We start from the raw sequence: 55,492 nt of genomic DNA, 5'->3' as shown, positions 1-55,492 counted from the left end.
GGCGGCGCGGGGGGGGGGGGGGCGGGGGGCGGGGGGCGGGGGTCGCGCTCGATCCTCCCCGCCCCCCTCCCCGCGGGGGGCGGGGGGGGCCCCCGCCGGCCCCCCCCGGGCCGCTTCGTCCTGCGGTCGGCGGGTCAGAACTGCACGTCGGTGCAGGAGTAGAAGGCGTTCCCGGTGTCGGCGATCGTCCACACCGCGACGACCACCTGGTGCCCGGTGCGCCCGCCCGGGAGGGTCGCGGTGTGGCTGAGCGTGCTCGGCACCTGCACCCCGCCGTACGGGACGACCAGGAAGGGCGTCAGGTCGAGGCTGTCCCGGGTGATCGGCCGGGAGGCGTCGTAGCCCGGCCTGGTCAGGTAGTACCTGAAGTCGGTGGTGGCGTGCCTGGCGGTGAACCGCCAGGTGAAGGTGAGCTGCTGGCCCGCCGTCACCGGCGTGGTCGGCCAGGCACCGCCGTGCGGGTCGTCCAGCTCGGCGAAGCGGGCGTTGCCGCCGGCGCAGATGGTGCCGTCGGACGGCCCGGCGGCCGGGAAGCCCTTCGGGCCCTCGACGCTCTGCGGCTCCCACTGGATGTCGCCGCAGTCCCACGGGACGGCGCCGGCGTCCGCGTCGCAGAGCGCGGCCCGGCTGGGCGGCGTGGTGACGTAGCCGTGGGACTGGGCCGGGACGGCCAGGGTGAGCGGGATCGCGAGCGCGGCGACGGCCGCCCCGACCAGATGACGTGTGCGCATGGTGCTCCTCCGTGGGGGTGGATGGAGAGTGCGCCGGGGCGCAGACGCGCGCGCGTGGGGTGCGACGGCCCGGGGCATGGGGGATCCCTTGGCATGCCTGCGCCGGCCCGGTGCCCTCACGGTAGGAGCCGGCGCCAACACGCGTCAATGGTCTGAACCACTTTGGACGTGATGGCGACTCGGCCGCCGGACCTCAACTCTCCCTCACCGCTGGCCCGTTGAACGCCGAAGGCCCCACCCCCGGCGAACCGGGTGCGGGGCCCTGAGACCTTGGACTTACTTCTTGCCCTGGGTCTGGCCTGTCGATTTTTCAGCCCTGATCAACGAGCTCTGACCTGCGGCTGAGCCGTCGACGGTTGTCATCGTTGGCCACCCTTGATCGACGCCGGACGGCCCACAGACGGCCCAGGCCGAAGCACGTCAGTCCTGTTCCGGTGACGCCTCGTCAGCGCCCTTCCGGCCGCGCCGCCGCCACGCTGCCTGCACAGCTCGCGCAGCATGGGCGACCGCCGCCGCTGCAGCCCCAGCGCAGAGGTTGACGAAGACGTCGTTGAGGAAGTTGTTCACGGATATGTGGGCGCGCCCACGGGGCCGGATCGCGCGCCACGCTCCTTCAGCGACACAGAGATCCGAGTCGACGCCTTAGCGCCTAGCCGCCCCGACCCTAAGCGGCAGCCAACCGCTGGGAGCGCTTAGCGCCCCCAGCGGTCCGGCTGGCCGCCTGCTCTTTACTGAAGGTTCTTCGAGCTACGAACTCCCACCCAGATCGCCTTCGACTCAGGTGAGCCCTGGCCTCATCGGCAGCCTTGTGACGGGAGGTGCTTACTAGCGCGCGGACGACGATGGAACGTCGGCAGAAGGGCTCAATGACGTCGCAGCCTGGGGCCCGGACAAGGACGAGCAGTTCCAACGTCGCGAAACGTAGGCCGCACGACAAACACATCCGGTTCCGTCGGGCGGATCGACGTTCGATGTCGACAGCGCAGGTGAGGCCAGCGCAAGACGGACAGCGCATGCAACCCCTCCTGTTCGCTGTTCTTCCATCAGCTCAAGCGTATAGAGCGGAGCTTGATCCCGCAGGCTCTGCGGCAAGGAAGGCAACCGCAGCATCATCGCTGGCTTTGAAGCGCGGCCAGCGAACGCCATGAGGATCCGCTGCCTCGACCTGTCGCACCTTCGAGATCAGCCCGTGCGCACCTTGGCTCCTCAGAAGGTCGAACACCTCAGCCCACGACGCCTCGCCGTATTCAGTGACCAGCCGGGACGCCCCGTCCGACATGACGACCGCCGACCGAACGCCCGCCAAGGGCACCCCACCAGTCACGGCATGGTGCGCCGCGTCGGCGGTAGACGCAGCCACCCAGTAGCCATCCGAAGTGTTCCGGGTGAGTCGCTGGGCCTCGACCATCCGGCGGACGGCCTCAGCGTGCTCGGGCGTCCCGGTGGCGAACCGTTCCGTCTCGGCGCGCAGTTCGGGCACCACGGTGTCCACCCGCAGGTCCGTGACCACGTGGTAGTCGTCGGCCCGCTCGAAAACGATGGGCGAGTCGGCGAGAACCAGGTAGTCGAAGCGGTCGACTCCGGCCCGCAGGATCGACACCGTTGCTGATGGCGTCCCGGGGTTGCCGAGATCGCACCCGGGGTGGAGCTCGGCGACCTGGTCGAGGGCCTGCGCCAACCCGTCAACCAGCGGCCGGCCGGGCTCCGCCAGCGCGGCCACCAGGTGGCCGCCCAACTGGGCGACGTACCACGGGACGCCATGCCGACAGCCGGTGTCGAGTCCGGCCGTGCTCAGCCCGTCTAGGACGACGGCGAGCGTGGGCGTGGCCGCCACCCAGTCTTCGTTCGGGTTCGCGCTGCCCGGAGCGGTGGCGATGGAGACGCGCATCTGTCAGCCCTCGTGTCGGTAGATCGGGGTCACCCTGCTGCTCTCCAGAACTTCCAGGGTCTGCGGGTCGTAACGGCAGGAGATGAGAGTGGAGAAACGCTTCGCCCGCACCTCGCGGTAGAGCTCGCCGAGGTGGTTCTCCAGGTAGTGCACGACGCCGTTCGCGCCGATCGCGTGGATGCCCGCGATGTACAGGAAGGTCCCCTTGCCGTCGAGGCGGGGAAGTCGAGCGAGGTAGCCGACGTCCCCGGCCGTGCCGTCCACGTCGAGCGGTGAGCGGTACTCGGTCTCGGTGTGCAGGTCCACCAGGTGCCAGGCCGAGTCCTTGCGAAACCGCAGGTTGTCGTCGCCTTCGAGCACCTGGGCCACGATCGGGGACAGCCGAGGCCCGCAGATGACGACCAGGTGCTCGCGGTTCAGGTTCACGATGCCGGACGGCGGGATCACCTCGGAGTCCGAGTCGAGCTTGAGGCCCGCGAACAGCTTGCGCAGGTGCTCGTAGTTGCTCAGGTCTTCCCTGGTCACGACCTCGCTTGGGTTCTCGTCTAGGGACTTCCCCGCCTCGTACTTGCCGCCGAGCGCCACGGTCATCGGGCCGAGCCCGAAGAACGCCCGCTCCGGCGCGGGGCCGGCCGACGCGAGCTGACCGACACGCCCACGGCTCACGCCGAGCAGAGCAGCGATTTCGGTCTGCGACATGCCCGACGTCGACGCCTCTTCGATGGCCTCCCGGCGGACGCGGGACAGCTCGACCACTCGGTTCTGGTAGTCCGCCATCAGGGCAATCGCCGCTTTGGCCCGTTCGATCGGGACAGCCACGTTGGCCACCCGCTCAAGCTCCTCGTGCATCGTGATCCCTTCACTGCCTAGGGGGGCGAAGCAAGCCTACCGCTAGAGGGGGTTGACGCACAGATGGCGACTGCCTACCTTGGGTATCGCGAGAGAGCGAGAGCCCCCCTAAGCAACACAGGGAAACGGGCTTAGCACGTCTCTGACCTGCCCAAACATGCAGCGAAGCGGCGCCCCAACCGCCAAGTCAGTACGCCGCTTCGTGCCCCGGTGAAGGGAGTTCCATCATGCACGCTTCGCTCGCCACTCAGCCGTCCCTGACCGTCGACGCGGTGGAGGAGAACATCTCGCTGTTCGGCGAGGCGGACCCGGGCGAGACCGAGCCGCGCCTGTCGGTGCGGGTGTCGCTGTCGCTGCGGTTCTTCGACCTGGTGGGCCTGCTGTCCTTCCACCCGGAGATGATGCTCACCGCCTCCGACCTGCTGAAGTCCGAGGAGTTGGCGGAGGCCCTGCGGTTCGCGATCGTCAGCTCCGACGCCCACCAGATCGAGGAGTACTCGGAGCTGGCCCGCACCGCGCTGTCGCACTCGCGTCGGCCGTTCTACGCCTACACCAAGCTGGTGGCCGAGGCCGTGACCCGCACGTTCGGCGTCACCGCCCCGCAGCCGCCCGCCGCCCCGGCGGTGAACACCCGACTGTTCGCCGCCGCCTGACACCTCCCGGGGTGAGTGCTCACCGACGCTCACGGGCGCTCACGACCCGCTCACCCCGCCCGACCGGCGGCACCCGTTTCAGCCCCGGTCGGCCGACTTTCAGGGGCACCCGCGAGGCGGTGAACACCCGACTGTTCACCGCCGCTCACGGGACCGTTCCCAGCGTTCCCGCCGACCGTTCCCCGCGCTCACGGGAAGCGCTTCCCGCCCTATACCCCCAAGCATCGGTCGCCTACTGACCAGCGGGAACGACCCGACCGACAGCCGACCCGTTCACCGGTGAACCTCCCGGCCGTTTACCGGTGAACACCCCGAACTCCAACCCGACTCCCGACCCATGAGGAGTAGCTGTGACCAGCCACAACGGGACCGACTCCCGCGCCCCCGAACCGCCGACACCCCGACCTGAAACGGCGGCCAGCGCCGCTGAAACGGGCACCCGTGGACCTGAAACCGGCGCAGCCGTGAGCGGTGAACGCCCCGTCGTGAGCACCGTCCAGTCGGGTGTTCACCGGCCCGTTCACCCCGCCGTTGAAACGGCCGCCCGCGTGGTTGAAACCGTGCCCGGCGGACCTGAAACGGGTCCGTCCGTGAGCGGTGAACGCGGCGCCGTGAGCGCCCGTGAGCGTCGGCACGCATTCGACCCGACCCCATTCCCGGCCCGCTACCCGACTGAGGAGACCCGCATGAACACCTTGCCGCCGACCATCGACCCGGTCCCGCTCGCGGACCCGACGGACTACCTGACGGTGCCGCAGGTGGCCTTCGCCCTGCGGCTGTCGCAGGAGACCGTCTGGCGCATGGCCCGTAGCGGGCGACTGGACGCCTACCGGGTCGGCAACGGCCGGGGCCAGGTCCGCATCTCCCACGAGGCCTTCCGCGCCTACCTGGCCGCCACCGGACTGCCCGCCGCCCTGTCCGCCGTCGCCGCCGGCGCCCCGTCCAGCAGCCGGGAACGGTGCCCCTGGACCAAGCCGCGCAACTGACCGGCCCCACCGCCGCCCGGGAGTGGCCGTCGTGTCCAGCAACCTGGACGCCCGGCGGGGCGGACAAGCAAGAAGAGCACCGGGCTCCCCCGGCGCGGGGTGCTCCTCTTGCTGTTCGGCGGAGCCGCTTAAAGGTCGAGCCGCGAAGCGGCTCCTTCATCGCTCTCTGAGGCGAGCGACTACTGCAAGAACAGCCCCTTCTTTTTCCTAAGTAGGAAGAGTCTGCGTCACCGCGTCACCCAGGACCGAAAAACGGCCCCTGACCTGCGACAACAGCGGTGACGCAGACGGAATCTTCTGCGTCATCCTGCGTACACCTGCGTCACCCGCAGGCCCAGCCTGCGTCACCCCCGGCCCCGCGCCGCAAGACACCGCCCCAACTACAACAGCCCCTCCTTTTCCTAAGTAGGAAGACGCTGCGACATGTGCGTCATGCGAGCCGGAAAACGGCCCCCGACCTGCGGCAATGACCATGACGCAGACGGCTGCTCCTGCGTCATCCTGCGTACACGTGCGTCATGCCATGACGCAGCCCATGACGCACCGATGACGCAGCCCCCGGGCACTGCGTCATGCAAAGTCCCAGGTCACAGGCCCGCATGACGCTGATGTCGCAATGACGCAGAAATCCGAGCCTCGGACAACACGCGCCCCGGGGAGCCGCCGTGCGTCAGCCGGTGACGCAGCCGGTGACGCAGGCCACGGCTACCGCGTCACCCAAAGCCCCAGGTCAGGGGCTCGGATGTCGCAGGTGACGCGATGACGCAGAAATCCGCACCTAGGACAACACGCCCGCCCCGAGAAGCCCCGAACCCTCCCCACCGCGCCCTGGCCGGGTCCTGGATCGGGCGCCAGACCTAGCGTCGGCCCTCGCTAGACCTAGCGACACCGCTAGCGAGCAAACCGGCCCCCGACCAGCCACCTAGCGGCCGAGGGCACCCCGCCGCGACACCCCGAAAACCGCTCCCAGCGCTCCCCCGGCACCCCTGCCGGTCGCTAGCGCTAGGTCCGCGCCTGGCACCACCCCGGCCGCCGCCAGCCGCTCTGACACCCCCTGACGCCTGACACCCCCTGACACCCAAACCCCTAGGCAGACGCGGGTGTCAGGGGCCCTGACACCTGGCCTGACACCCCGCACCTGCCCACAGGAGAGGCCCATGACCAACCGCCGCGCACCGGCCGACACCCCGCCCGCAGTCGTGCCGCTACCCGCCCGCTTCCTCACCCCCGAAGACGTTGCCGCGATGTTTGGCGTCCCGCTGGAGACCGTCTACCAGTGGCGCCGCAAGCGCACCGGGCCGCCCGCCTTCCGCGTCGGTCGGCACCTCCGTTACCACCCCGACGCCGTTGCCCAGTGGGTCACCGACCAGACCCAGCAAGCCGCCTGAACCACCAGGGAGGCGCCAGGGAGGCAGGGAGAACTCCCTAACAGCCTCCCTGGCCACCAACCCCGCCCCCACCAGCACGAACAGCGCCACAGGGAGGCAGGGAGGCGCCCCAACCCCTCGGCCGACGGCCCCGAATCCGCCTTCCGGTGCCGCCGACAGCCTCCCTCCCTGCCACACCACGCCTCGCACCCCAACCACCAAGGAGCGGCCTCATGGCCGGACACATCCAAGACCGCTGGTACAAGACCGAGCCCGGCCCCGACGGCAAACCCCGCCGCGTCCGCACCGACCGCTACGGGACCGGCAAGCGCTACCGGGCCCGGTACGTGGCCCCGGACGGTACCGAGAAGAGCAAGAGTTTCCCCGACCGGCAGAAGCGGCAGGCGGAGGAGTGGCTGGCCCGGATCGAGGCCGACATGTCGCGCGGCCAGTACCTCGACCCCGCGACGGCGAAGACCACGTTCCAGGAGTTCGCCGAGCACTGGCTGAGGAGCCAGACCAGCGACCCCAACACGCAGGCCTCGATGCAGTCGCAGCTGCGGCGGCACGCCTTCCCGCGGATCGGGGCCCGGCCGCTCACGTCGTTCCAGCCGAGCCACATCCGGGAGTTCGTCGCCGAGCTGGAGACCTCTGGCATGTCCGGCTCGTACGCCCGGGTCATCTTCTCCAACGTCCGGGCCGTCCTGAGCGCGGCCGTGGACGACGGCATCCTCCTCCGGAACCCGTGCGCCGCGCAGACCGTGCGCCCGCCGGTCGTCGGAACCCGGAGGGTCGTCCCGTGGGAGCCGGATCGGGTCTTCGCCGTCCGGGAGGCCATGACCGAGCGGTACCGGGCGACGGTCGACGTTGGCGCCGGCTGCGGGCTGCGGCAGGGCGAGATCCTGGGCCTGGCCGTGGACGCGCTGGACTTCGACGCCAGCACGATGCACGTCACCCAGCAGCTCAAGCTGAGCCGGAGCAAGCCGGTCTTCGCGCCGCCGAAGGGCGGGACACTGCGGAGCGTGCCGCTCCCCCGGCCGGTGGCCGACGCGCTCAAGGCGCACATGGAGCGGTTCCCGCCGGTCGAGATCACGCTGCCGTGGATGAGGGTGGGCGGGCCGCCGGTCACGAAGCGCCTGGTCTTCACCAGCACGTCCGACTGGATCGTCTGGCGCGGCATGCTCAACGAGGACTACTGGAAGCCCGCGCTAGCCGCCGCCGGGGTCATCCCGAAGCCCGCCAAGGGTGAGTCCTACGCGTCCGCCCGGGAGCACGGCATGCACGCGCTCCGGCACTTCTTCGCGTCGATCCTGCTGGACGCGGGGGAGAGCATCAAGGCCGTCAGCGAGTACCTGGGCCACGCCGACCCGGGGCTGACGCTGCGGGTCTACGCCCACCTGATGCCGGACAGCCGGCACAGGGCCCGGAAGGCCATGGAAGGGGTCTTCGGGGCCCAAGATCACTAGGGCCCGTCTTCAAACCCCCGCCTGCGGGCCGACGCTCCCCCAGCCTTCGGCCGGGAGGTACCCCCAGGGCACGCACCTCGCCGCGTTGTCGTCGGTCGCCAATGCGCTGCATTGGGCTCCCTCCTCCGCCTTGCGATGCACGCACCCCAACGCCGCCCCGCCCGCCCTCCGGACGAACGACGGGGGTTTGAAGACGGGCCCTAAGGCTGACGGCCCACAGACGGCCCGGGAACGCCGATGGCCCCTCACCAGCGCCAAACGCGCAGGTGGGGGCCATATGGCTGTTGGGCCTACTTCTTGCCCTGGTTCTTGACGGCCTCGATGGCCGCCGCGGCGGCGTCCGCGTCGAGGTAGCGGCCGCCCTTGGCGACCGGCTTGAAGTCGGCGTCGAGCTCGTAGACCAGCGGGATGCCGGTCGGGATGTTCAGGCCGGCGATGTCCGCGTCGGAGATGCCGTCGAGGTGCTTGACCAGCGCGCGCAGGCTGTTGCCGTGGGCGGTGACCAGGACGGTCTTGCCGGCGGCCAGGTCCGGGACGATGGCGTCGTACCAGTACGGGAGCATCCGCTCGACGACGTCCTTCAGGCACTCGGTGCGCGGACGCAGCTCGCTCGGGATCTCGGCGTAGCGGGCGTCACCGGCCTGCGAGTACTCGGCGTCGTCGGCCAGCACCGGCGGCGGGGTGTCGTAGGAGCGGCGCCAGAGCTGGAACTGCTCCTCGCCGAACTCGGCCAGGGTCTGGGCCTTGTCCTTGCCCTGGAGCGCGCCGTAGTGCCGCTCGTTCAGACGCCAGCTGCGGCTGACCGGGATCCAGTGGCGGTCGGCCTTGTCCAGGGCGATCTGCGAGGTGCGGATGGCGCGGCGCAGCAGCGAGGTGTGCACCACGTCGGGGAACAGGCCCTCGGCGGCCAGGAGCTCGCCACCGCGGGCGGCCTCCTTCTCGCCCTTCTCGTTGAGGTCGACGTCGACCCAACCGGTGAACAGGTTCTTCTGGTTCCACTGGCTCTCGCCGTGACGGAGCAGGATGAGTCGGTACGTCGTGTCAGCCATGGCCCCCAGCTTAGTGGAGGGCCGGAAAACCCCTGGTGGGGACCTTGGAGGGCTGGATAACGTGTGCGACGGCCATCTGCCACTTACCCACGTCGGCTGACCGGGCCTGCCCGGGCCGCTCAGCGGACACCTGCCCCCGGGAGCCCCCACATGCTCGTCGCCCTGGCCGCCGATCCCCGGATCCGAAGACTGGTGCGCGAGACGGTAGGCGGGTTGCCACGGCAGTTCTGGTGGCTCTGGGTGAGCACGTTGGTGAACAAGCTCGGCGCCTTCGTGATCACTTTCCTCTCCTTGTACCTGACCACCGAACGGGGGTACTCGGCCTCCTACGCGGGCCTGGTGGCCTCGCTGTTCGGCCTCGGCTCGACCGTCGCGGCGGTCGGCGCGGGGGTGCTGGCCGACCGGATCGGGCGCCGCCCCACGCTGGTCGCCGCCCAGCTCGGCACCGCACTGTCCACCGCCGTGCTCGGCTTCGTCGACGGACAGGTGGCGATCGCCGTGGTGGCCTTCCTGGTCGGCCTGTGCAACAACGCCACCCGGCCGGCCACCTCGGCGATCATCGCCGACCTCGTACCGGCCGAGGACCGGGTCCGGGCGTACTCGCTGAACTTCTGGGCGATCAACATCGGCTTCGGCCTCTCCGCCGCGGTGGCCGGGGTGATCGCGACCCAGGGCTACCTCACCCTTTTCCTGCTGGACGCGCTCTCCACGCTGGTCTGCGCGGTGGTGATCTTCATCCGCATCCCGGAGACCAAGCCGGCGCAGCCGCCCGTGAACGCGAGGACCGGCGAGGAACCCACGATCGGCCTCGGTGCGGTGTTCCGCGACGGCCGGTTCATGGCGGTGGTCGGACTCAACCTGCTGCTCGCCCTGGTGTTCCAGCAGAGCAGCACCACCCTGCCCGTCGACATGGGCGCCTCGGGCATCACCGCCACCGAGTATGGGATGGTCATCGGCCTGAACGGGCTGCTCATCGTGGTGCTGCAGATCCCGCTGACCCGCTGGATGGAGGGCCGCTCCCGGACCGGGCTGCTGATCGCCAGCTGCCTGCTCGCCGGATGGGGCTTCGGACTGGCGGCGCTCGCCGGGTCCTCGGCCTGGCTGTTCGCGCTCTCCGTGGCGGTCTGGACGGTCGGCGAGATCCTCAACGCGCCGACCACGATGGGCCTGGTCGCCGAACTGTCACCGACCCATGGACGCGGTCGCTACCAGGGCGTCTACTCGCTCTCATGGTCACTCGCCATGTTCCTCGGCCCCGGGGTCGGCGGCGTGGTGCTGCAGCACGCCGGCACCGGGGTGCTGTGGGGCGCATGCGGGGTCTGCGGCACGGTGGCGGCACTCGGACACGCGGTGCTGGCCCGGCGCACCCGGACGACGGCCGGCGCGGACGCAGCGAGCGGGGTGACGACGGCGCCGGAGTCCGAGAAGGCTCCGGCGGGCGCCTGAGCGCCCGGGTCAGTCGGCGGTCCGGCCACCGTCGGCGCCCGGGGCGGCCAGGTGGGCGAAGGCGGCCAGGTTGCGGGTGGACTCCCCGCGCTTGGTGCGCCACTCCCACTCGCGCCGGATCGCCGAGGCGAAGCCCAGCTCCAGCAGGGTGTTGAAGGGCTCGTCGGCGTTTTCCAGCACCGTGCCGAGCAGCCGGTCGACGGCGTCCGGGCTGAGCGCCTCCAGCGGCAGGCGGCCGGCCAGGTAGACGTCGCCGAGCGCGTCGATCGCGTACGCGACTCCGCAAAGGCGGGTGTTGCGCTCCAGCAGCCAGCGGTAGACGGCCTCGTGGTTCTCGTCCGGGCGGCGGATCACGAAGGCGTTCACCGACAGAGTGTGGTCGCCGACCCGCAGGGCGCAGGCGGTGTTCAGCTTGCGGGTGCCCGGGAGGGTCGCCACCAGGGTGTACGGGTCGGCGGCGGCCGGCTCCCAGGCCACCCCGGAGTCGTCCAGGGCGGTGCGCAGGAGGGTCAGGGCCTCGTCCTTGGTGCGGGTTGCCATGGGGGTGACGTTACTCGGCGGTACGGGGACGGCGCAGCCCGGTGCGGACCACGGGAGCTCAGCGGCGCAGGGCCCCGGCCAGTCGGCCGGCCGGGCGGGCCAGGCTGCCGGCGTACACCTCGGCGGTGGTCGCCGCGGCCGCGTCCCAGCCGAAGGCGCCCGCGTGCCGGGCCGCCGCCGCGCCGCGCCGGGCCACCAGCGCCGGGTCGGTGACGTACGGCTCCAGCGCGTGCGACCACTCCAGCGGGTCGTGGCCGTGCACCAGGGTCCCGGACTCGCCGTCCCGCACCGCGACCGGCAGGCCGCCGACCGCGGCCGCCACCACCGGGGTGCCGCAGGCCTGGGCCTCCAGCGCCACCAGGCCGAAGGACTCACTGTACGAGGGCATCACCAGGGCCGTCGCCGCGCGGTACCAGTCCGCCAGCCGGGTCTGGCCGACCGGCGGGTGGAAGCGCACCACGTCGCCGATGCCCAGCTGGGCGGCCAGTTTGTGCAGGCTCTCCGGCCGGGCCAAGCCGGTGCCGGACGGCCCGCCGACCACCGGCACCACCAGCCGCTCGCGCAGCTCCGGGCGGCGCTCCAGCAGGGCGGCGACCGCCCGCAGCAGCACGTCCGGCGCCTTCAGCGGCTGGATCCGCCCGGCGAACAGCAGCACCGCGGCGTCCTGCGGCAGGCCCAGCCGGGCCCGGGCGTCGGCCGCGGTCCGCGGGCCGCCGGGGCGGAAGACGTCCAGGTTGACCCCGGGGTGGACGACGGCCAGCTGGTCCGGCCGGGCGGCGTAGTGCAGCGCCAGCTCGGCCGCCTCCTCGGTGGTGTTGGCGATCAGCCGGTCGGCCGCCTCGACCACCTGGGTCTCGCCGATCACCCGGGCCGCGGGCTCGGGCGTGTCGCCCTCCGCCAGCGCGGCGTTCTTCACCTTCGCCATGGTGTGCATGGTGTGCACCAGCGGCACCCCCCAGCGCTGGGCGGCCAGCCAGCCGACCTGCCCGGAGAGCCAGTAGTGCGAGTGCACCAGGTCGTAGTGGCCGGGGCGGTGGCCCGCCTCCGTCCGCAGCACCCCGTGGGTGAAGGCGCACAGCTGGGCCGGCAGGTCCTCCTTGACCAGGCCCTCGTAGGGCCCGGCGGTCACGTGTCGGACCAGCACGCCCGGCGCCAGCTCGACCGTCGGCGCGTCGTCCGAGCAGATCGCCCGGGTGAACACCTCGACCTCGATGTTGAGCTCGGCCAGGCGCTTGGCCAGCTCGACGATGTAGACGTTCATCCCGCCCGCGTCCCCGGTGCCGGGCTGGTGCAGCGGCGAGGTGTGCACGCTGAGCATGGCTATCCGGCGCGGCCGGCGGCGGCCCGGGACGAGCGACTGGAGCCGGCCGCGTGCGGGCGCGGCCGACTGGGCACGACGTACCGAACGGACGGGGTGCTGGATCACCTGGCTGAAGCCTCCTCGTGTGCGGCCCGTCTCGGCGGGTCCGCGTGAACGGGCCGCCGCATGTCCGGTGTGCGCTGCCCCGTCCGGGCACACATCACCACCAGTGTGCCAACCACTCGGCGGTCGCCCGGCATTCCCGGCCCCGGCGATCGGTCGGCCGGTCCGGCATCCGCCCAGGTCAGGGCGGGGACCGACCGGTGCCACCGGCGCCGACTACCCTTCTGGACATGGCTGCCTCCTTCGACCCCGCGACCGCCGCGCCCGCCCGCGGACGGACCGGACGGCCGGTGGGTACGGTCACCCGGGGCACCACCAACACCAACCGGCTGCGCCGGATGGACCGCTGGATCGCCCACACCCTGGGCCGGGCGCTGCGCGCCGCCGAGCGGCCGCCGGTCGCGGTCGACCTCGGCTACGGCGCGGCGCCGTGGACGGCCGTGGAGCTGGCCGGACGGCTGCGCACGGTGCGACCGGACGTCCGGGTGGTCGGGATCGAGATCGAGCCGGAGCGGGTCGCGGCCGCACTGCCGTACGCCGAACCGCCGCTGCTCACCTTCCGGCGCGGCGGCTTCGAGGTGCCGCTGGACGGTGGCGGATCGGCCCAGCTGATCCGGGCGGCCAACGTGCTGCGGCAGTACGAGGAGTCGGCGGTGGCCGCGGTGTGGGAGCGCCTGTGCTCCCGGCTCGCCCCGGACGGGCTGCTGGTCGAGGGCACCTGCGACGAGGTCGGACGGCGGCACGTCTGGGTCGCGCTCGGGCCGGAGGGGCCCCGGACGGTCACCTTCGCGACCCGGCTGGGCGGCCTCGGCCAGCCCTCCGACCTGGCCGAACGGCTGCCGAAGGCGCTGATCCACCACAACGTGCCCGGGCGGCCGGTGCACGCCTTCCTGACCGACTTCGACCGCGCCTGGGCGGCGGCCGCGCCGTACGGGGCGTTCGGGGCGCGGCAGCGCTGGGTGGCGGCGTGCACGGCGCTGGCGGGCAGCTGGCCGCTGGTGGACGCGCGGGGGCGGTGGCGGCAGGGCGAGGTCACGCTGCCCTGGACGACGCTCGCGCCGTAGCGGGGCCCGGCCACCGGGCCACCGGGCCACCCGGGAAAGGCCGCCGGTGAACCGGGGCGCTGGTGAGCGACACGACGCATTCACTCGAACGAGTTATCGAATATCTCTGGCGTGTTGACGCCTCGTCACGCCACGATGGAAGCCACCGGGCGGCGCCACCACACGCCGCTCGGTAGCCGCCCTGCCCAGCCACGCCCAGACGCCCAGCACGCCCAGCGAAGACAACAGACACACAGCAGTCGGTCGTCAGTCCTCCGGCCCCAGCAGCTCCCTCCGGGCCCGTTCGAACACCTGGTACATCTCCGCCCCGAACAGCACGAACCGCACCTCCGCCAGCTCCGCGCCCGCCCGCGCGTCACCGCCGTCCAGCACCCCGGCGACGGTGCCGAGCGCGATCCGGGCCGCGTCCGCCGGCGGCCAGCCGTAGATCCCGGCCGACACGGCCGGGAAGGCCACCGTGCGCACGCCCAACTCGGCCGCCGCGCGCAGCGACTCGCGATAGCAGGAGGCCAGCAGCCCAGCCCGCTCCTCGTACTCCTCCGCCAGGTACACCGGCCCGACGGTGTGCACCACCCACCGGGCCGGCAGCCGCCCGGCCGTGGTCGCCACCGCCCGCCCGACGGGCAGCCCCCCGCCCCAGTGCGAGGCCCGCAGCCGGCGGCACTCCTCCAGGATCTGCGGCCCGCCCCTGCGGTGGATCGCGCCGTCCACCCCGCCCCCGCCCAGCAGGGACGAGTTGGCGGCGTTCACCACCGCGTCCACCCGCTGTTCCGTGATGTCACCCTCGACCAGGGTGATCCGCGTCACCACCACCAGCCCCCTTCCCCGGGCCCGCCCGGCAGCCGCCGGGCCCGGCTCCGAGCCGTCGTCCGAATCCGATCACCGCACCGCCACCGGCGTGGCAATAACCACAACGGCGCCGGTCGGCCAGAGAAATCCCCGGAGATCACGTTATGGTCGCGAGAAGTTCCCCGACGCACGGTGCCAGGCGGGCACTGCGGACGGACGCCGGCCGTTACGCAGTCGGGGAAAGGGAGGAACCACCGATGCCCGCAACGGGAGACGGGCGGGCACCTGGTGCCGCGGACCTGCCGGGCGCCCATGACGGCGCCCCCGTCGGCCATGCCCGTAACCGCCCGACGACCGGCCCGGCCACGGCCACTCCCCCGATACCCCATCCCCGCTCGCAGCCGGTCACGACCGCGCACGGCACCCGCCACCCCTCGCACGCCGCCGGGGCGGGAAACGTTCCGGCAGCCGGTGACGGGCCCGCCGACGGCAGCGCGCCGCTGCGGCTGCTGGTCATCGAGGACGACGCCTCGGACGCCCAGCTGATCAAGGCCGCCGTCGCCGACAGCGGCACCTCGATCGAGATCCACTGGGCCCGCGGCCTCGCACAGGCCACCCAGCTGCTCTCCCAGGCCTCCCCCGCCAACCGGCGCGGACGCTCCCGCGGCGGCGAGTTCGGCTGCGTGCTGCTCGACCTGGCCTCCCCGGCCGCCCTGCCGCACCCCGGACGGGGGCACCTCCCAGCCGCCCAGGCCGGGGGAGCCTCGGACGGCCTGGAGGGCCTGCACGAACTGCTCCGCCGCGCCCCGCACATCCCCGTGGTGGTGCTCACCGACGCCGCCGGGGCCGAACTCGGCGCGGCCGCCGTGGCCGCGGGCGCCCAGGACTTCCTGCTCAAGCACGAGACGGACGGCCCGCTGCTGGCCCGCGCACTGCGCTACGCCGTCGAACGCAAGCGCGCCGACGAGTCCCAGCGCCGCCTGGTCGAGGCCGAGCTGCGCGGCCAGGAGAACGCCCGACTGCAGCGCCACCTGCTGCCCACCCCGCTGCTGGACGGCGCCGGGCTCTCCTTCACCCGGCGCTACCGCCCCGGCCGCCGTCGCGCCCTGCTCGGCGGCGACTTCTACGACGCCGTGCGCACCGACGACGGCACCGTCCACGTCGTGATCGGTGACGTCTGCGGCCACGGCCCGGACGAGGCCGCGCTCGGCGTCGCACTCCGGATAGCGTGGCGCACCCTGGTCTTCGCCGGCCTCACCGGCGAGACCCTGCTCACCACCCTCCAGCACGTGCTGGAGCACGAACGGCGCAGCGACGAGATCTTCGCGACGCTCTGCATGCTCGTCATCGAGCCCGGTGCCGCCGTCGGCGACCTCGACCCGCCCGGCACCGGCGAGCGGGCCCGGCTCTACCTCGCCGGGCACCCGGCACCGTTGCTGCTCGGACGCGACCACCCGCCGGTCACCCTGCCCTCCGAACTCGCGGGGCCCGCGCTCGGCCTGTTGCCGTGCCACGACGGACAGGCCGCCTGGCCCGCCCACGAGGTCGAACTCCAGCCCGGCTGGCGGCTGTTGCTGTACACCGACGGGCTGATCGAGGGCCGGGTCGGGGCCGGGTCGCGCCGCCTCGGCCAGGACGGGCTGGCCGACCTGGTCGCCGACCACCAGTCCGCCGGACTCACCCGGGGCCGGCTGATCGACAGCGCGATCGCCGAGGTCGAGGAGCTGAACGGCGGCGCGCTGACCGACGACGTCGCGGTGCTGCTGCTGGAGCGCAACCCGGTGCAACTGTTCCTCGGCTGAGCCTTGTTGCGGCTGGGCCGAGTCGCCGGAACGCCGCAGCCCGAGCGGGTGAACTCCCCGCCCGGGCTGCGGCGTTGTCCGTCCGACCGACCTACCAGGGGCCGTACGGGCCGGTGTTGCTCCGGCCGCCCCGGCCGCTGCCGCCGGTCAGGGCCCGGATCGCGGGGCGGACGTCCACCACGTAGACGATCGAGGCGACCAGGCCGGCCAGGGTGCCGATGCTGCCGAGGAAGTTCGCCCCGAACAGCAGGTCCCAGCCGAAGCTGATGCCGAGCACGGCCAGCCAGAACCCCTTGGTCTTCTTGTCCGCCGCCCGGTAGGCGTCCTCCCGGCGGGTGGCCGCGTCGACCAGCGCGAAGAACTTGTAGCCCAGGATGGCGACGGCCATCCACCAGAACGGGTTCAGGTAGGAAAAGGCCAGGATCTGGAACACTCCGGTCATCGCGATCTCCTACGTCTCTCGGCTTGCTGCGCCCCGGCCGCCGCCCATCCTGGCACGGCGGCCGCCCGCACGGTGTGAACGTCCCGCCGTCACCGGATGTGCCCGGGCCGGCGGGGACCGGTCACTCCGAGGCGTCGGCGGTGCCCTTCCGGGCCTTGGCGGACTTCTTCGGCGCGGGGGCCTCGGCATCGTCCACCAGCTCGGCCCGGACGGGCTCGTCCGTGGGCTCCACGGCCTCCGGACTCCCGCCCTGGGGGCGGGCCTTGTCCACGACGACCTTGCCGCGCTCGGCCAGCTCGTCGTAGGTCTCCTTGGCCCGGACGGCCAGTTCGAGCGCGCGGGCCACCTGCTGGAGGGCGAAGTCCTGGGCCCGCTCCTGGAGGACCTTGAGGTCCGTGGGGAAGGCGGTGACGGCCTCGGTGACCATGGCCGGTGCCCCGGCCAGCAGCCCCTGCGCCTCGTGCAGCCTGGCGGTCGCCTTCTCCTGTGCGCCCTGGCGGTCCGCCGCCAGCGCTTCGACCCGGCCCGGCACCTCGCGCAGCTTCTCGTACGCGAGGTCCCCGGCACCGGCCAGGGCGTACAGCGGGGTCGGGTCGGTGAGGGTCTTCTTGATCTCGTCGGTGATCGGCATGGTTACCGGTCCTCCCGGGGGGTGTGCTGGGTGGCCGCGCCGTCGGTCATCGGGGTGGAGGCCGAAGCGGCGTTCTCCTTGAGGAAGGCGTCGTAGACCGCGAGCAGCGCCTGCTTCTGCTGCTCGTTGATCAGCGGATCGGCCAGGATCGAGGCCCGGAGCTCCAGGCCCTCACCCCGCCGCTCCTCCAGGATCCCGGCCTGGACGTACAGCGTCTCCGCCGAGATCCGCAGCGCCTTCGCGATCTGCTGCAGGATCTCCGCGCTCGGCTTGCGCAACCCTCGCTCGATCTGGCTGAGGTAGGGGTTGGACACGCCGGCGGCCTCCGCCAACTGGCGTAGCGAGTACTGGGCGTTGCGGCGTTGCTCGCGGATGTACTCGCCGAGTGAGCCGACGTTCAGGGAGGCCATGGGGATAGCTTGCCGCAGGGTGCTTGCTGTTGCAAGCAGGGTGCTAGCGGGGGCAAGCGGGTGTTGTTGGGGGGTGGGCTTTCGGGAGGGTGGGTGGCCGGGGCGCGTCCCTCTCGCCGGGGAGGGGGGTGGGGGGTGCTTGCGGGACGTGGGTGGGTGAGGGTGCTTGAGGGGGGTGGGAGGTGGGGGCGCGCCCGCGAAGGGGTGTCTGGGTCAGGTGAGGTGGGTGAGGAGGAGGGAGGTGAGCTGTTCGGGGGTGCGGAGGGGGAGGTAGTGGTCGGCGGCTGGGAGGAGGTGGTGGTGGGCGCCCGGGATGGTGGTGGCGAGGTGGTGGGCGATGGTGGCGATCTCGGGGTGGTCGTGGGTGCCGTGGATGACCAGGGTGGGGGCGGTGACGCGGGCGAGTTGGGATTCGGCGTTTCGGGGTGGGGCGCCGGTGAGGTGGTACTCGCTGGTGATTCGGCGGGCGGCGTTGTCGGTCACCATGGTTTCGATCAGTTCTCCGCCGGGGGCGGTGCGGCCCAGGGCGGCCCAGACCGAGAGCTCCAGGGCGGCCAGGGCCGCTGCGTCGCCGCGGTGGCGGGCCTCGGTGTAGGCGGTGGTGCCGGGGGACGGCGGCCAGTCGTGGCCGCTGACCGAGGCGCCGATCAGGGCGAGGGCGGCGACCCGTTCCGGGTGGGCGAGGGTGAGGTCGAGGGCGGTCTCGCCGCCCATGCTGAGGCCGACCAGGGCGGGGCGGGCCAGGTCGAAGTGGTCCAGGACGGCGCGGAGGTCCTCCAGGTCGTCGAAGGGCCGCTGGGGTGTCGTGGAGCGGCCCAGGCCCCGGGCGTCGTAGCGGATCACCTCGTGGTGGCGGGCCAGGGCCGGGGCGACCGCGTCCCAGAGCCGGGAGTCCATGCCGGAGCCGTGCAGCAGCACCACCGGGGTGCCGGCGCCGCGGCGTTCGGCCCAGAGCCGGCCGCCGCCGGGGGCCGGGACTTCGTGTTCGGTCCTCATGCGAAGGATCCTCGCAGACGGCCCGGAGCTCGCGGATGGTGGTGGCGACCGCCTCGGCGCGGGCGGGCATGGCCGGCCGTTCCGGGGTGATGGGGTCCGGGAGTCCGACGTGCCCCAGGTGTGCCCCGGTCAGCTGCGCTCCGCCGTCCGGCGGTCGGGCGGCCTTGCGATGACTTCAGGGCGTGTCGTGCGGGTCTTCGCCGGAGGCGCCCTGAGGGAGGCGGACCGGCATCAGGACGGAGAAGGTGCCGGTGCGGCCGGGGGTGCGGATGGCGAGGGGGGCGATGGGGCCGCCGAGTTCGAGGAGGAGTTGTTCGGGGTGGCCGGCGCGCAGGGCGTCGAGGAGGAAGTCGCGGTTGACGGCCACCTGGAAGTCGTCGGGGGTGAGGTGGTCGGCGACGGTGAGGCGGCCGTCCTCGGAGAGGGTCAGGACGGTGACCTGGCAGTCGGCGCCGTGGGGGCCGGAGGGGACGGTGCGGGTGGCGCCGGTTTCGATGGCGGTGCGCAGTTCGGCGGCGGGGAGGGTGATCCGGTGCTGGGGGGCGAGGCGGGTCAGGGTGCGGTGGTCGGGGTAGTCGAGGTCGACCGGGGTGCCCTCGATGCGGTGGTCGGGGGTTTCGGCGCGGAAGGTGCCGGGGCCCAGGGTGAGGGTGATCTCGGTCGGGCCGGTGGGCAGGAGCGCGCGCAGGGCGTCCACCAGGGGGGTCGGGACGGTGGTGCCGGCGGTCGGCTGCTGGGGCGCGCCGAGGGCGGGCAGCTCGGCGAGGGCCAGCCGGTAGCGGTCGGTGGCGACCAGGCGCAGCACCGGGCCGTCGGGTTCGAAGAGCACTCCGGCGAGGGAGGGCAGGTCCGGATCGTCGCAGACCGCGAAGCGGACCGCGTCCAGGGCGGCGGCCAGGGCGTCGGCGCGGGCGGTGAGGTGCAGGTCGGCGGGGGTGGTGGTCATCGGGTGCTCCCTCTGCTCGATCATCGTGCGGATCAGGGAGAGCTCGCGGCGGGCGTCGGACAGGCCGTCCTCCAGGCGGCGGAGGTGGGCGTCGAGGACGCGCTCGGCCTCGCCACTGCCGGGGGCGGCGGCGAGGACCGCGCGGACCGCCGCCAGCGGCAGACCGACCCGGCGCAGTCGGGCCAGCAGGCGGGCGTCGGCGAGTTGGCCGGGCCGGTACCAGCGGTAGCCGGTCTGCGGGTCGACCCAGGCGGGGGTGAGCACCTCGGCGCCGTCGTAGTAGCGCAGGGTGCCGACGCCCAGGCCGCTGGCACGGGCCAGTTCGCCGATGCTGTGCAGCTCGCTCTCCATGCCGGTGACCCTCGGGGCTCGACCTGGTCGAGGGTCAAGCCAGGTGAGCGAGCTTGTGGGGGTTGCGGACGGCGCGGATCTCGGAGACCAGGAGGGTCCCGCCCGGTCCCTCGGTGAAGTCGAGCACCGAGACGGAGTCGACGGCGCCGTCGGCGGTGATCACCAGGCCGGGCTGGCCGTTGACCAGGACGGGGCGGGCGCCCACGCCCTCGCCCAGCTTGCGGAGCAGGCCGAGCAGGAAGCGGGCGACGTTGTCGGCGCCGGTGACCGGCCGTACCGCTGCGCTGATCACGCCGCCGCCGTCGCTCCAGGTGGTGACGTCGGGGGCGAGCAGGGCGAGCACCCGGTTGAGGTCGCCGCCGACGCAGGCCGCCAGGAACTCGTCGGTGGCCCGGCGGCGCAGCTCCGGCGGCGCGTCGTAACGGGGGCGGCGGGCGCGCACGTGGGCCCTCGCGCGGCTGCCGACCTGGCGGCAGGCGGTCTCGGTGCGGTCCAGCGCCTCGGCGATCTCCTGGTAGGAGAAGCCGAAGGCCTCCTTGAGGACGAACACCGCCCGCTCCAGCGGGGAGAGGCTCTCCAGCACCACCAGCAGGGCGAGCGAGACGGTCTCGGCGCGCTCCACGCCGTCGGTCGCGTCCGGTTCGGCGACCAGCGGCTCGGGCAGCCAGGGGCCGACGTAGGACTCGCGGCGGACGGCGGCCGAGTCGAGGCGGTTGAGGGCGAGGTTGGTGACCGTACGGGCGAGGTAGCCGCCGGGGCTGGCGACCGGGCCGGTGACCTGGCTCCAGCGCAGCCAGGTGTCCTGCACCAGGTCCTCGGCGTCGGCCACGCTGCCGAGCATCCGGTAGGCGATGCCGAAGACCGTCCGCCGGTGCTGTTCGAAGTCGGCGAGCCGGGTGTCGGGGATGTCGGTCACGCTCGGGACGCTACCGCACGGTAGGGGATCAGCCACTGAGGAAGGTGTCGTAGGCGGGAGCGAGGAGGGCGGCGAGGTCGCGGCCGTGCACGGTGATGCCGGAGCGGCCGAGGCGGTTCAGGGAGGGTTCGGCCGGTTCCTCGTCCGGGGTCTCCAGGGTAAAGTCGCCACGCCAGTAGGCGGCGACGTTGACCATCTCGGGCCTCGGCTGCTCGGTCACGCGTCCTCCTCGGCGACGGCGTCCTCCCGGGTGAGGGCGACTAGTTCGCGCAGGGCCTCGACCGGCAGGTCGGTGAGCCAGCGCTCCCCCTCCCCCACCACCGTCTCGGCCAACGAGCGCTTGGTGGTGAGGAGTTCGTCGATCCGCTCCTCGACGGTGCCGACACAGACCAGGCGGCGGACCTGGACGTCGCGGCGCTGGCCGATCCGGAAGGCGCGGTCGGTGGCCTGCTCCTCGACCGCCGGGTTCCACCAGCGGTCCAGGTGGATCACCTGGTTGGCGGCGGTCAGGTTGAGGCCGGTGCCGCCGGCCCGCAGCGAGAGCAGGAACACCCGTGGCCCGTCCGGGGACTGGAAGCGCCGGACGAGTTCCTCGCGGCGGGCGCGCGGGACGCCGCCGTGCAGGTACAGCACCTCCTCGCCGAGCCGGCGCTCCAGGTACGGGCGGAGCATCGTGCCGAACTCGGCGTACTGGGTGAAGACCAGGGTGCGGTCGCCCTCGGCCAGCGACTCCTCCAGCAGTTCGGCGAGCCGGGCCACCTTGCCCGAGCGGTCGCCCAACGGTGAACCGTCGTGGAGCAGTTGGGCCGGGTGGTTGCAGGCCTGCTTGAGCTTGCCGATCGCCGCCAGCACCGTGCCGCGCCGCTCCACGCCCCGGATGCCCTCGACCCGTTGCAGCAGGTCGGCGACCACCGCCTGGTAGAGGCCGGCCTGTTCGGCGGTGAGGTTGCACCAGACGGTCATCTCCTGCTTGGCGGGCAGCTCGGCCGCCACCGCCGGGTCCGACTTGAGCCTGCGCAGCACGAACGGGGCGGTGCGGCGCCGGAGTTCGGCGGTGCGTTCGGGATTCCGGTGCACTTCGACCGGGATCGCGTAGCGCTCCTTGAAGCGCTCGGCCGGGCCGAGCAGGCCGGGGTTGGCGAAGTCCAGCACGGCGTGCAGCTCGGCGAGTCGGTTCTCCACCGGGGTGCCGGTGAGGGCGATCCGGTGCCGGGTGACGGGCAGCGCGCGGATCGCCCGGGACTGGGCGGTGCCGCTGTTCTTGATGTGCTGCGCCTCGTCGGCGACCACCCGGCGCCAGCGGACCGCGCGCAGTGCGGCGAGATCGCGCTGGACCAGTCCGTAGGTGGTGATGACCAGGTCCACCCCCCTGACGGCGTCGGCGAGTTGCCCGGCGCCGAGGCGGCCGGCGCCGTGGTGGACGTGGCGGCGCAGGCCGGGGGCGAAGCGTTCGGCCTCGCGCTGCCAGTTGCCGACCAGGGACATCGGGCAGACCAGGAGGGTGGGGCCGGTGGCGCCGTCGTGCTTCTCTGCGGCGAGCAGGGCGAGGGTCTGGACGGTCTTGCCGAGGCCCATGTCGTCGGCCAGGACGGCGCCGAGGCCCAGCCCTGACATGGTCGCGAGCCAGCCGAGTCCGCGCCGCTGATAGGGCCGCAGTTCGGCCCGGAAGTCCGGTGGGAGCGACGGTTCGCCGGGGGCGGCACCGGCGCCACCGGCCAGCAGGTCGCCGAGCGGGCCGTCCACCCGGACGCCGGTGACCGGCAGCCCGGCGACCGTCGCCTCGGGGTCGAGGGCGAGCCTCAGCAGGTCGGCGGCGGCCAGCAGGCCGTCGCGCTGCTCGGTGAGGAAGGCGAGCGCGGCGGCGATCTGCGCCGGGTCGGCCTCCAGCCAGGTGCCCCGGACCCGTACCAGCCCCTGCTTGGCGGCAGCGAGGTCGGCGAGTTCCTGCTCGGTGAGCGGGGTGCCGTCCGGGCCGAGCGCGGCCTGCCAGCGGAAGGCGACCACGGCGTCCCGGTCGACCTGGCCGGCGACGGCGAGGGTGCCGGGCGCGGGCGGGGTGGTGGCGTGCAGCGCGAGCCCGAGCCGGGGGCGGCGGCGCCACCAGGCGGGCAGCAGCACGCCGAAGCCGGCCTCGGCGAGGGCGGGTGCGGCGGTGCGCAGGAAGTCGAGGGCGCCGCTCCGGTCGAGCGGCAGGGCGGACGGGCGGGAGCGGTGGCGCAGCCCGTCCAGGGCGGGCCAGCGGTGGGCGGCACGGGCGAGTTCGGCGGCCAGGACCTCGGTCGGGCCGGCGGGCTCGCCCGTCGGGGCTACGGTCTGCGGACTCCCCGCGGTCGCGCGGGCGAGTGCGGCGTACGCCGCGCCGCCCTCGTGCAGGTCGGCGGCGCGGACCAGCAGGGAGGGCTCGTCGACGGCCTGGAGCAGGAACTCCAGCTGCCAGGCGTCGTCGCAGGGGCGGCCCCCGGGGTCGTCGTCGGCGGGGCCGAGCGGTTCGACCAGGCGGAAGCAGAGCCGCAGCGCGGGGTCGGCGGGCTCGGCGGTGGCGTACCAGCCGGCGATCCGGCGGCGCAGCTCGGCGATGTCCTGGGGCGGGGCGTCGATCTCGCCCGAGGGGGTGGTGAGGGCGTGCAGCCAGCGGTCGGCGGCCGTCCCGCCGGAGCCGGGGAAGGGCGTGTCGGCCAGAGCGGCGCGGGCCTCGGCGTCCACCAGGGCGCCCAGGGCGGCGTCGAGCAGCGCCTCGCCGGTCGCCGCGCCGGTGGGCCATTCGCCGAGCAGGACGGGCGGGCAGCCCGCGGCGAGTCCGGCGGCCTCGCGGCGCCCGGCCGGGGTGGGGTCGGGCCGCCAGCGGGCCCGGGGGCGGCCGTCGGCCAGGACGGGCAGGGGCAGCACCCGGCCCCGGCCGACCGTGCGCCAGGCCAGGTCGTGCACGCCGGTGAGCCAGCGCAGCGAGGGGCCGTAGACCACCTCGACCCGGCCGGCGCCGGGCAGGTCGGTGCCGGTGACGGCCCAATGGGGGTCGTGGACCTCGCCGAGCAGCTGGGCGGCGGCTCCGGCGTCGAAGAGGAGTGCGGGCACCCGCCAGGGGGTGAGGACGGCGCCGCCGCGCGGCGGGGTGACCGGCAGGTCGGGTGAGGGGGCGGGCACGGTGCCGACGGTGGGCAGCAGCAGGGTGGCCCAGCGTTCGGGGGCCTGCGCGGCAAGCCAGCCGAGGCCCGGCCCGATGCCGCCGAGGACGGCGGCGAGGCTCCCGCCCGGGCAGGCGTAGGGGTGGGCGCGCGGGGCGGGGCGGGCGGGGTGGGGTTCGGCGGGTCCGGGGTGGGCGCGGGCGTCTTCGGCCCAGAGGGCCAGCCGTCCGTCCGCCCGCCAGAGCGCGTGCAGGACGAACATGCGGGGGCCTTTCGCGGTGGGTCGGGCTGTTCTCCGCAGCCTAGCCGGGGGGCCGGACAGTGCCCGTCGGGCCGGGTGCCCGGCCGTTCGGGTGATCCGGAGGAAGCCCTCAGAGGATGTGGTTGAAACTTGAACGAAAGAGTCGTACGCTGAAGCAAGAAGTTGAAGCCTAAACAAATGGCTTCGAACCCGAGGAGGAGCCATGGGCCTGTTCACCCGCACCAAGACCGCCACCACCACCGCCGTCCGGCCCCCGGTCGGCCCGGACCTGTCGCACCTGACCGGCGACTGGACGGTCGACGCCACGCACAGCGAGATCGGCTTCTCGGTCCGCCACGCGATGGTCACCAACGTCAAGGGCCGCTTCACCGAGTACGACGGCAAGCTGCACCTGGACGGCGCCACCCCGGGCAACTCCTCGGCCGACCTGGTGATCAAGGTCGCCAGCATCGACACCAACCAGACCCAGCGCGACGAGCACCTGCGCACCGGCGACTTCTTCGCCGCCGAGACCCACCCGGAGATCCGCTTCCGCAGCACCTCCACCGAGGCGGTCGGCGAGGACTCCTACCGGATGAACGGCGAACTCACCATCAAGGGCACCACCCGCCCCGTCGTCCTGGACCTCGAGTACACCGGCAGCGCCACCGACGCCTACGGCGCCGAGCGGGTCGGCTTCGAGGGCAAGGCGGTCGTCGACCGCACCGACTTCGGTCTGACCTACAACGCGGCCCTGGAGACCGGCGGCGTGCTGATCGGCGAGAAGGTCAAGCTCAGCTTCGACATCTCCGCCGTCAAGGCGGCCTGACCCGGCCCTCCGCGGCCCGGCGGCCCGTGCCGCCCACCGAGCCACCGCCCCTGCCTATCCCCCCGAGGCAGGGGCGGTGTTCTGTGCGGGGGTGACCAGCTCCGCGTCCGCCGCGGGCAGCCAGCTGCCCGCCGGGCGGACCAACCAGCCCTCGGCCGTGCCGAGTTCACCCGCCGCGGCGGTCAGCGCCGCCAGCCCCGGGTGCCGCTCGCCGGGCCGGTGCACCAGGCTGACCAGGCACAGCGGCACCGGCTCCACCAGTGGCACGTTCACCGACCCCGGGATCCTCGGCCCGCCGACCGTGGTCAGCATCGGGTCGCCGTGCCGGGCCAGGTAGCGGGCCGTCTCGTCCAGGCCCACCGGCGGGACGTACGGCTCGGCCGCGGTCAGCCCGTGCTCGCGCAGCAGCCGGGCGCCGAGGTCGGCCCACTCGGTGGTCGCCGGGTTGCCCGCGCAGATGTCGACGGGGTACCCGGTCAGCTCGGCCAGCCGCAGCACCGGGCGGCCGGCCAGCGGGTGGGTGTCCGCCATCATCACCGAGATCCGCTCCAACCGCACCGGCCGCTGGGCGAGTCGACCGCGCACCGGGGCGGGCAGGCCGGCGAAGCGGCCGAACGAGGCGTCCAGCCGGTGCGCCAGCAGTTCGGCGGCGGCCGCTGCCAGGCCGCCGTGGAAGCGGGCCAGCAGATCGCCCTCCGGCCAGGCGGCGCGGGCCCTTCGGAGCACCCGGTCGGCGGTGAGGTCCGGCCCGGTGACGTCGCTGTTGAGGTCGAGCAGCAGCGGCCGGGGGGCGGCGCCGGTGCCGGCCTCGGCGAGGATCTCGTCGTGCAGCGCCAGCAGCCGGCGCGCCTTGGGCAGCAACCGGTTCCCGGCCGGGGTGAGTTCGACGCTGCGGGTGGTGCGGCTGAACAGCGCGTCGCCGAGCAGGCCCTCCAGGGTGCGGACGTCCCTGCTCAGCGCCTGCTGGGCGACGTACAGCCGCTCGGCGGCCCGGCCGAAGTGCAGGGTCTCGGCGGTCGCGACGAAGCCGCGGAGTAGACGGGGGTGCAGGTCACGGGGCATGGGCGAGAGATTAACAACAAGGTGTTGTGGGTGTGGCGAAACAGGTGTTGGACGCCCGCCCGCCGACACGGCGACGCTTGGGGCATCCCCTCCCGCCCTGTGCCCCAGGAGCCCGATTGCCCCCGCGCGCCCTCCTCGCCTCCTATCGCCGGCTGTTCGCGACCCCCGGAGCCACCGCCTTCACCCTGGCCGGGCTGCTCGGCCGACTCGCGCTGTCGATGAACGGCGTCTCGCTGGTGGTGCTGCTCGCCGAACGGCGCGGCTCCTACGCGCTGGCCGGGACGGTCTCGGCGGCCGGGCTGGTCACCGGCGCGATCGGGATGCCGCTGCTCGGGCGCCTGGTGGACCGGTACGGACAGTCGCGGGTCGCGGTACCGGCCGCGCTGTACAACGCCGTGCCCCTCCTCGCCCTGCTGCTCTGCGTCCGGCTCGGCGCGCCGGACTGGACGCTGTACGCCTGCTGGGCCGCCTGCGCGGCGGCACCGAACCTCGGCGGCATGGCCCGGGCCCGGTGGGCGCACCTCCACCGGGACGACCAGGCCGCGCGGCACCTGGCCAACTCCTTCGAACAGGCGCTGGACGAACTCTGTTTCATGGCCGGTCCGGTGCTCGCGATGCTGCTCTGCACCGCGCTCGCCCCGGAGGCCGGACTGCTCGTCTCCGGGACCCTCGGCACCACCGGCGCCCTGCTGTTCGCCGCCCAGCGGCGCACCGAACCGCCGCTGCCCGCTCCTTCGCCGGACGGCCGGGTGACGGACGGTCAGCGGCACGGCTCGCCGCTGGGGGTGCCGGGGCTGCGGGTGCTGGTGCTGACCTTCCTCGCCACCGGCATGGTCTTCGGCGCGACCGAGATCACCACCGTCGCCTACGCCGACGCGCTCGGCCACAAGGCCGCAGCCGGTGCGCTGCTGGCCCTGGTCGCGGCCGGATCCTGCGTGGCCGGGCTGCTGTTCGGGCTGCTGACCCCGCGCCGGGCGCCGGGCGTGCGCTTCCTGACCGGGGTGGCGGCGATGGCCGGAGTCCTGCTGTTGCCGCTCGCCGCCGGACTCGGCGGGGCCGGGCTCGCGGTGCTCGGGGTGGTGCTGTTCGCGGCCGGCACGGCCACCGCGCCGACCATGGTGACGGGCATGACGCTGGTCCAGGAGCTGCTGCCGCAGCGGCAGTTCAACGAGGGGATGGCGGTGGCGGTGTCCGGCATCGTGGTCGGCATCTCGGCCGGGGCGGCGCTCGCCGGCACGGTCGCCGAGCACGCCGTGCCCGGCACCGGTTACGCCCTGCCCGCCGGGGCCGCCGCGCTCGCCCTGCTGATCGCGCTGGCCGGGCGGCGCCACCTGCGAGCGGCCGGGGCGAGGGAAAATGGCGAGCGGGCTGTCAGTGCCTCCGTCTAACTTCTAGGCATGGCGGAAATCACCTACGTCCGAGGCGATGCCACCACGCCCCGTGGCAAGGGCGTGAAGGTGATCGCGCACGTCTGCAACGATCTGGGCGGCTGGGGAAAGGGCTTCGTGCTCGCGCTCTCCAGACGCTGGCCCGAGCCCGAGGCCGCGTTCCGACGCTGGCACCGGGAACGGGCGGAGAACGACTTCGGTCTCGGCGCCCTGCAAATGGTGCAGGTCGAGCCGTACGTCTGGGTGGCCAACCTGGTCGGCCAGCGCGGCATCCGGACCGGGCGCTCCACCGGAGTGCCGGTGCGGTACGAGGCCATCGACACCGGGCTGGCCGCCCTCGGCGAGCACGCGCTGGAGCTCGGCGCCTCCGTCCACATGCCGCGGATCGGCTGTGGACTGGCGGGCGGGCGCTGGTCGAAGGTCGAGCCGCTGGTGGCGGCCCGGCTGGCGGCGCGCGGCGTGCCGGTGACGGTCTACGACGTCGGCTGACCCGACCACGTCGGCTGGGCCGGCGCAGTCGGGTCAGCCGGCCCAGCCGAGCCGGGCGCTGACCCGAGTTCGGCCGGCCAGGCGTACACGTACTCGGGCAGCAGGTACCCGCCCGGGAACACGCCCTCCTGGGCCCTGATCCGCACACCGCCCTCGCGCTCGTAGAAGGCGATCGCGCGGGTGTTGGCGCTCAGCACCTCCAAGTACAGCTCGGCGCCGGGGTACCGAACGGCGACCTCGGCGCGGGCGGCGGCCAGCAGTTCCCGGCCGATCCCACCACCGGTGAGGTCCGGGCGGACGTGCAGGTTGTCCACCAGGACGCTGCCGTCGGGCTGCGGCACCAGGTAGACGAACCCGGCCGGCTCTCCGGCCCCTTCGGCGATCAGCAGCACGGGCGTGTTCTCCGGCGTCCCGTAGTCGACCGCCAGGCGCAGCTCCCACAGTTCGCGCCGCTGGGCGGCCAATCCGTCCCCGAGCGCTTCGTCGGGGACGATCCCGCGGTAGCTGGCGCACCAACTCTCGGTGTGCAGGTCCGCGATGCGCACGGCGTCCCGTTCTCCGCCGTGCCGAATGGTGATCCGCCCTGATCCGGTCATGTGATGAGCCTCCCACAGAGATGGAGTTGAACATGTTCAACCGCAACGTCTACAGTTCTACCAAGCTTTTGAACGCGTTCGAAACCGCGGGGGCGGTGAGCGCGGTACCGGATGCGGAGGGGGCATCCGGTACCGCGAGCACCGACAGCACCGACACCGGGTGGAGCGTCGTCTCCGGCTAGGCTCGTGCCCGTGGACGACCTGGCAGCGACGAACCGAACGGACGACGAGAAGGGTGCGGCCGACGCCTCGGCCGCACCCGGCACGGACGGCGGGCCCCTGCCCGGCGGCCGGGCCCAGCCCAAGACCGACAAGAGCGAGGCGACCCGGGCGCTGATCCTGGAGACGGCCATGCGGCTGTTCCAGGAGCGGGGCTACGAGAAGACCACGATGCGCGCCATCGCCACCGAGGCGGGCGTGTCGGTCGGCAACGCCTACTACTACTTCTCCGCGAAGGAATTCCTGATCCAGGGGTTCTACGACCGGATGACCCACGACCACGCGGCCGACGCCAGGCGCCGCATGGCCCACACCCGGGACTTCGCCGAGCGGCTGCAGATCGCGCTGACCTCCTGGCTCGACACGGCCGCGCCGTACCACGAGTTCGCCGCCCAGTTCTTCCGCACCGCGGCCGACCCGACCAGTTCGCTGAGCCCGTTCTCCAACGAGTCCCACCCCGCCCGGGCGACGGCCGTCGAACTGTTCCGCGAAGTCCTCCAGGGCTCCGACCTGGCGCCGAAGCTGGACGCCGAACTGGTCGAGCTGCTGCCGGACGTGCTCTGGCTGAACCTGATGGTCGTGGTGCTCTACTGGGTCTTCGACCGGACCGAGGACACCGGGCGGACCAGGGAGTTCGTCCGCCGGTCGACGCCGATGGCCGCCCGGGTGATCAACCTGTCGCGCTACCGGGTGTTCCGGCCGATCGTGCGGGACGCCAAGGGGCTGATCCAGGACTTCATCCTCCCCACGATCGGCAGGACGGCGGTCAAGTAGGCCGCGACTCCCAGGAGTCGTGCGACGCGGTGGCCGGCCCCCGAACCGCGGGCCGGCCACCGCCGTGGGTCCCGACGGCTCAGAACTCGGTCGGCGTCCAAGCCCGCAGCGGGGTGCGCAGCAAGAGGTCGGCGGCCGCCGCCGCGCCCGGGCGCAGCTCGGTCAGCAGTCCGGCCGCGGCCAGCCTCGGGGCCGTCTCGGAACCCAGGTAGAGCGAGCCCAGCTCGGAGGCGTCCAGGGCGAGATCGGCGTCGTCGGTGGTGCGGGTGCAGCGGCCGGTGCCGTCCCCGGCGACCTCGATCGCGAAGCGGCCGGAGGCGTAGCCGAGCCGGTCCCCGACCTCCAGCACCACCCGGCCCGCGGCGCCGTACGTCCGGGCGCCGAAGGCGATCTCGACGTCCAGCAGCCGCAGCCACATCAGGTCGGCGTTCCCCTCGTCCGGGACGGCCGCGCGCGGGTCCTGGAGCAGCAGCGGGAGCGGGTCGTCCGGGGAGACGCCCTCGACCACGACCGTGCGCACCCAGTCCACGGACAGCACCAGGCGCCACAACTCGACGGCGGTCGGCAGGTCGAGGGCGATGAAGTCGTCCACGGTGAGCGTGCTGTCGGGGAGGGCGCCGTCCCACTTGTTGTCGATCCGGTAGACCACCAGGCCGGTGACCTCGCCGTCGGCGTCCCGGTGGACGGCGGTGAACGGCTCCTTGAAGGAGTCTCCCGGCACCTGGATCACATTGGTGTTGCGCTCCCACCAGATCTGGTCGCGGGCGATCGCGCCCGGCTGGGTGAGCCGCCAGCGGTCGTACAGCTCGGCGCCCAGCTCGCGCCGCTCCGCCAGGGTCACGAAGTCGATCCGGCCGCCGGGCACGCCGGGCAGGCCCTCGCGCAGACCGCGGGTGCGCCCCAGGTCGATGCGCCAGCCGGAGCCCCGGGTGGCGGGGCCGAAGCCGAAGCGGCCGTAGATGTTGTACTCGGCGGCGGCCAGGATGGCGACCGCGCAGCCGCGCTCGGCGGCGGAGGCGAGGTCCCGCCGCATCATCGTGCTGAGCACACCGCGGCGGCGGTGGGTGGAGCTGACCGTGACGTTGGTGATCGCATCGGCCTGGACCACGGCCCCACCGGGGACGGTCAGTTCGACGTCGAAGCTGCGGAAGGTGGCGATCTGGCGGTCACCGTCGAAGCCGGCCACCATCCGGCCCGGCCGCCACTGCCGACGGCGCAGGTCCGGCGCGACGCCCGCGTGCGGGCGCAGGAAGCCGAAGTTGAGCGCCCGGTTCCACTCCTCCACTTCGTCCACGGAGACGGCCCTGACCTGGACCCCGTTCACGGTGTCGACGGCCGTGTCATCGATGTTCTCGCCCATCGCGCCACCGTACGGCCGCCGACCTGGGGCGGCATCCGATTTATCCGGTGACCGTCCTTATTCGGTGACCGTCCTTATTCGGTGACCGTCCCGATCCGCGATCCGTGGTGCCGCCCGGGCGTCACGACCCAGTGGTTGGTGCGCAGGACCCGCTCCGCGAAGTCGAGGTCCCGCTCGCCGAGCAGCCGGAAGCCGAGCGCGCGGCAGATCCCGTTGGAGGGGCCGTTGGTCACCGCCGGATTGGCGTGCACCTCGCCCCACCGGCCGTCCACCGCGGCGGCGTCCAGCACCTGCCGCACGGCCGCCTTGGCAAGGCCGCGGCCCTGGTACTCGGGCAGCACCATCCAACCGATCTCGGAGACGGTGACGCCCTCCTCCTCGTCCTGCCAGAGCGTGACGAGACCGGCCGCCCCACGGCCCCCGGCGTCGCCGTCCGGCATGATCGCCTTGATCCAGGCACTGTCCGCCGCCACCAGGGCGAGGTCCTTGCGCAGCCGGGCCTCCACCTTGTCCCGGGGCAGCGGGCCACCCAGCTCGGCCATCATCGCCTCGTCGCACCGCATCCGGACGTACGCCTCGGCATCACCCGGCTCAACGTTCCGTAACCGCACCGCGCCTCCTCGGAAGTGGTCGGAGCGTCCACGCTAGCGCGAGCCACCGACATCGGCGCCCGGTCACCGGTGGGGCGACCCCGTGCGACGGCCGGTTGGTGACGACGCTCCCGCCGGACCTCGGCCGCGCCCGGACCGGCGTACGGTCGCGCGGGTCCGGCCGGGCCGTGCGGGCCCCGGACAGCGGGAGGCCCCCGGGGCGGTGACCGTCCCGGGGGCCTCGGTGGCAGCCGGACGCGATGTCCTGGTCCACCGTCAGTCGTCAGCCGTTCTGGTAGTAGCCGAAGATGTCCACGAGCAGGTCGAGCGGCCCGCCGCTCTCGTTGAAGATGTCGACGATGCCGTTGCCCGGCGTGGCCTGGGCCAGGTTCGGCACGGTGTCGCCGCGGTTCCAGTTGAGGGTCGAGACGCTCGGCGACGCCGCCGGCTGCGCGTACCCCTTCTGGTACGCCTCCCAGGTGTTCGGGTCCGGCGCGACCGACAGGTGCCCGGCGTCGCCGGTCTTGGTGACGGTGAGGTTGAAGACGAACGCCGGGATGTCACTGCGGGTGGTCATGTGCAGGGGCAGGTAGTGCCAGCCGGCCAGCTGGCCGGAGCTCCAGGTGGACGAGTCGCGGGTGTCCACGAGCCGCTCCGGGGTGACGGGCATGAAGGCGGCTCCGGAGCCCGCGCCGTAGTAGCCGACCACGTCGACGATCACGTCGCTCGGGGCCCCGGCGGCGTTGTACACCTGGATCCTGCCGTCCGCACCGACCGGGACGATGACCGCGTTGGCCACGGTCTGCCCGGCGGTGAAGTTCAGGTTCGAGGCGTTGGGCGGCGACTGCCCGCCCGGGTACACCGTCAGGTGGCCGTCGGCGCCCGGGTTCGTGATGGTGACGTTGAGCGCGACCGCGGTGACGCCGGCGGAGGGCAGGCCAGGGGCGGCGTTGGCGATCTGCACCGGCAGAACCCCGTAGGCGCCGACCTGGCGGCTCGGCGCGCCGGTGCCGTAGCGGGTGTCGACCAGGCGGGTCGGCCCGACCGGGGTGTAGCCGCTGGCGTTGGACTGGGTGAAGTACCCGGTGATGTCGGCGATCAGGTCGGCCGGGCCCCCGTTGTTGTACAGGTCGACGTAGCCGCCCTCACCGACCGGCACGGTCACCAGGTTCGGGACGGTCTGCCCGGCCTCGTAGTTGATGTTGGACGTGGTCGGCCGGGGCCCGCCGTCGGGGTGCACGGTGATGTGCCCCGGCGTCTCCGGGTTGGTCACGGTCACGTTCAGGACCACCGCGGTGACGTCGGCCGGGATGCCGCCGTTGCCGGCGATCTTCACCCGCGCCGTGCCGTAGGCCGGGACCTTGGCCGCGCCGGTGCCCTCACGGGTGTCCAGCAGCCGCTTGGGTCCGTAGGCGGTGTACTGCGAGCCGAGGGTGGCGACGTTCACCGTGTTGCGCAGGCTGTTCCCGCTGTGCTCGGAGTCGGTGACGGTGACGGTGTAGCCGCCCAGCTTCTGGTAGCGGTGGTTCAGCGTCGACGTCACCGGCTTGTCGCCGGCGAAGTTCACGACGTCGGTGGTGCCGTCGCCCCAGTTGACGTAGAGGTCCTGGCCGATGGGCTTGGTGGTCACGTCCACGGTCAGCGCGATGCCGTACGCGCTGGTGTTCTTCGCGGTCAGGGCCATCGCGAATCCGGGGTTGGTGCTCTGGAACTTGACCGCGCCCCGGTCGGTCATCGGGCCGTTGCCGAAGTAGTCGGTCGTCAGCGCGCCGGGGGCGTTCGGGTTGGCCGCGCCGATCGCGGTGGACCCGGGCTGCAGCGCGTACGCCACGCCGTAGTCCCGGCCGTTGCCGACGGCCTGCGGGGCCACCGCCTCGACCGTGTCGTGGGCCCCCTGGGCCTGGGCGGCCTGGAACGCGGCGAGCGTCGGGTACCCGGTGTCGGCCCAGCGGTACGGTCCGGCGCCGTTGGCGGCGGCGGAGTAGAAGTCGTTGTAGTCGGAGGTGGTCCCCGCGACCGACCCGGCGGACACCGTGACGGCCGGGGCGCCGGAGTCGCAGGCGGCGGCGTCGGCCGACTCCACCAGCAGGTTGTTCTGGATCGACACCGCGGTGGAGGCTCCGTCCACGGCGACCGCCGGGAGGCAGCCGCGCTGGATGGTGTTGCCGGTGACGGTCAGGCCCTGCACCCCGGTGGCGGCGATGCCGGACGAGGCCAGCAGGTTCCCGGCCAGCGTGACGTCATGCGCGCCGGCGTCCACGGTGACGGCCTTGTTGGAGGTCCCCGGGTAGATCGGATAGACGTGCGTCCGGGTCACCTTGACGGCGCTGGAGGCACCGTCGATGGCGATGCCGTTGCCGTAGTTGGCCTGGAAGTGGTCGGAGTCGAAGGTGATCCGGGTGGACCCCTTGACCGCCACGGCGCTCGGCGCACTGGCCGAGGACAGCTCCAGGTGGCTGATCGTCACATCGCTGACGCCGTCCAGCGTCAGAGCGGGCTTGCCGGCCAGGGTGCCCCAGGCGGACACCTGCGGGAAATTGTCGCCGCCGGTGATGGTGAGCCCGGAGGTCCGGATCGTCACCGCTTCCTGCGAGCGGGCCGGGTTGCCGCCTTCGATCGAGCCGGACACCTGGATGGTGTCGCCAGGCGCGGCCGCGTCGACGGCGTGCTGCAGGCTGCAGAACGGCGTGGCCTGCGCGCCGGTGCCGGTGTCGGTGGTGCAGGCCGAGGCGGTGACGGCGTAGATCGTCTTGCCGGTCGCCGGCGGGGCGGCCGCGGCCCTCGGGGCGACGGCCTGGCGCTGCACGGGGTAGGACTTGTCCGCCGGGCTGGTGAAGGTCTTGGGCGCCACCGGCTCCGCCCCGGTCAGGGTCGGGGCTTCCGCGGCGGGAGGTACGGTCGGCTGGGCCGGTCCGGCGGCGAACGCCTGGCTCGGCAGGAGTGCGAATCCGACGGCGAGGGACGCGGCGGCGGTCGCAGTGAGACGGCGGTTGGACATCAACCCCCCAGGTCTTGTAGTCCGATGATCGCCTTGATGGCCGCGTCAGAGTACAGACCTCGTACGAACGCCAACAACCGGGATTCCCGGGGGCTCCGCCCCCGCCGGACAGCCGTCGATCCGGGACGCCGACCGGCGCTCAGGGCCGGGCGTAGAAGTCCGGGGTGCCCATGATCCAGAGGCTGGCCTGCTTCACCGGCATGCCGACCCGCGGGGCCTCGATCATCTGGTCGTCGCCGATGTAGAGGCCGACGTGGTGGATGTCGGCGGAGCGGCCGGTGTCGGTCCAGAACACCAGGTCGCCGGGGCGCAGTTCGCGGTAGCCGATCGGGGTGGACTGGGCGTACTGGTCGGCCGCGAAGTGGTTGAGCTGCTTGCCTCCCTCGCGCCAGGCCATCATGGTCAGTCCGGAGCAGTCGTAGCCCTCCGGGCCCTCGCCGCCCCAGACGTAGGGCAGGCCGATCTTGGACTTGGCGAAGGCGACGGCGGCGGACGCGCCCTCGGCCGACCAGGGGCGGGCGGCGGGTGGTACCACCTGGACCCTGGCGGCGGCTGCGGCTTCGGCCTCCCGGGCGGCCTGCTCGGCGGCGGCGCGGGCGGCCGCCTCCGCCTCCCGGGCAGCGATCGCCTCCAGCGCCTCGCGGCGTCCGCGCTCCAGCTCGACGGTGGTGTTCCGGGCGGCGGCCAGCTCGGTGAGCAGCTGTTCCCGGTGCCGGTCGGCGGCGGCCACCTCGCCCTTCTGGGCGGCGAGCCGCTGCTGCGCCCTGGTCCTGGCCGCGCCCACCTCGGCGGCGGCCTTCTCGGCGGCCCCGGTGGCGGTCCGGGCGGTGGCGGAGGCGCTGCGGGCGGCGGCGGCCGTGGAGGTGGCGGCGTCGAGGATCTGCCGGGCGCGCTCGCTGACCACCCCGGCCACGGCGGCGCGGTCGCCCGCCTCGCGCGGGCCGTGGGCGCCGAGCAGGGCGTTCAGCGCGGACAGTTCGGCGCCCGCACCCTGGCGGTACGTTTCGGCGGCGAGCCGGGCCGCGTCCTCGGCGGCCTCGGAGCGCTCGGCCTCGGCGGCGGCCGCGCGCCGGTTGGCGGCGGTCTCCTCGGCGCGGGCCCGGGCGAGGGCGAGCTGGGCGCCGTTGTAGGCCTCGACGGCCTGTTCGGCGCTGCGGCCGGCCCGGTCGAGTTCGGCCCGTGCGGCGGTGAGCGCGGCCTCCAGCGCGGCCTCCAACGCGGCCACGGAGGCGGCCTTGCGGTCGGTCTCGGCGCGGGAGCGGTCGATCTCCTCGGTGGACGGGTACGGGCCCTGGCCCGCCGGGGGCTGCCCCGTCGGGGGCTGGTCGCCCGGCGGCTGAAAGCCCGTGGACGGCCCGTCCGGTGACCGGCCGGGCACCGGGTCGGGGTCCGCGGGGGCGGCCTGGGCGGCGGGGAGCAGCCCGAGCAGGGCGGTGAGGGACAACAGGAGGGTCGGCAGGATCCTGCGCGCCACGAGACATCCCTTCTCACGGGTCCGGAGGGACGGCGGCGGGCTCCGAGCGGCGCGGGCGAGCGGCGGCCGAGCGGCGGGAGTCCGACGAAACATCCCATCACGTGACAGAACGGTCACTCGTCGCCCATGCTCTCAACTCCAGCGCCGTTCGCCCCTCGAACGCGCTGCGCCGGCCGGGTGATCATCCGATGATCCGATCGCGCGTCAACTCAGAGTCGGCGCACGGGGCGTACGAACTACCGGCGGATCCGACGGGTCCTGGTCCGCACGTGGGGGTGCCGCTCGGGCCGGCGCTCCGCCCCGCTCGGGCCGACCCCGTACGCCCGGTTGCGCCCGGCGCGGACCGTCCGGCGGCGCTGCTGCGCCCCGGCCGAGCGGCTGGGGACGCCGCCGACGGCCCCCTCCACCGGCTGCTGGTGCGCCGCCGCCCCGGCCACGGCCGCGGAGCGGCGGTCGGCCAGTCGTGCCTGGCGGCGGGCCAGCGCCCGGGCGGCGTGCGCGTCGAGGTGGGCGGAGGCCCGGGCGGCCATCCGCTCGGCGACCCGGTGGGCGGCCGGGTGGTTGGCGGGCACCTTGTCGGGCGCCCCGGCGATCAGGTCGAAGAGCCAGGTGCGGGCCCGGTCCGCACGCCGGTGCAGCAGGCGTTCGCGCCGGAGCGCACGCGCCCGGCGGCGGGAGCGCGTGGCGTAGCGCCAGCGGGCCCACGGGCTGCTCGGGCGGGCCAGCCGGATCGCGCCGATCCAAGACAGGCCGGGGACCATGATCCCGAGCAGGCCGGTCCACACCTTGCCCTTGAGCAGGGTGATCACCGAGGCCAGCGCGTTCACCGAGATCACCGAGATCAGGCCCCAGCGGGTGTCCTCACCGGGCAGCGGGCCGAACGGAACGTACCCGATCAGCAGCAGCGCGGTGAACAGGATGCCGAAGATCACCGCGTCCACCGACTTGCGGCCCTGTTCGCTCCAGTACACGTCGTCCAGGTGCAGGATCAGCGCGAACTCGTCCAGCACCAGGCCGCAGCCGATGCCGAAGAGCAGCCCGAACCAGTCGATCCACGGGGGCGTTCCGTAGGCGGCGAACACCCCCATGCCGCCGACCAGCAGGAAGCCCAGACCGAACACCATGTGGTGGATGTGCAGGCCGCCGGGGGTGACGTTGCCGGGCCACCAGCGCACCTGGGCGCGGATCATCCGCACGCTGAACCGGATGAAGACGAAGGAGGTGATGAAGCCGATCAGCAGCAGGAACAGCGGTTGCTTCTGCGCGTTGACGATGTGCTCGCGGTAGCTGTCCAGCAGTGTCGACATGGGTCTTACCTTCGTTCCTGGTGCTGCGTCCTGCCTGCCGCGACATGACCCGGAAGCCAATACCGGCCCAACAGCGCTCCGACCCGGCTCCCGGCCCTTCCGCCACCGGGCCCGGGGTCCCGCCTCCGGTCAGAATCCGCGGGTGCGCTTGGCGGCCCGGCGCGGGACCGCCGGGTAGAGCGAGGGCAGCTCGGCGCCCACCGGCAATTTCAGGAACAGCCGGGCGATCTCGCCACCGAGGTTCACCCCGATCGCCAGCGCCATCGCGATCGCCGCCGCCCGGAAGACCGACACCAGACCGGTGCTGGAGTGCCCCTGGGCGAAGGCGAGCATCCCGAGGTAGAGCGCCGAACCCGGCATCAGCGGACCGATCGCGGCGGTCACGTACGGCAGCGCCGAACCGTTGCGGTAGCGCGCCATCAGCTGGCCGAACAGGCCGACCAGCCCGGCCGCCACGCCGGTCGCCGCGATCGGGTTGACGCCCGCGTTGTACACCAGCGCGCCGTAGCTGGCCCAACCGATGCCGCTGTTGAGGGTGACCAGCGCGAGGGTGCGGCGGTCGGTCTGCAGCAGCATCGCGAAGGCCAGGGTGAGCACCATCGCGGCGACCATCTGGACCGGCGGGTAGCTGATGCCCGCCAGGCTCTCGTCCGGCTTCAGCTTCGCCTCGAAGCCGACGCCCAGATAGAGGATCACCATCACGCCGATCACGATGCCCGCGACCAGGTAGACCACTTCCAGCAGCCGGGCCGCGGCGGTGATGTAGAAACCGGTCAGGCCGTCCTGGACGGCGGCGACCAGCGCGCGCCCGGGCAGCAGGGCGAACAGGCCACCGGTGATCACCACCGAGCCGCGCAGCCCCCAGTCGTTGAAGGACAGGACGATCCCGGAGGCGGCGGCCGGCATCGCGGCCGCCACGAACTGGTAGAACTCCGGCAGTCGGCGCCGGGCCAGCGCGGAGGCCAGCCGGTCACCGAGGACGGCCGCGATGAAGGCGCTGGCGAAGACCAGCCCGGCCTTGTCGTCGATCCGCCCGCCGACCAGGAAGGTCGCCGCGCCGGCCAGCAGACCGGTGGTCAGGGCGAGCAGCCAGGCCGGGTACGGGTGCCGGTTGCGGCGGATCAGGGCCAGTCGGCGGTAGGCGTCGTTGACCGTCACCTTCTCCGCGGTGATGTCGGCCACCAGCTCGTAGACCGCGTTCAGCCGGGTGTAGTCGGAGGTGCGGCGGCGCACCACGCGGTCGGCGGTGACCGGCGGCTCGACCAGCGAGGGCTGGTGCGAGATGCCGATCAGGGTGAAGGTCACCTGCGGCTCGCAGCGGTCCAGCCGGTAGGCGTGCGCGATGCCGAGCATCGCCGCCTCGACGTCCTCGGCGGCCTCGCCGCTGGCCAGCAGCAGTTCGCCGATGCGCAGCGTCAGGTCGAGGATGCGCGGGACGTTGCGGGCGGCGCCCGCGGAGGGGTGCATCTCGCGGGCGGTGCGCTCGAAGGCGGGGCGCTCGGACATCGGGGTGCGCAGCAGGGTGCGCATCCGGTCCGGCCAGGGCACCTCGCCGGGGGCGCCGACGGTCAGCTCCGGGACGGGGATGCCGGTGGGCGGGGTGTAGCCGGCCGCGCGCCACTCCTCGGGGGTGAGGGTGTCCTCGGCGACCGAGCGACGGCGGGCCGGGCGCTCAACAGCCGGGCGCTCAACAGCCGGGCGCCCGGCGGCCGGGCGCTCGGGGGTCGGGTGCTCGGGGGTCGCGTCCCGGGGGCGCAGATCGACGGTCAGCTCGGGGTGCGGCTCCAGCGGCGGCTCCGCCGACGGCCCGGTCTGCCGCTCGTCCCGCGGCACGGCCTGCCCCGCGGTCCGCGGCTCGGTCCGCGGCTCGGTCCGCGGCTCGGGTTCGGGTGCCAGCAGGCCCCTGGTCTCCGGGACGGGCGGGGCGAGCGGCACCTCGATGGTGGGCTCGACGGGCGGAGCGGGGTGGCCGAGCAGGCCCTCGGTGGGCGGCGCCTCGGCGGGGTGCACCGGCTCGGGCGGTGTCTGCGCCACCTGGCGGACCGCCCGGCCTCCCCTCGCCCGCTTGCCCGCACCCGGTCGGCCCCGCTTAGGCACTTCCGCTCCTTGCCGCCCCTGGTGGCCGCCGGCCACCGTTCGATCTCGGGTTACACCTTGCCTGATCGAACAGCTGGACGCACATGTACGCGGCGTCCCGCGGCGGCGGGCCCGGGCGCCTACCCGGCGCGGTGGCGGACGGCGGGCTCCGCTCCGGAACGGCGGGCCCGGAGCAGTTCGACCGCCACCGGGATCACCGAGACCAGCACGATGCCGACCAGGATGGCCTCGACGTTGTCCCGGACGAAGGGGATCTGCCCGAGGAAGTAGCCGAGCACGGTGACCCCGGCGCCCCACAGCACCCCGCCGACCGCGTTGAACAGCACGAAGCCGCGGTAGTTCATCCTGCTCACCCCGGCGACGACCGGGGTGAAGGTCCGCACGACCGGCACGAAGCGGGCCAGCACGATCGCCTTGGGGCCGTGCCGGTCGAAGAAGGCGGCGGCCTTCTCGACGTTCTCCTGCTTGAAGACCCTGGAGTCGGGGCGGCGGAACAGGCTCGGCCCGACCTTCCTGCCGAACAGGTAGCCGACCTGGTCCCCGGCGACGGCGGCCGCGACGATCAGTGCGCAGACCAGCCAGAGCGGCTGGTGCAGGTAGGTGCCACCGGCCACCAGCAGGCCGGTGGTGAACAGCAGGGAGTCGCCGGGGAGGAAGAAGCCGATCAGCAGGCCGGACTCGGCGAAGACCGCGGCCAGGATGCCGATCAGGCCGAAGGTGGAGATCAGGGTGGTCGGATCGAGCCAGGACGGGCCGAGGGCGAGGCTGGTCACGGTGCGGGCGCTCCTGGAGGTCGAGTCTCGGCAATGCAATGGCAAAGCAATGGCAAAGACTCGTCCGGGCGCGGAATGGTTCCCCGGCCCCGCGCGGGGCCGGGGACCGAACGGCCGGCGGCTCAGATGTCGTAGCGCTCGATGATCTCCTTGTGCCACCGGAGGTCGGCCTCCGCCGCTTCGGCCAGGGCGAGCCAGGTCACCGGGTGTTCCCAGCCGGCCGTGAGCTCGTGCAGCAGCGCGTCGGCCTGCTCGGCCGAAGCTGTCGGCGGGAGGCCGAGGGCAGCGTAGACGCCGGGCAGGTCGTGGTCCGCCCGCTCCGGGTCCGAGAGCCGGTACTGCTCCCCGCTGTACACCCAGACCGCGTAGCCGGCCGCCCGCAGCCCGTCCCGGAACCCGGCCCAGGCCTCGTCCCCGGGCCGGACGCCGTCGATCCAGTAGGTGGTGTAGCCGGCCGGGTCGAGCAGGGTCAGCAGCGCGAAGGTCGGGCGCCAGTTCTCCCGTTCCTCCTCGGGGGCGTCCTCGGCCGGCGGGCGCTCCAGCAGGGCCGGGGCGAAGACCACCACGTCGCCGTGGTTGAGCGTCAGGTCCGCGCCCAGCACCGGCAGGATCCGGGCGGTGGCCGGGCCCGTCCGGACGGCGGGCAGGTCGGCCCCGGTGCCGTTGGCGCGGGTGGCTCGGACGTTGACCAGCTGCCACTCCTCGTCCACCGGGCCCTCGGGCTCGTCGAACTCGATGCCGATCCGGGCGCCGGTGGAGCGGACCACGGCCCAGTCCCGGTTGGCGCTGGCCGCGGTGATCAGGTGCCAGAGGTCGGACTCCTGGACCGTCCGGTGGCGCTCCTCCTCCCCCGCCTCCTCGGCGGGCAGGGCGTGCTCCAGCAGCTCCTGGTAGAGGCGCTGCGCGGTGGCGTGGTCGCCCAGCTCGGTGGCGGCGGCCGCGGCCAGCCGGCGGGTGTTGATCCGGCCCGCCTCCAGCACCAGGATCGCCTGGCACTGCTCCAGCACCTCGGCCCAGCGCTCCTCGGCGGCGGCCCAGCGAGCGCGTATCCAGTGCCCGTCGGCCGGGCTGGTCGCGGCCAGCCGGTCGGCGAGGCGGCGCACGCCCTCGGCGTCCCGGGCCTCGATCAGGGCCTGGCCCAGCGTGCCGATCAGCTCCTGGCCGCGCGGGTCGGCGTCCAGCCGCTGCCAGAGCAGGTCGGCGGCGGCCCGGGCGTGGCCGAGGCCGCCGAGCACGTTGGCCAGCAGCACGGCCAGGTCGGTGGCGCCGGCCTGCTCACCCCGGTACCGGTCCAGGGCGACGGAGAGCAGGTCGGCGCCGGTCTCGAAGGGCACCCGGGCCTCCGCCAGGTGTGCCGTCAGCTCGCCGGGCGGGACGGGCAGCTCGGGCACAGGAAGTGCTTCGGCGGCCGCGCGCAGGGCGGCGACCTGCTCGGCCACACCGGCGGTGCGGCGCAACCGGGTGAGCTTGCGCTCCCCGGTGGCCGCGAGCGTGAGCGCCACCGTACGGGCGCCGCGGGCGAGCGCCAGCCGACCGGCCGCCAGCAGCAGGTCCACGCACGGGCGGTGCGAGCCCGTGCCGTCCAGGTAGCCGACCCAGCCGGCCAGCACGGCGCCCAGCTCGGCGTCGTTCTCCCAGGCACCGGCCGCGATCAGCAGCTCGACCGTCTCCGTCCAGCTCTGGCGCAGGTCGGCGTGGCGCTCGGCCTCGGCCCGCTCGGGCAACAGGGCGAGCGCCTCCGCGGTGCGCCCGAGCGAGGCGAGTGCGCGGGCCCGCTGCAGGGCTCCGGAGCGCCGGTCGCTCTCGTCGAGTTCCTCGCCCCGGGCTTTGGCCGCCTGGTCGGCGGCGTCCAGCACGGTCAGCACCTCCTCGTGCCGGCCCAGCAGGTGCAGGGTGCCGGCCCGGGCCCGGTGGAAGCGGAGCGAGACCTGCTGGCCGGCGGTCCGCATCCGCGCGGCGGCGGTGTCCAGGTGGGCGAGCGCGTCGGCGGCCCGCCCGTCGTCCTCCAGGGCGTCGGAGTACTCGCGGGACAGGCAGTCGAAGCAGGCGCGGCCGGGCTCGATCCGCTCCAGCGTCTCGCCGACCACCTCGAGTCGCTCCCGCACGTAGCCGGGGCCGTCGACCCGGGCGTGGCAGATCGCGAAGTCCTGCACCACGCAGACGGACTGGGGGCAGCCGGCCGTCTCCTCCCGGTGGGCGAAGTCCAGCAGGTCGACCACCTCGGGCAGGACGGCCTCGCCCTGCTGGCGCTTGTTCAGCAGGTTCTGCATCCGCCAGTGCCGCAGGTAGACCTCGACCCAGGGCAGTCCCAGGGCCCGGGCGGAGGCGACGGCCTCCGGGTAGACCGCGTCGAGCTGCTCGTTGCGCCCCTCGGTGGCGTGCTCGGGCAGCTCGTACATGGCGTCGGCCAGCCGCCCGTGGCCGGCCGCGTGCAGCTGCTGGTGGGTGTCGCGCACCCAGGCCCAGATGTCGGTGGTCATGTCCGTTCCCCCTGCGTCGTGCTGATGAGTTGTCTACCGCGGGCCACTGACATTCCCGTCGCCGGGCGGTCGGTCACGCCTGTTCCCGCAGGTCGCCGGGGCTGTCCGGGACGTCCGGCAGTCCGGCCGGGACGGCGGCGGTCAGGGCGGAGACGGCGGTGCCGACGCCGGCCAGCGCGGCGCCGAGGTCACCCTCGGCGGGGCCGGTCGAGGCCGCCGCCATGATCACCTTGAGCGATCGGAGCAGCCCGGCGGCGGTGGCGCTGCCGGTGTGCCCGGCGCGGTAGGCGGCGAGCAGGTCCTGGACGGCCGGGCAGGCCAGGTTGAGGTAGAGCCGGGCCCTGACCTCGCCGCCGGTGCGGGCGGTGAACGCCCGGGCCAGCCGCAGCGCGGCGGACGGGATCCGGGCGTCGGCCTGGTCGTCCTCGATCCGGGCCTTCAGTTCGGCCTCGCGGTCCGGCACCAGCACCAGCGGCAGGCCGGGCGGGTCGAAGCGGGCCGGGACGAGTTGCTCGCCCGGGTCGGCGAGGGCGCCGGACAGCCAGGCGGACTCCTCGGGCGGAAGCGGGCGCTCCGGGTCGCGGAACAGTTCGCGGTTGCCCTGCTCGCTGCCCAGTTCGACCAGCCGGCAGCCGCGCAGCTGGGCGTAGCGGCGCAGGAACGGCAGTACGGCGTAGCGGTCGCCGCGGGCGATCGGCACCCGCATCGCGCGGTACAGCATCTCCTCGAAGCCGCCGCCGCTGCCGAGCGCGACGTGCACGGCTCCCCCGCCTGCCGCCCGGAGCCCGCCAGCGGTGAGGTCGCTCTGGGAGGTGGGCACCGGGACGTCGTCGGCGAGCAGGGAGAAGAGCCGCTCGTCGCAGAGCGCGGCACCGAGCAGGTCCTGGCCGTGCCGGGTGAGGATCCGGCGCCAGGCGGCGGGCCGCAGCCGGGCGGTCTCGTAGAGGCCGTCCACGATGGCGTCGGTGAGGGCCTTCTGCAGCGCGCGGTAGTGCTCGTCGCGCTGGAGGTCCTCGCGGCTGGCGGTGGGGGTGAGCCGGTTGGACTCGATCACCCCGCCGATGAAGCCGGCCCAGCTGGGCAGCAGGTCGCGGGCGTCCTCGGCGAGCAGCATGCCGCGCAGGTAGACGGCGAGGTCGCGGTTGTCGCTGCTGCCGTAGGTGCCGCCGTCCTGGACCCAGAGCAGGCCGACCGCGTCGGTGGCGCCCTCGACGGGGCCGACGGGGAAGGCGGTGAGCGGTTCGAAGCGGCGGCCGAAGGCGGCGGCGAAGCGCATCCGGACGGCGTGCTGGTCCCCGTCGGAGGGGTGACGCGGAGCGTCTCCGGCCAGGGCGGTGGCGGGCGACGGGTGGGCCTGCCGGCGCCAGGGCACCTGGACGGAGTTGACGGGCTCCTCGTCCTCGCCGACGAAGACCGGGATCGGCAGCAACACGCAGTACCGGCCGAGGACTTCGCGCAGCGCCTGCTCGTCGGCGAGGTGGCCGTGCTCGGCCTTGAGCGCCAGCTCGACCACGGTACCGGGCTGCGGACGGGCGGGCACCGGCTCGACCTGGTAGTGCTCGCCGCCGCGGCTGCGGTAGCGGTGGCCGCGCTGCGGCTCGCGGTGCGAGGTGGTGGTGACGGTCACCTCGTCGGCGACCGAGAAGGCGGAGAGGAAGCCCAGGCCGAAGGCGCCGATCAGCTCCTGGTTGCCGGTGAGTTCGCGCAGCATCCGGGTGTAGCCGGTGCCGACGGTGGCGAGATAGGAGTGGATCTCCGGTTCGGTGAGGCCCGCCCCGGTGTCCTCGATGGCGACGGTCCGCCGCGCGGCGTCGGCGCGCACCCGGATCAGCGGCCGATGCTCGCCGTCCGGGTCCTCCAGGAACCGGCGGGTGTGCGAGTCGTGGGCGTTCTGGACGAGTTCGCGCAGGGCGACCAGCGGGGTGGAGTAGAGGTGGGTGGCGAGGACGTTCACCAGGCCGCCGAGGTCGACCTCGGTGGTGCGCAGGTCCTCGGCGGGGGTGGGCTCGGTCGTGGCACCTTCAGACATGGGTCCCCAGTGTGCCAGTGCGACAATCTGCCGACCATTTCTTTCTATGCATCAGCTCGCACGGCCGGAATGACGGATTCTGGTCAACTCCGAATTGACCGATGCCCCACGATCGAGGGAAATGCCACCCATTCGGTGGAGTTCGTCCACGGCGCTGGTGAATGCTGATCACGCGACCCCCGGCACCGGCACTCCGGAGCGGCCACTCCGGATCGCGCCACCTTCGCACTTGCAGTCAGGGAGACCAGCGTGTCCCGTATTCGCGCAGCCGCAGCCGTCACCACCCTCGGAGCCCTCCTCCTCGTCGGTGTCGGTGCCGCCACCGCGCACGCCGACAACGGCGCCGGCGTGGACGACCACTCCAACAGCAGCGTCGTGAGCAACGCCGGTTCCGGCAACGTCATCGGAACGGTCACCGGCAACGTGGTCAACACCCAGCAGACCGCCGCCGGTTCGGGTGCGAGCAACCAGAACAACGGCCTCGCCGTGGCCGGCAACGGCGGCAACGTCGGCGCCCTGCAGGGCAACGGGAACTTCGACGCCCGGGTCCACTACCCGCACGTCCTCCACTGAGCCGTCCTCCCGGCGCGGGCCGGGTGCCCGCCGCCGTCGACTCGGGGCAGGGCACCCGGCCCGCGCGTCACTCCCACACCCCCAGCACCGCCCGGCCCAGCCGCCGCAGGCAGTCGCCGAGGTCCGGCCTGGCGCTGTGCGGACGGTTCCGCACCCCGTCGTTGACCAGCGAGAACAGCGCGTGCACCCGGATCCGGGCGGTCACCGCGTCCTCCTCCGGGCGCACCTGCCGCAGCAGGCCGACCCAGGTGCGCAGGAAGTCGCGCCGGAAGTCCACCGCGACCCGGCGGTCCGGCGGGTCCAACCGCTCGGTCTCGCTGAGCATCGCGCCCAGGTAGTCGCCGTTGCGCAGCGCGAAGTCGACGTACGCGCCGAGCCCGGCCGCCAGCGCCGCCCGCGGCCCGTCGGCGGTCGCGATCGCACCGTCCACCTCGTGCCAGAGCCGCTCCCGGCTGCGCACCAGCGAGGCGGCGAGCAGGTGGGCCTTGCTGTCGAAGTGCCGGTACACGCTGGGACCGGAGATGCCGACGGCGGCGCCGAGTTGGTCGGTGCTGACGTTGTCGAAACCGCGCTGGTGGAACAGCCGGACGGCCGCCGCGAGCAGTTCCTCCCGGCGCGCCCGCGGCCTCGGCTGCGGCACCGCCGGGGCCCCCGGCCCGGCGGCCGTGCCGTCCAGGGACACCGCGAGGACGGCCGCGACCAGTTCGCGTAGCAGCGCCTCGGCCCGGCGGGGCTGCGGAGCGGCCGACTGGTAGGACAGCCCGGCACAGCCCGAGAGCGCTGACCAGCAGATCAACTCCGCGTCGGCGGCGGCCAGTTCGGCCCGTTCGGCGCGCAGCACCGCAGTCATCATGGCGACGTCCCGGCGGAGTTCGCGGCGCAGCTCGGCCCGGCGGGCGGGCGGCAGCAGCCGGGCGTCGCGCTGCACCAGGGTGCCGAGCGGGCGGTGGCCGACCGCCACCGCGGCCAGTGCGGCGCCGAGTTCGGCGGTGGTGCCGGCCGCGCGCAGGCCGTCGGCGAGCGCGTCCAGTCCCAACCGGACGGCCCGGTCGAGCAGTTCGGGCTTGCCGCGGAAGTGCCGGTAGAGGGCGGGCGCGGTGATGCCCACCCCGGCGGCGACCTCGGTCATCGAGACCTGGTGGTAGCCGCTGCGGTGGAAGCGGTCGGCGGCCACGGCGAGGATCTGGGCGCGTCGGCCGGGCGGCCGTCGGACCACCATGGCGGGCCTCCCTCGCGTTCGTCCGTCTCCCCGACCGAAGGCTAGCAAGGATTCACTTCGCCGCCGTGCGGCACCGCTCTTCCCGGCCGGTTCCCCGGTGCCGGAATGCTGGACAGTCGAGGCTACCCGGGATTAACTTGTCGGGCCACCACCTGGCCCGTTCCGCCTCCGCCGGCCCGCCGGCCGGCACCGTCGAAGGGAGCGCCGCCGTGCGCCGCACCGTGTTCAACGAGGACCACGAGGCCTTCCGGGAGACCATCCGGGACTTCATCGCCAACGAGGTCGTCCCGGTCTACGAGAGCTGGGAGGCCGACGGCCACCCGCCCCGCGACTTCTACCGCCAGCTCGGCGAGCTCGGCGTCTACGGCATCGAGGTGCCGGAGGAGTACGGCGGCGCGGGTGAGAGCGGGTTCAAGTACCAGGCGGTGATCGCCGAGGAGACCGCCCGGGCCGGCGTGAGCTTCGGCTCCTCCGGCGTGCACACCGGACTGGTGCTGCCGTACCTGCTGGAGTACGCCGACGAGGAGCAGAAGCGGCGCTGGCTGCCCGGCTTCGTGTCCGGTGACATCATGACCGCGATCGCGATGACCGAGCCGGGCGCCGGCTCCGACCTCGCGGGCATCTCCACCACCGCCCGGCTCTCCGAGGACGGCACCCACTACGTCCTCAACGGCGCCAAGACCTTCATCACCGGCGGCGTGCTGGCCGACCTGGTCCTGGTGGTCTGCCGCACCGCGCCGTACGACCCGGAGAACCGCCGGGCCGGGCTGTCCATCCTGTGCGTGGACACCACCTCGCCGGGCTACTCGGTCGGCCGCAAGCTGCAGAAGATCGGCCTGCGCACCTCGGACACCGCCGAGTTGGCGTTCAGCGACGTCAAGGTGCCGGTGGAGAACCTGCTCGGCGAGGAGGGCCGGGCCTTCTCCTACCTGACCCACAACCTGGTGCAGGAGCGGCTGGCGATCGCCGTCGGCGCGTACGCGGCGGCCGCGGCGGCGGTGCGGTTCGCGGTGCAGTACGTCAAGGACCGCAAGGTGTTCGGCAAGGCGGTGGCCGAGTTCCAGAACACCAAGTTCACCCTGGCCGACTGCCAGGCCCAGGTGTTGGCGCAGCAGTCGATGGTGGACCGCGCGCTGGAGCTCTACCAGGACGGCGAGCTGTCCGTCGCGGACGCGGCCGCCGCGAAGCTGTTCTGCACCGAGTCGGCCTCCACCGTCATCGACAAGTGCCTCCAGCTGCACGGTGGTTACGGCTACATCCTGGAGTACCCGATCGCCCGGCTCTACACCGACAACCGGGTGTTCCGGATCTACGGCGGCACCAGCGAGGTCATGCGCAGCATCGTCGCCAAGTCGCTGGGGTTGTAGGCGCGTCAGGGCCGCGTCGAGCTGCGGCGGGCCGCACACCCGTGGCGGCCCGCCGCGACCGTCCGCGCGGATGCCACCGGCACGGCGGGCGACGGGCGCCCAGGGGCGTACGGTCCGCGCACCGGCACCCGCGGGCGCGTACGGGCACGCGAGCGCTCTCAGTTGGGCGAGCTGTGCTCCGCGCGCCAGGCCTCCCAGCCGGCCGTCGAGGCCACCTTCGCCTCGCGCAGGGCCCGCTGGGCGAGGGCGGCCGGCGCGGTCTCCAGCCCGCGCACCCAGCTGCGGCCCGCGGTGAGCAGCGCCGCGCACACCATCGCCGCCCCGGCCGCGCCGAGCAGCGAGCCGATGCCGGTGAGCACCACCCCGCCGGTCAGTAGCGGGCGGTTGAGCTGGAACCCGTTGGAGGGTCTGTCATTGGAAGCCATATCTCCACGATGCGGGCAGTTCACGGGGTCCGCACCTCGGGTGAGCCGCTCCGGGTGCGCGACACCCGCCCGTCCGCGAACCTGGGCACACGGCTTGAGGAGGAGGCGGCGCGATGCCCGATCTCGAACGGCTCGCCATTGAGCACGCCGCCCGCGCGGCCGAGAGTCCGCACGGGCGCAGCGCCCACCTGGTGCTGCACGACGGGATGCTGCGGCAGACCGTGATCGCGCTGACCGCGGGCACCGCGCTGGACGAGCACAACCCGCCCACCGCCGGGAGCGTCCAGGTGCTGCGCGGCCGGGTCTCGCTGACCATCGCCGGGCGACAGCTGGAACTCTCCGTCGGCGAGCTGGAGCCCGTCCCGCAGGAGCGGCACGGGCTGCTGGCCCACGTCGACTCGGTGGTGCTCCTGACGGCGGTCACGGCGTAGTGCCGGCTCCCAGCACGCTGCCGCTGACCAGCCGGAGCCCGCGCAGGAACTCGGAGCCGTCCGGGGCCAGTTCGGGCGCGGCCAGCCACTGGGCGACGTAGCCGGCCAGCAGGATCTGGTAGAAGGTGCCGCGGGCGAGCTCCTCCTCGGTGTCCGGCACCTCGGCCACCCCCTGGAACACCGCGGCGAGGCCGAGCCGGCCCTCCTTCTGCGCCTCCTCGAAGGCCCGCGCCAGTTCGGGGTTGTGCCCGGCCTGGGCGAGGGCCTCGAACTGGGCCGCCCAGAGCCCGCGGTGCGCGACGAAGACGTCCCGGAGGCCGTTCCAGACGGCCGCGAAGCGCACCTCCGGATCGTCCGACACCTGGTTGGCGCCGTACACCACCATGCCCAGGGCCTCACCCATCTCGCCGATCGCCTCGATCATCGCGGCGTTGAGCAGCGCGTCCTTCGAGCCGAAGTGGTAGCCGATCGCCGCCAGGCTGACGCCCGAGGCGGTCGCGATGTCGCGGGCCGTGGTGCGTCCGTAGCCCTTCTCGTACAGGCAGCGCTTGGCGCCGGCCATCAGGTCTTCGCGGTTTCCCATGCCCTGAATCCTACGGAAGGGCTGCACAAATGTCTTGCACGACCGTCTCACACTTACGTTTTAGACATACGTACTAGACAAGCGTCTGACACGCCCGTACTGTCTTCCCCATGACCGCAACCACCGGCCGCGCAGGCCGTCGCGAATGGATCGGCCTGGCCGTCCTCCTGCTGCCGACGCTCGTCCTGTCCATGGACATGGGCGTGCTGTTCTTCGCCGTCCCGTACATCTCCACCGAGCTGGCTCCCAGCGGCACCCAGCAGCTGTGGATCATGGACATGTACTCGTTCCTGCTGGCCGGACTGCTCATCACGATGGGGGCGCTGGGCGACCGGATCGGCCGCCGCCGACTGCTGATGATCGGCGCGGCGGGCTTCACCGGCGCCTCGCTGCTGGCCGCCTGGTCCGGCAGCGCCGAACAGCTGATCGCCGCCCGCGCCCTGCTCGGCGCCGCCGGGGCCACCGTCATGCCCTCGACCCTCGCGCTGATCCGCAACACCTTCCACGACGCCAAGCAGCGGCAGATCGCGCTCGGCGCCTGGGGCGGCATGCTCACCGCCGGGGCCACCCTCGGCCCGGTCGCGGGCGGACTGCTGCTCGACCACTACTGGTGGGGCGCGGCCTTCCTGGTGGCCGTCCCGGTGATGGTCCTGGTGCTACTGACCGCGCCCGTCCTCCTGCCCGAGTACCGCACCGCCGCCCGCACCGGCCGCTTCGACCTGCCCGGCGCCGCGCTCTCGCTCGCCGCGGTCCTCCCGCTGGTCTACGGGGTCAAGACACTCGCCGTGGACGGCTGGAGCCCGCTGCCCGCCCTCGCCGCCGCGGCCGGGCTGCTGCTGGCCTGCGCCTTCGTGTGGCGCCAGCGCACCGCGGCGAACCCGCTGATCGACCTGGGCCTGTTCCGCATCCGCACCTTCAGCGGGGCGATCAGCGTCAACACCCTCGCGATGTTCGCGATGATGGGCTTCGCCCTCTTCACCTCCCAGTACCTGCAGCTGGTCAAGGGCATGAGCCCGTTCACCGCCTCGCTCTGGTCGCTGGTACCGAGCCTCGGCGTCGGCGCGGCGATCGGGATCAGCTCGGCGCTGGCCGGCAGGGTCCGCCCGGCGGCCCTGATGGGCGGCGGCTTCGTGGTCGGCGCGACCGGCTTCGCGATGATGACCCAGGTCGGCCCCCACTCGCCGCTGGCTCTCATCCTCACCGCGGCGGGCGTGCTGGCCGCCGGCACCGTCGGCACCATGACGATGACCGCCGAGATGGTCGTCACCGCCGCCCCGGCCGAGCAGGCCGGCGCCGCGTCCGCCACCTCCGAGACCGCCGTCGAACTCGGCAGCTCCCTCGGCATCGCCCTGCTGGGTGCGGCGGGCGCCGCGGTCTACCGCCACCAGCTGGACGGCGCCCTCCCGGCGGGCGTCGACGGCACGGCCGCCGGCACCGCCCGGGACACCCTCGGCGGCGCGGTCTCCGTCGCCGCCCACCTGCCCGGGCGCCTCGGCCCGGACCTCCTGGAGACCGCCCGCGGCGCCTTCACGGACGGCCTGCACGTCGCCGCCGCCGTCGGCCTGCTCTTCGCCCTCGGCGCCGCCCTCCTGGCCTACCGACTGCTGCGCCACCTCCCCGCGGCCGCCACGACGGCCCCGGAACAGGAGCCCGTCGCCGCCTGAGCCGTCCACGGCTTCCGGTCACGCGAGTCATCGAGAGCCCCCGCCCACCCGGGCGGGGGCTCTCCGCCGTCCGCGCCGGAGCCAGGGGCGGGGTTCGCGAAGACCCGGTACGGGAGTGGTCAGGCATGCCAGGGTGGGCGGCCATGGAGAACGTTCACGGGCGGGTGCGCGGGAGTTACGACGCGGTGGCGGAGGAGTACCTGGGGCGGATAGGGGGTGAGCTGGCGCACAAGGTGGTGGACCGGGCACTGCTGGGCGCCGTCCTGGAGGAGGCGGCCGGCGGAGTGGTGGCGGACCTCGGGTGCGGGCCCGGGCACGTGGCGGGGTGGCTGGCCGGGCAGGGCGCGCGGGTGGTCGGGATCGACCTCTCGCCCCGGATGGTCGAGCTGGCCGGGCGTGAGCACCCGGAGGCCGCCTTCCGCACCGGCGACCTGCTGGCGCTGCCCGCCGGGGACGGCGAGTTCGCGGCCGCGGTGGCGCTGTACTCGGTGATCCACCTGGAGCCGGACGAGCTGTTGCCCGCCTTCGTCGAGATGCGGCGGGTGCTGCGGCCCGGCGGGGTACTGCTGGTCTCCTTCCACCTGGGCAAGGAGGTCCGACGGCTGGAGGAGTGGTGGGGCCACCGGGTCGACGTGGACTTCCACTTCCTGGAGACCGACGCCGTCGCCGCCCGCCTCGCCGAAGCCGGGTTCGCCGTCGAGGCGCGGCTCGAACGGCTGGGCCTGCCCGAGGAGGCCGACACCCGGCGCGGCTACCTGCTGGCGCGGCGCCCGTAAGGGCCGCTCCACCCGGGGGTGGACACCGGTGCGTCCACCCCGGGGTGCGTGTCGCGACGGCCCGGCCGGAGGACCGTGGAGGGGTACCCACGACCGTCAGGAGCCGCCCGATGTCCCTGCCGTCCCTCCTCTCCCTGCTCGGCATCCTCTGCTGGATCGCCTACGAGCTGCTGCTGCGACGCCGCGAGGACGGCGCGGCCGGCACCTGGCACGCGGACGACCGCGACCGCGGCTCGACCCGGCTGCTGCTCGCCTGCTACGTCGCGTCCGTGCTGGCCGTGGTGCTGTTCGACCGCGCCTCGATCGGCGAACCGCCGACCCGGGCACGCTGGTTCGGGGTCGCGCTGGTCGTCGCCGGGCTGGCCCTGCGGGCCTGGGGCATGCGGACCCTGGGCCGCTACTACACCCGCACCCTGCGCACCGTGGACACCCAGCACGTGGTCCGCTCCGGCCCGTACCGGCTGATCCGCCACCCCGGCTACGCCGGCAGCCTGCTGGTCTGGATCGGCTACGCGCTCGGCGCCGGCGGCTGGGCCGCCGCCCTGGTGGTCGCCGCGCTGCTGCTCGGCGCGTACGGCTGGCGGATCGCCGCCGAGGAGCGGCTGCTGCTGGCGTCCTTCGGCCCGGCGTACGCGCAGTACCGGAAGGAGTCCAGGCGCCTGGTGCCGTTCGTCTACTGATCGATCCGGCCGCAGGGCGGGTGCGGGCGGACACCCCGGCGGGGCCGTGTCGCCCACGATCCGCTCGAGCAGCACCTGGTTTTCGGCCAGCGTTTCCCGGCCGGTGTATCCGTTCGCCGTCAGGTCCAGGCATACTGGCGAGCATGGGCGCTCGCGCCCACCCGTGACTCTAGACAAGAAGGGACCGGTGGCCAGGGATGCTGCGGAACGGTCTTGAGCCCTGGCACATCTTGGTGGTGCTGGCGGTCGTAGTCCTGCTGTTCGGATCGAAGAAGCTGCCGGAGATGGCCCGCGGCCTGGGCAAGTCGATGCGCATCCTGAAGGCGGAGACCAAGGCGATGCGCGAGGAGGACACCCCGGCGGACGCCGGCACCGCGCAGAGCACGGCCACCCCCCAGCCGGGCGCCGACCGCCCGGCCGTCACGCCGACCAACGTGACCAAGGCCGCCGAGACCAAGCACACCGAGACGACCGCCTGAGTCGTCCGAACTCCCCGTCGAGCCCCTGGTGGACCTTCCACCAGGGGCTCGACGCCGTTCGGGGGGGCGGAGCCGGGACCGGAGCCGCGGGCCGGGGGGCCCGCGGCGGATCGGGGGTCGGGGGGCCGGCGGCGGATCGGCCGAACAGCCGATCAGGTCGGGCGGGCGCCCTGCCGTTGGGCGAGGCTGGGCGGGATGTCCGAGAATCCTGCCTCTCCACCCATCGACTTCCAAGCCGGAGCGTGGCTGCTCTGCTCCTTCACGCTGCTGATGGTCGGGTACTTCACGCTGCCCCTGGAGTGGTTCGGTGACCGTCGGCCGGTGATCAGCTGGCTGGTCTTCGGGGGGGCACTGGGCGGGATGACCTGCCTGATGGTGGCCAAGATGATCGAGGTGATGCGGGGAACGGCGAAGCGGCCGGTGGTCTGGCTGGCCTTCCTGATCTTCCTGGCGATGACCATCTTCTCGGCGTCGTACTACGCGATGGGTAGGCACAAGGCCGAGTTCGCGGGGCTGGAGACGCGGCTGGACGCGCTGTACTTCACGGTCGTGACGATGTCGACGGTGGGGTACGGGGACATCACTCCGTCCGGCCAGACGGCGCGGCTCGTGGTGGTGCTGCAGATCGGGTACAACTTCGTGTTCCTCGCGGCGGCCGCCGGGACGACGTCCCGGGCGGTCCGGAGCAATATCGAACGGCGGGTCCGGCGCGAGGAGTGACTCCGGCTCGGCGGCCCGCTCGCCCGACCCGCTCAGTCGGCCCGCCGCGCGTCCAGCCGGCCTGTCAGCCGTCCTTCCCGGGCGGCGCCGTGCGGGACCGTCCACAGGCTGTGGACGGTCCCGCCTCCGCTGCGGGTGGGAAACGCCCAGGCCCGGACCCTCGATGCGGCCGTCCGGGACGTCCTGGCGCGGCGTCAGTCGTCCTGGTTGTCGGCCGTCGCGTGGAGGGTGGTGAGGAGCGCGCCGAGGCGGGCGTTCCAGTTGGCGTAGGTGAGCGGGTCGATGGAGTGCTTCTTGCCCATGTCCCTGATCGTCTTCTGGGCGGCCTTGAGCTCCTGGGCGGCGTCGTCGGGATTGCCCTCGTTGAGCCGGGCGGCGCTGTCGTCGAGGATCCGCAGCAGCTCCGCCTGCTTGTCGCGTTCCTTGGCGATCGGAGCCTGGGCGACGGCCTGGCGGAAGGACTGGAGCTGGAGGGCCGCGGGCTGGTTGCGCGGGACGACCTGGGTGGGCGCGGGCTGGGGCGCCGCTGCGGTCGGGGCCGTCGGGGCGGTGGAGGAGGCGCCGGACGCGGGGGGCGCGGCCGGCGTGGAGGCCGGAGCGGTGGCCGCGGGCTTGGCGGCGGTTGGCTTTGCGGCGGCGTTGCCGGCCGGCTCGTCGAAGGCGGTGAGGGCCAGCGCGGTGATCCCGGCTATGCCCGCTATGCCGAGGGCGCCGAGGACGAGCGGCTTGTTGCGGCGGTTCCGCGCCGGCGCGGGCGTGCCGGGGAAGCCGGCGCGGGCCCCGGGCGGAGCGGCGGGGACCGACGGCAGCAGGGAGGTGGCGGCAGCGGGTTGGGGCGGCAGGAGCGTGGTGTGCTGCTGGTTCGGCGACACCGGCTGATGTGGCGCCGGCTGGTGTGACGGCACCGGCTGGTTCGGGAGCACCGGCGGGAGCATCTGGGTGGGAGCGGCCGTCGCGAGCAGTTCGGCGGTCGGGTCACCGACCGCCAGGCCCGGCACCGTGGAGAGCAGTTCGGCCCGCGCGGCGGCGGCGTCGGCCGGACGGTGGGCCGGGTCCTTGGCCAGCAGGTGCAGCACCACGGCGTCCACGGCCGGCGGCAGGCCGGGGCGCCGGGCGGACGGCGGCAGGGGCTGCTCACTGACGTGCTTGAAGGCGATCGCCACCGGGGACTCGGCCGTGAACGGGGTCTCACCGGTGAGCATCTCGGTCAGCACGCAGCCGACGGCGTAGAGGTCGGTGCGGCCGTCCAGGTCGGAGGCGGTGGCCTGCTCGGGCGAGAGGTAGGCGGCCGTACCGAGCACGCTCGCCGTCTGGGTCAGGTTGCTGGAGGAACCGGCCCTGGCGATGCCGAAGTCCACCACCTTCACGCCGCCGTCGTCGGTGATCATGATGTTCCCGGGCTTGATGTCCCGGTGGACCAGCCCGGCTCCGTGCGCGACCACCAGCGCCTCGCACACCGCCGCCGCGATGCCGACCGCGCGCTCCACCGGCAGGTTCGGCTGCTGGACCAGGACGGCGGCCAGTGAACGGCCCTGGACCAGCTCCATGACGATGAACGGGGTGCCCTGGTCCACGCCCGAGTCGAAGACCATGACGATCCTCGGGTGCACCAGCATGGCGGCGTGCTGCGCCTCGCGGCTGAAGCGCTCGGCGAAGCGGGGGTCGTCGGCGAGGCCGCCGTTGAGGACCTTGACGGCCACCTGACGGCCCAACACGCGGTCGATGCCACGCCAGACGGTGGCCATGCCGCCGACGCCGAGCATCTCGACGAGTTCGTAACGCCCGTTCAGCGCCCGTCCGATCACCTGGGACTCCCCTCGCGTGCGGCGCCCGGGGTTCCGGGGCGTGGTGTGCACCTGTGCACGATAGCCGTCTTGGGGTGGGGGGCTGTGGGGGGTTCTGCGGTGGGGGGGTGGGCTTTCGGGAGGGTGGGTGGCCGGGGCGGGTGGGGGGGGGGGGGGGGGGGGGGGGGGGGGGGGTGGGGGGGGGGGGGGCCGGGGGC

Annotated in this window: 50 protein-coding genes; 20 read left to right on the top strand and 30 right to left on the bottom strand. The window is 73.5% G+C overall.

The features are described from left to right. Positions 1-134: 134 nt before the first annotated feature. The 3 genes from ACH4J0_RS31070 to ACH4J0_RS31060 all read right to left on the bottom strand — a co-directional run bounded on the left by ACH4J0_RS31070 (position 135) and on the right by ACH4J0_RS31060 (position 3,468). Complete coding sequence (locus ACH4J0_RS31070; protein ID WP_396244085.1) at positions 135-731, bottom strand: lytic polysaccharide monooxygenase; 597 nt, start codon at positions 729-731, stop codon at positions 135-137. Positions 732-1,779: 1,048 nt separating this feature from the next. After that, on the bottom strand, positions 1,780-2,619 hold the full coding sequence (locus ACH4J0_RS31065) for a hypothetical protein (RefSeq protein ID WP_396244084.1): 840 nt from the start codon (positions 2,617-2,619) through the stop codon (positions 1,780-1,782). Positions 2,620-2,622: 3 nt separating this feature from the next. After that, the gene (locus ACH4J0_RS31060; protein WP_396244082.1) at positions 2,623-3,468 is read right to left on the bottom strand and encodes a sigma-70 family RNA polymerase sigma factor; all 846 of its coding nucleotides are present in this window, start codon (positions 3,466-3,468) and stop codon (positions 2,623-2,625) included. Between the two features lie 227 nt (positions 3,469-3,695). Between ACH4J0_RS31060 and ACH4J0_RS31055 the strand changes: the two genes are divergently transcribed. The 4 genes from ACH4J0_RS31055 (at position 3,696) to ACH4J0_RS31040 (ending at position 7,940) form a co-directional block, all read left to right on the top strand. Continuing rightward, on the top strand, positions 3,696-4,121 hold the full coding sequence (locus ACH4J0_RS31055) for a hypothetical protein (protein ID WP_396244081.1): 426 nt from the start codon (positions 3,696-3,698) through the stop codon (positions 4,119-4,121). Between the two features lie 686 nt (positions 4,122-4,807). Further along, on the top strand, positions 4,808-5,107 hold the full coding sequence (locus ACH4J0_RS31050; protein WP_396244079.1) for a helix-turn-helix domain-containing protein: 300 nt from the start codon (positions 4,808-4,810) through the stop codon (positions 5,105-5,107). A 1,157-nt stretch (positions 5,108-6,264) separates the two neighbouring features. Continuing rightward, positions 6,265-6,495 (top strand): helix-turn-helix domain-containing protein, encoded by a 231-nt coding sequence (locus ACH4J0_RS31045; RefSeq protein WP_360434396.1) that lies wholly within the window; start codon positions 6,265-6,267, stop codon positions 6,493-6,495. A 212-nt stretch (positions 6,496-6,707) separates the two neighbouring features. Beyond that, complete coding sequence (locus ACH4J0_RS31040; protein WP_396244077.1) at positions 6,708-7,940, top strand: tyrosine-type recombinase/integrase; 1,233 nt, start codon at positions 6,708-6,710, stop codon at positions 7,938-7,940. Positions 7,941-8,230: 290 nt separating this feature from the next. Here ACH4J0_RS31040 and ACH4J0_RS31035 read toward each other — a convergent pair whose 3' ends face one another. Then, positions 8,231-8,989: a phosphoglyceromutase gene (locus tag ACH4J0_RS31035; RefSeq protein ID WP_396244075.1), complete on the bottom strand. Its 759-nt coding sequence runs from the start codon at positions 8,987-8,989 to the stop codon at positions 8,231-8,233. Between the two features lie 150 nt (positions 8,990-9,139). Between ACH4J0_RS31035 and ACH4J0_RS31030 the strand changes: the two genes are divergently transcribed. Beyond that, positions 9,140-10,435 carry an MDR family MFS transporter gene (locus tag ACH4J0_RS31030; protein ID WP_396244074.1) on the top strand — a complete coding sequence of 432 codons (1,296 nt, stop codon included), beginning with the start codon at positions 9,140-9,142 and terminating at the stop codon, positions 10,433-10,435. Positions 10,436-10,444: 9 nt separating this feature from the next. Here the strand turns inward: ACH4J0_RS31030 and ACH4J0_RS31025 are convergent, their stop codons facing one another. Further along, positions 10,445-10,975 carry a YbjN domain-containing protein gene (locus ACH4J0_RS31025; protein ID WP_396244072.1) on the bottom strand — a complete coding sequence of 177 codons (531 nt, stop codon included), beginning with the start codon at positions 10,973-10,975 and terminating at the stop codon, positions 10,445-10,447. Positions 10,976-11,033: 58 nt separating this feature from the next. Then, positions 11,034-12,401, bottom strand: a complete 1,368-nt coding sequence (mshA, locus tag ACH4J0_RS31020) for a D-inositol-3-phosphate glycosyltransferase (RefSeq protein WP_396244071.1) — start codon at positions 12,399-12,401, stop codon at positions 11,034-11,036. Positions 12,402-12,628: 227 nt separating this feature from the next. Here mshA and ACH4J0_RS31015 point away from each other — a divergent pair, with 227 nt between their 5' ends. Then, positions 12,629-13,462, top strand: coding sequence for a class I SAM-dependent methyltransferase (locus ACH4J0_RS31015; RefSeq protein ID WP_396244070.1), 834 nt, complete (start codon positions 12,629-12,631; stop codon positions 13,460-13,462). 246 nt (positions 13,463-13,708) lie between these two features. Here ACH4J0_RS31015 and ACH4J0_RS31010 read toward each other — a convergent pair whose 3' ends face one another. After that, on the bottom strand, positions 13,709-14,269 hold the full coding sequence (locus tag ACH4J0_RS31010) for an O-acetyl-ADP-ribose deacetylase (protein ID WP_396244068.1): 561 nt from the start codon (positions 14,267-14,269) through the stop codon (positions 13,709-13,711). Positions 14,270-14,508: 239 nt separating this feature from the next. On the opposite strand from ACH4J0_RS31010, the gene ACH4J0_RS31005 reads away from it, so the two are divergent. Next, positions 14,509-16,053 carry a PP2C family protein-serine/threonine phosphatase gene (locus ACH4J0_RS31005; protein WP_396244067.1) on the top strand — a complete coding sequence of 515 codons (1,545 nt, stop codon included), beginning with the start codon at positions 14,509-14,511 and terminating at the stop codon, positions 16,051-16,053. A gap of 91 nt (positions 16,054-16,144) precedes the next feature. Here ACH4J0_RS31005 and ACH4J0_RS31000 read toward each other — a convergent pair whose 3' ends face one another. From ACH4J0_RS31000 to ACH4J0_RS30965, 8 genes are all read right to left on the bottom strand, one after another. Continuing rightward, a complete protein-coding gene (locus ACH4J0_RS31000) occupies positions 16,145-16,495 on the bottom strand; it encodes a DUF2516 family protein (protein ID WP_046387329.1) in 351 nt (116 codons plus the stop codon). Positions 16,496-16,616: 121 nt separating this feature from the next. Next, positions 16,617-17,126 (bottom strand): hypothetical protein, encoded by a 510-nt coding sequence (locus tag ACH4J0_RS30995; RefSeq protein WP_396244065.1) that lies wholly within the window; start codon positions 17,124-17,126, stop codon positions 16,617-16,619. A 2-nt stretch (positions 17,127-17,128) separates the two neighbouring features. Further along, positions 17,129-17,536 carry a helix-turn-helix domain-containing protein gene (locus ACH4J0_RS30990; RefSeq protein WP_396244064.1) on the bottom strand — a complete coding sequence of 136 codons (408 nt, stop codon included), beginning with the start codon at positions 17,534-17,536 and terminating at the stop codon, positions 17,129-17,131. A 213-nt stretch (positions 17,537-17,749) separates the two neighbouring features. Next, positions 17,750-18,532, bottom strand: a complete 783-nt coding sequence (locus ACH4J0_RS30985; RefSeq protein ID WP_396244061.1) for an alpha/beta fold hydrolase — start codon at positions 18,530-18,532, stop codon at positions 17,750-17,752. A gap of 175 nt (positions 18,533-18,707) precedes the next feature. Next, the gene (locus ACH4J0_RS30980) at positions 18,708-19,829 is read right to left on the bottom strand and encodes a MerR family transcriptional regulator (protein WP_396244058.1); all 1,122 of its coding nucleotides are present in this window, start codon (positions 19,827-19,829) and stop codon (positions 18,708-18,710) included. 34 nt (positions 19,830-19,863) lie between these two features. Then, positions 19,864-20,670: an RNA polymerase sigma factor SigJ gene (gene sigJ, locus ACH4J0_RS30975; RefSeq protein ID WP_396244139.1), complete on the bottom strand. Its 807-nt coding sequence runs from the start codon at positions 20,668-20,670 to the stop codon at positions 19,864-19,866. A 103-nt stretch (positions 20,671-20,773) separates the two neighbouring features. Beyond that, entirely contained in the window at positions 20,774-20,965 is a 192-nt protein-coding gene (locus tag ACH4J0_RS30970) for a hypothetical protein (RefSeq protein WP_396244056.1), read from the bottom strand. Then, entirely contained in the window at positions 20,962-24,129 is a 3,168-nt protein-coding gene (locus ACH4J0_RS30965) for an SNF2-related protein (RefSeq protein WP_396244054.1), read from the bottom strand. The genes ACH4J0_RS30970 and ACH4J0_RS30965 overlap by 4 nt, the downstream gene beginning before the upstream one ends. Positions 24,130-24,331: 202 nt before the next feature. Here ACH4J0_RS30965 and ACH4J0_RS30960 point away from each other — a divergent pair, with 202 nt between their 5' ends. Continuing rightward, the gene (locus ACH4J0_RS30960) at positions 24,332-24,937 is read left to right on the top strand and encodes a YceI family protein (RefSeq protein ID WP_396244053.1); all 606 of its coding nucleotides are present in this window, start codon (positions 24,332-24,334) and stop codon (positions 24,935-24,937) included. Positions 24,938-24,991: 54 nt separating this feature from the next. On the opposite strand, the gene ACH4J0_RS30955 is transcribed toward ACH4J0_RS30960, so the two are convergent. Further along, positions 24,992-25,999, bottom strand: coding sequence for a LysR family transcriptional regulator (locus tag ACH4J0_RS30955; protein WP_396244052.1), 1,008 nt, complete (start codon positions 25,997-25,999; stop codon positions 24,992-24,994). 116 nt (positions 26,000-26,115) lie between these two features. Here ACH4J0_RS30955 and ACH4J0_RS30950 point away from each other — a divergent pair, with 116 nt between their 5' ends. Continuing rightward, a complete protein-coding gene (locus ACH4J0_RS30950) occupies positions 26,116-27,387 on the top strand; it encodes an MFS transporter (RefSeq protein ID WP_396244050.1) in 1,272 nt (423 codons plus the stop codon). Positions 27,388-27,396: 9 nt separating this feature from the next. Next, entirely contained in the window at positions 27,397-27,876 is a 480-nt protein-coding gene (locus tag ACH4J0_RS30945) for a macro domain-containing protein (protein WP_396244048.1), read from the top strand. On the opposite strand, the gene ACH4J0_RS30940 is transcribed toward ACH4J0_RS30945, so the two are convergent. Further along, on the bottom strand, positions 27,861-28,472 hold the full coding sequence (locus ACH4J0_RS30940) for a GNAT family N-acetyltransferase (RefSeq protein ID WP_396244047.1): 612 nt from the start codon (positions 28,470-28,472) through the stop codon (positions 27,861-27,863). The two genes, ACH4J0_RS30945 and ACH4J0_RS30940, sit on opposite strands and share 16 nt — an antisense overlap. Positions 28,473-28,504: 32 nt before the next feature. Between ACH4J0_RS30940 and ACH4J0_RS30935 the strand changes: the two genes are divergently transcribed. Both ACH4J0_RS30935 and ACH4J0_RS30930 read left to right on the top strand, forming a co-directional pair. After that, positions 28,505-28,654, top strand: coding sequence for a hypothetical protein (locus ACH4J0_RS30935; RefSeq protein WP_396244046.1), 150 nt, complete (start codon positions 28,505-28,507; stop codon positions 28,652-28,654). A 10-nt stretch (positions 28,655-28,664) separates the two neighbouring features. Beyond that, the gene (locus ACH4J0_RS30930) at positions 28,665-29,465 is read left to right on the top strand and encodes a TetR family transcriptional regulator (protein ID WP_396244045.1); all 801 of its coding nucleotides are present in this window, start codon (positions 28,665-28,667) and stop codon (positions 29,463-29,465) included. A gap of 79 nt (positions 29,466-29,544) precedes the next feature. On the opposite strand, the gene ACH4J0_RS30925 is transcribed toward ACH4J0_RS30930, so the two are convergent. The 9 genes from ACH4J0_RS30925 to ACH4J0_RS30885 all read right to left on the bottom strand — a co-directional run bounded on the left by ACH4J0_RS30925 (position 29,545) and on the right by ACH4J0_RS30885 (position 44,573). After that, entirely contained in the window at positions 29,545-30,825 is a 1,281-nt protein-coding gene (locus ACH4J0_RS30925; protein ID WP_396244043.1) for a GNAT family N-acetyltransferase, read from the bottom strand. A 74-nt stretch (positions 30,826-30,899) separates the two neighbouring features. Then, complete coding sequence (locus ACH4J0_RS30920) at positions 30,900-31,436, bottom strand: GNAT family N-acetyltransferase (RefSeq protein WP_396244041.1); 537 nt, start codon at positions 31,434-31,436, stop codon at positions 30,900-30,902. Positions 31,437-31,698: 262 nt separating this feature from the next. After that, entirely contained in the window at positions 31,699-34,413 is a 2,715-nt protein-coding gene (locus ACH4J0_RS30915; protein ID WP_396244039.1) for a right-handed parallel beta-helix repeat-containing protein, read from the bottom strand. A gap of 139 nt (positions 34,414-34,552) precedes the next feature. Next, complete coding sequence (locus ACH4J0_RS30910; protein WP_396244037.1) at positions 34,553-35,887, bottom strand: C40 family peptidase; 1,335 nt, start codon at positions 35,885-35,887, stop codon at positions 34,553-34,555. 236 nt (positions 35,888-36,123) lie between these two features. Then, positions 36,124-37,194: a hypothetical protein gene (locus ACH4J0_RS30905; RefSeq protein ID WP_396244035.1), complete on the bottom strand. Its 1,071-nt coding sequence runs from the start codon at positions 37,192-37,194 to the stop codon at positions 36,124-36,126. A gap of 129 nt (positions 37,195-37,323) precedes the next feature. Next, entirely contained in the window at positions 37,324-39,291 is a 1,968-nt protein-coding gene (locus ACH4J0_RS30900) for a threonine/serine exporter family protein (protein WP_396244034.1), read from the bottom strand. Positions 39,292-39,410: 119 nt separating this feature from the next. Continuing rightward, a complete protein-coding gene (locus ACH4J0_RS30895) occupies positions 39,411-40,064 on the bottom strand; it encodes a DedA family protein (RefSeq protein ID WP_396244032.1) in 654 nt (217 codons plus the stop codon). Between the two features lie 122 nt (positions 40,065-40,186). Continuing rightward, positions 40,187-42,544, bottom strand: coding sequence for a hypothetical protein (locus tag ACH4J0_RS30890; RefSeq protein WP_396244030.1), 2,358 nt, complete (start codon positions 42,542-42,544; stop codon positions 40,187-40,189). Between the two features lie 73 nt (positions 42,545-42,617). Then, complete coding sequence (locus tag ACH4J0_RS30885) at positions 42,618-44,573, bottom strand: ATP-binding protein (protein WP_396244029.1); 1,956 nt, start codon at positions 44,571-44,573, stop codon at positions 42,618-42,620. Positions 44,574-44,822: 249 nt separating this feature from the next. Here ACH4J0_RS30885 and ACH4J0_RS30880 point away from each other — a divergent pair, with 249 nt between their 5' ends. Continuing rightward, on the top strand, positions 44,823-45,146 hold the full coding sequence (locus ACH4J0_RS30880) for a hypothetical protein (RefSeq protein WP_396244027.1): 324 nt from the start codon (positions 44,823-44,825) through the stop codon (positions 45,144-45,146). Between the two features lie 67 nt (positions 45,147-45,213). Here the strand turns inward: ACH4J0_RS30880 and ACH4J0_RS30875 are convergent, their stop codons facing one another. Further along, the gene (locus ACH4J0_RS30875; protein WP_396244025.1) at positions 45,214-46,365 is read right to left on the bottom strand and encodes a TetR/AcrR family transcriptional regulator; all 1,152 of its coding nucleotides are present in this window, start codon (positions 46,363-46,365) and stop codon (positions 45,214-45,216) included. Positions 46,366-46,574: 209 nt separating this feature from the next. On the opposite strand from ACH4J0_RS30875, the gene ACH4J0_RS30870 reads away from it, so the two are divergent. Next, the gene (locus tag ACH4J0_RS30870) at positions 46,575-47,732 is read left to right on the top strand and encodes an acyl-CoA dehydrogenase family protein (protein ID WP_396244023.1); all 1,158 of its coding nucleotides are present in this window, start codon (positions 46,575-46,577) and stop codon (positions 47,730-47,732) included. A gap of 158 nt (positions 47,733-47,890) precedes the next feature. Here ACH4J0_RS30870 and ACH4J0_RS30865 read toward each other — a convergent pair whose 3' ends face one another. Then, positions 47,891-48,157 (bottom strand): hypothetical protein, encoded by a 267-nt coding sequence (locus tag ACH4J0_RS30865; protein ID WP_396244022.1) that lies wholly within the window; start codon positions 48,155-48,157, stop codon positions 47,891-47,893. Between the two features lie 113 nt (positions 48,158-48,270). On the opposite strand from ACH4J0_RS30865, the gene ACH4J0_RS30860 reads away from it, so the two are divergent. Next, on the top strand, positions 48,271-48,588 hold the full coding sequence (locus ACH4J0_RS30860; protein WP_396244021.1) for a cupin: 318 nt from the start codon (positions 48,271-48,273) through the stop codon (positions 48,586-48,588). On the opposite strand, the gene ACH4J0_RS30855 is transcribed toward ACH4J0_RS30860, so the two are convergent. Continuing rightward, complete coding sequence (locus tag ACH4J0_RS30855) at positions 48,578-49,171, bottom strand: TetR/AcrR family transcriptional regulator (protein ID WP_396244020.1); 594 nt, start codon at positions 49,169-49,171, stop codon at positions 48,578-48,580. The genes ACH4J0_RS30860 and ACH4J0_RS30855 overlap by 11 nt on opposite strands. A 110-nt stretch (positions 49,172-49,281) precedes the next feature. On the opposite strand from ACH4J0_RS30855, the gene ACH4J0_RS30850 reads away from it, so the two are divergent. The 5 genes from ACH4J0_RS30850 (at position 49,282) to ACH4J0_RS30830 (ending at position 53,490) form a co-directional block, all read left to right on the top strand. Beyond that, entirely contained in the window at positions 49,282-50,835 is a 1,554-nt protein-coding gene (locus ACH4J0_RS30850; protein WP_396244019.1) for an MFS transporter, read from the top strand. Between the two features lie 143 nt (positions 50,836-50,978). Beyond that, positions 50,979-51,611 carry a class I SAM-dependent methyltransferase gene (locus ACH4J0_RS30845; RefSeq protein ID WP_396244018.1) on the top strand — a complete coding sequence of 211 codons (633 nt, stop codon included), beginning with the start codon at positions 50,979-50,981 and terminating at the stop codon, positions 51,609-51,611. A 110-nt stretch (positions 51,612-51,721) separates the two neighbouring features. Beyond that, a complete protein-coding gene (locus tag ACH4J0_RS30840; RefSeq protein WP_396244016.1) occupies positions 51,722-52,291 on the top strand; it encodes a methyltransferase family protein in 570 nt (189 codons plus the stop codon). Between the two features lie 197 nt (positions 52,292-52,488). Then, positions 52,489-52,770: a Sec-independent protein translocase subunit TatA gene (gene tatA / locus ACH4J0_RS30835; RefSeq protein ID WP_396244015.1), complete on the top strand. Its 282-nt coding sequence runs from the start codon at positions 52,489-52,491 to the stop codon at positions 52,768-52,770. 195 nt (positions 52,771-52,965) lie between these two features. Further along, a complete protein-coding gene (locus tag ACH4J0_RS30830) occupies positions 52,966-53,490 on the top strand; it encodes a potassium channel family protein (RefSeq protein ID WP_396244013.1) in 525 nt (174 codons plus the stop codon). 194 nt (positions 53,491-53,684) lie between these two features. On the opposite strand, the gene ACH4J0_RS30825 is transcribed toward ACH4J0_RS30830, so the two are convergent. After that, entirely contained in the window at positions 53,685-55,346 is a 1,662-nt protein-coding gene (locus ACH4J0_RS30825; protein WP_396244011.1) for a protein kinase, read from the bottom strand. Positions 55,347-55,492: the final 146 nt, after the last annotated feature.

This window comes from Kitasatospora sp. NPDC017646 (assembly GCF_044329365.1).
Classification (GTDB): Bacteria; Actinomycetota; Actinomycetes; order Streptomycetales; family Streptomycetaceae; genus Kitasatospora.
Note: the sequence above shows the minus strand (reverse complement) of the source record. Positions and strands in the feature narration are given on the sequence as shown.

What these genes read in the sequence shown, in the direction of transcription:
- ACH4J0_RS31070 (WP_396244085.1), bottom strand. Translation starts at nt 731, where the DNA reads ATGCGCACACGTCATCTGGTCGGGGCGGCCGTCGCCGCGCTCGCGATC.
- ACH4J0_RS31065 (WP_396244084.1), bottom strand. Translation starts at nt 2,619, where the DNA reads ATGCGCGTCTCCATCGCCACCGCTCCGGGCAGCGCGAACCCGAACGAA.
- ACH4J0_RS31060 (WP_396244082.1), bottom strand. Translation starts at nt 3,468, where the DNA reads ATGCACGAGGAGCTTGAGCGGGTGGCCAACGTGGCTGTCCCGATCGAA.
- ACH4J0_RS31055 (WP_396244081.1), top strand. Translation starts at nt 3,696, where the DNA reads ATGCACGCTTCGCTCGCCACTCAGCCGTCCCTGACCGTCGACGCGGTG.
- ACH4J0_RS31050 (WP_396244079.1), top strand. Translation starts at nt 4,808, where the DNA reads ATGAACACCTTGCCGCCGACCATCGACCCGGTCCCGCTCGCGGACCCG.
- ACH4J0_RS31045 (WP_360434396.1), top strand. Translation starts at nt 6,265, where the DNA reads ATGACCAACCGCCGCGCACCGGCCGACACCCCGCCCGCAGTCGTGCCG.
- ACH4J0_RS31040 (WP_396244077.1), top strand. Translation starts at nt 6,708, where the DNA reads ATGGCCGGACACATCCAAGACCGCTGGTACAAGACCGAGCCCGGCCCC.
- ACH4J0_RS31035 (WP_396244075.1), bottom strand. Translation starts at nt 8,989, where the DNA reads ATGGCTGACACGACGTACCGACTCATCCTGCTCCGTCACGGCGAGAGC.
- ACH4J0_RS31030 (WP_396244074.1), top strand. Translation starts at nt 9,140, where the DNA reads ATGCTCGTCGCCCTGGCCGCCGATCCCCGGATCCGAAGACTGGTGCGC.
- ACH4J0_RS31025 (WP_396244072.1), bottom strand. Translation starts at nt 10,975, where the DNA reads ATGGCAACCCGCACCAAGGACGAGGCCCTGACCCTCCTGCGCACCGCC.
- ACH4J0_RS31015 (WP_396244070.1), top strand. Translation starts at nt 12,629, where the DNA reads ATGGCTGCCTCCTTCGACCCCGCGACCGCCGCGCCCGCCCGCGGACGG.
- ACH4J0_RS31005 (WP_396244067.1), top strand. Translation starts at nt 14,509, where the DNA reads ATGCCCGCAACGGGAGACGGGCGGGCACCTGGTGCCGCGGACCTGCCG.
- ACH4J0_RS31000 (WP_046387329.1), bottom strand. Translation starts at nt 16,495, where the DNA reads ATGACCGGAGTGTTCCAGATCCTGGCCTTTTCCTACCTGAACCCGTTC.
- ACH4J0_RS30995 (WP_396244065.1), bottom strand. Translation starts at nt 17,126, where the DNA reads ATGCCGATCACCGACGAGATCAAGAAGACCCTCACCGACCCGACCCCG.
- ACH4J0_RS30990 (WP_396244064.1), bottom strand. Translation starts at nt 17,536, where the DNA reads ATGGCCTCCCTGAACGTCGGCTCACTCGGCGAGTACATCCGCGAGCAA.
- ACH4J0_RS30985 (WP_396244061.1), bottom strand. Translation starts at nt 18,532, where the DNA reads ATGAGGACCGAACACGAAGTCCCGGCCCCCGGCGGCGGCCGGCTCTGG.
- ACH4J0_RS30980 (WP_396244058.1), bottom strand. Translation starts at nt 19,829, where the DNA reads ATGGAGAGCGAGCTGCACAGCATCGGCGAACTGGCCCGTGCCAGCGGC.
- sigJ (WP_396244139.1), bottom strand. Translation starts at nt 20,670, where the DNA reads ATGCTCGGCAGCGTGGCCGACGCCGAGGACCTGGTGCAGGACACCTGG.
- ACH4J0_RS30965 (WP_396244054.1), bottom strand. Translation starts at nt 24,129, where the DNA reads ATGTTCGTCCTGCACGCGCTCTGGCGGGCGGACGGACGGCTGGCCCTC.
- ACH4J0_RS30960 (WP_396244053.1), top strand. Translation starts at nt 24,332, where the DNA reads ATGGGCCTGTTCACCCGCACCAAGACCGCCACCACCACCGCCGTCCGG.
- ACH4J0_RS30955 (WP_396244052.1), bottom strand. Translation starts at nt 25,999, where the DNA reads ATGCCCCGTGACCTGCACCCCCGTCTACTCCGCGGCTTCGTCGCGACC.
- ACH4J0_RS30945 (WP_396244048.1), top strand. Translation starts at nt 27,397, where the DNA reads ATGGCGGAAATCACCTACGTCCGAGGCGATGCCACCACGCCCCGTGGC.
- ACH4J0_RS30940 (WP_396244047.1), bottom strand. Translation starts at nt 28,472, where the DNA reads ATGACCGGATCAGGGCGGATCACCATTCGGCACGGCGGAGAACGGGAC.
- ACH4J0_RS30935 (WP_396244046.1), top strand. Translation starts at nt 28,505, where the DNA reads ATGTTCAACCGCAACGTCTACAGTTCTACCAAGCTTTTGAACGCGTTC.
- ACH4J0_RS30925 (WP_396244043.1), bottom strand. Translation starts at nt 30,825, where the DNA reads ATGGGCGAGAACATCGATGACACGGCCGTCGACACCGTGAACGGGGTC.
- ACH4J0_RS30915 (WP_396244039.1), bottom strand. Translation starts at nt 34,413, where the DNA reads ATGTCCAACCGCCGTCTCACTGCGACCGCCGCCGCGTCCCTCGCCGTC.
- ACH4J0_RS30905 (WP_396244035.1), bottom strand. Translation starts at nt 37,194, where the DNA reads ATGTCGACACTGCTGGACAGCTACCGCGAGCACATCGTCAACGCGCAG.
- ACH4J0_RS30890 (WP_396244030.1), bottom strand. Translation starts at nt 42,544, where the DNA reads ATGACCACCGACATCTGGGCCTGGGTGCGCGACACCCACCAGCAGCTG.
- ACH4J0_RS30885 (WP_396244029.1), bottom strand. Translation starts at nt 44,573, where the DNA reads ATGTCTGAAGGTGCCACGACCGAGCCCACCCCCGCCGAGGACCTGCGC.
- ACH4J0_RS30875 (WP_396244025.1), bottom strand. Translation starts at nt 46,365, where the DNA reads ATGGTGGTCCGACGGCCGCCCGGCCGACGCGCCCAGATCCTCGCCGTG.
- ACH4J0_RS30865 (WP_396244022.1), bottom strand. Translation starts at nt 48,157, where the DNA reads ATGGCTTCCAATGACAGACCCTCCAACGGGTTCCAGCTCAACCGCCCG.
- ACH4J0_RS30860 (WP_396244021.1), top strand. Translation starts at nt 48,271, where the DNA reads ATGCCCGATCTCGAACGGCTCGCCATTGAGCACGCCGCCCGCGCGGCC.
- ACH4J0_RS30855 (WP_396244020.1), bottom strand. Translation starts at nt 49,171, where the DNA reads ATGGGAAACCGCGAAGACCTGATGGCCGGCGCCAAGCGCTGCCTGTAC.
- ACH4J0_RS30850 (WP_396244019.1), top strand. Translation starts at nt 49,282, where the DNA reads ATGACCGCAACCACCGGCCGCGCAGGCCGTCGCGAATGGATCGGCCTG.
- ACH4J0_RS30845 (WP_396244018.1), top strand. Translation starts at nt 50,979, where the DNA reads ATGGAGAACGTTCACGGGCGGGTGCGCGGGAGTTACGACGCGGTGGCG.
- ACH4J0_RS30840 (WP_396244016.1), top strand. Translation starts at nt 51,722, where the DNA reads ATGTCCCTGCCGTCCCTCCTCTCCCTGCTCGGCATCCTCTGCTGGATC.
- tatA (WP_396244015.1), top strand. Translation starts at nt 52,489, where the DNA reads ATGCTGCGGAACGGTCTTGAGCCCTGGCACATCTTGGTGGTGCTGGCG.
- ACH4J0_RS30830 (WP_396244013.1), top strand. Translation starts at nt 52,966, where the DNA reads ATGTCCGAGAATCCTGCCTCTCCACCCATCGACTTCCAAGCCGGAGCG.